General features: G+C 64.8%; 53 protein-coding genes and 2 tRNA genes (1 of these 55 only partly in view). 29 read left to right on the top strand and 26 right to left on the bottom strand.

Annotated features, from left to right (window positions below; genetic code table 11):
• Positions 1 to 140, top strand: partial view of an iron-responsive transcriptional regulator RirA gene (gene rirA, locus ACFOHJ_RS17150; protein ID WP_378222573.1) — the 3' portion only. The gene continues 322 nt to the left of window position 1, outside the view; the window shows 140 of its 462 coding nt (coding positions 323–462); its start codon lies off the left edge, out of view; the stop codon is at positions 138 to 140.
• A gap of 6 nt (positions 141 to 146) precedes the next feature.
• On the opposite strand, the gene ACFOHJ_RS17145 is transcribed toward rirA, so the two are convergent.
• From ACFOHJ_RS17145 to hemP, 5 genes are read right to left on the bottom strand one after another with little or no spacing between them, the layout of a single operon-like run.
• Complete coding sequence (locus tag ACFOHJ_RS17145; RefSeq protein WP_378222571.1) at positions 147 to 938, bottom strand: heme ABC transporter ATP-binding protein; 792 nt, start codon at positions 936 to 938, stop codon at positions 147 to 149.
• Positions 939 to 945: 7 nt separating this feature from the next.
• Complete coding sequence (locus ACFOHJ_RS17140) at positions 946 to 2049, bottom strand: FecCD family ABC transporter permease (protein WP_378222568.1); 1104 nt, start codon at positions 2047 to 2049, stop codon at positions 946 to 948.
• Between the two features lie 9 nt (positions 2050 to 2058).
• Entirely contained in the window at positions 2059 to 2952 is an 894-nt protein-coding gene (locus ACFOHJ_RS17135) for a heme/hemin ABC transporter substrate-binding protein (protein WP_378222566.1), read from the bottom strand.
• An 8-nt stretch (positions 2953 to 2960) separates the two neighbouring features.
• On the bottom strand, positions 2961 to 4019 hold the full coding sequence (locus ACFOHJ_RS17130) for a hemin-degrading factor (protein WP_378222563.1): 1059 nt from the start codon (positions 4017 to 4019) through the stop codon (positions 2961 to 2963).
• A gap of 9 nt (positions 4020 to 4028) precedes the next feature.
• On the bottom strand, positions 4029 to 4238 hold the full coding sequence (hemP, locus tag ACFOHJ_RS17125; RefSeq protein WP_378222561.1) for a hemin uptake protein HemP: 210 nt from the start codon (positions 4236 to 4238) through the stop codon (positions 4029 to 4031).
• A 288-nt stretch (positions 4239 to 4526) separates the two neighbouring features.
• Between hemP and ACFOHJ_RS17120 the strand changes: the two genes are divergently transcribed.
• From ACFOHJ_RS17120 to ACFOHJ_RS17105, 4 genes are read left to right on the top strand one after another with little or no spacing between them, the layout of a single operon-like run.
• Complete coding sequence (locus ACFOHJ_RS17120; protein ID WP_378222558.1) at positions 4527 to 6632, top strand: TonB-dependent hemoglobin/transferrin/lactoferrin family receptor; 2106 nt, start codon at positions 4527 to 4529, stop codon at positions 6630 to 6632.
• A gap of 6 nt (positions 6633 to 6638) precedes the next feature.
• Positions 6639 to 7070 carry a hypothetical protein gene (locus ACFOHJ_RS17115; protein WP_378222555.1) on the top strand — a complete coding sequence of 144 codons (432 nt, stop codon included), beginning with the start codon at positions 6639 to 6641 and terminating at the stop codon, positions 7068 to 7070.
• Positions 7071 to 7088: 18 nt separating this feature from the next.
• The gene (locus ACFOHJ_RS17110) at positions 7089 to 8423 is read left to right on the top strand and encodes an energy transducer TonB family protein (RefSeq protein WP_378222552.1); all 1335 of its coding nucleotides are present in this window, start codon (positions 7089 to 7091) and stop codon (positions 8421 to 8423) included.
• Between the two features lie 35 nt (positions 8424 to 8458).
• Positions 8459 to 8773: an antibiotic biosynthesis monooxygenase family protein gene (locus tag ACFOHJ_RS17105; protein WP_378222549.1), complete on the top strand. Its 315-nt coding sequence runs from the start codon at positions 8459 to 8461 to the stop codon at positions 8771 to 8773.
• A 59-nt stretch (positions 8774 to 8832) separates the two neighbouring features.
• Here ACFOHJ_RS17105 and ACFOHJ_RS17100 read toward each other — a convergent pair whose 3' ends face one another.
• The 3 genes from ACFOHJ_RS17100 to gcl form a co-directional block, all read right to left on the bottom strand.
• Positions 8833 to 9720, bottom strand: coding sequence for a 2-hydroxy-3-oxopropionate reductase (locus ACFOHJ_RS17100; RefSeq protein WP_378222546.1), 888 nt, complete (start codon positions 9718 to 9720; stop codon positions 8833 to 8835).
• A gap of 186 nt (positions 9721 to 9906) precedes the next feature.
• Positions 9907 to 10704 carry a hydroxypyruvate isomerase gene (gene hyi, locus ACFOHJ_RS17095; protein ID WP_378222544.1) on the bottom strand — a complete coding sequence of 266 codons (798 nt, stop codon included), beginning with the start codon at positions 10702 to 10704 and terminating at the stop codon, positions 9907 to 9909.
• A 179-nt stretch (positions 10705 to 10883) separates the two neighbouring features.
• Positions 10884 to 12665, bottom strand: coding sequence for a glyoxylate carboligase (gene gcl / locus ACFOHJ_RS17090; protein ID WP_378222541.1), 1782 nt, complete (start codon positions 12663 to 12665; stop codon positions 10884 to 10886).
• A gap of 213 nt (positions 12666 to 12878) precedes the next feature.
• Here gcl and bhcR point away from each other — a divergent pair, with 213 nt between their 5' ends.
• Positions 12879 to 13697, top strand: coding sequence for an HTH-type transcriptional regulator BhcR (bhcR, locus tag ACFOHJ_RS17085; protein ID WP_378222538.1), 819 nt, complete (start codon positions 12879 to 12881; stop codon positions 13695 to 13697).
• A gap of 64 nt (positions 13698 to 13761) precedes the next feature.
• Positions 13762 to 13836: transfer RNA gene (locus tag ACFOHJ_RS17080), tRNA-Thr, on the top strand.
• An 83-nt stretch (positions 13837 to 13919) separates the two neighbouring features.
• Here the strand turns inward: ACFOHJ_RS17080 and ACFOHJ_RS17075 are convergent.
• On the bottom strand, positions 13920 to 14234 hold the full coding sequence (locus ACFOHJ_RS17075; protein ID WP_378222536.1) for a YMGG-like glycine zipper-containing protein: 315 nt from the start codon (positions 14232 to 14234) through the stop codon (positions 13920 to 13922).
• A 504-nt stretch (positions 14235 to 14738) separates the two neighbouring features.
• On the opposite strand from ACFOHJ_RS17075, the gene ACFOHJ_RS17070 reads away from it, so the two are divergent.
• Positions 14739 to 15515: an NAD kinase gene (locus ACFOHJ_RS17070; RefSeq protein ID WP_378222534.1), complete on the top strand. Its 777-nt coding sequence runs from the start codon at positions 14739 to 14741 to the stop codon at positions 15513 to 15515.
• Positions 15516 to 15688: 173 nt separating this feature from the next.
• Positions 15689 to 17188, top strand: coding sequence for a DEAD/DEAH box helicase (locus ACFOHJ_RS17065; protein WP_378222532.1), 1500 nt, complete (start codon positions 15689 to 15691; stop codon positions 17186 to 17188).
• A gap of 93 nt (positions 17189 to 17281) precedes the next feature.
• Here ACFOHJ_RS17065 and ACFOHJ_RS17060 read toward each other — a convergent pair whose 3' ends face one another.
• The 4 genes from ACFOHJ_RS17060 to ACFOHJ_RS17045 form a co-directional block, all read right to left on the bottom strand.
• Entirely contained in the window at positions 17282 to 17929 is a 648-nt protein-coding gene (locus ACFOHJ_RS17060) for an OmpA family protein (RefSeq protein ID WP_378222530.1), read from the bottom strand.
• Between the two features lie 112 nt (positions 17930 to 18041).
• Positions 18042 to 19173, bottom strand: a protein-coding gene (gene prfB, locus ACFOHJ_RS17055) for a peptide chain release factor 2 (protein WP_378222527.1) whose coding sequence is annotated in 2 segments (ribosomal slippage) — positions 18042 to 19106 and positions 19108 to 19173 — 1131 coding nt in all. Because the reading frame shifts where the segments join, the coding sequence is not laid out codon by codon here.
• Between the two features lie 123 nt (positions 19174 to 19296).
• Positions 19297 to 21753, bottom strand: coding sequence for a penicillin-binding protein 1A (locus ACFOHJ_RS17050; protein ID WP_378222525.1), 2457 nt, complete (start codon positions 21751 to 21753; stop codon positions 19297 to 19299).
• A 216-nt stretch (positions 21754 to 21969) separates the two neighbouring features.
• On the bottom strand, positions 21970 to 23220 hold the full coding sequence (locus tag ACFOHJ_RS17045; protein ID WP_378222524.1) for an N-acetylmuramoyl-L-alanine amidase: 1251 nt from the start codon (positions 23218 to 23220) through the stop codon (positions 21970 to 21972).
• Between the two features lie 632 nt (positions 23221 to 23852).
• Here ACFOHJ_RS17045 and ACFOHJ_RS17040 point away from each other — a divergent pair.
• From ACFOHJ_RS17040 to aat, 7 genes are all read left to right on the top strand, one after another.
• Positions 23853 to 26843: a ribonuclease E/G gene (locus tag ACFOHJ_RS17040; protein ID WP_378222522.1), complete on the top strand. Its 2991-nt coding sequence runs from the start codon at positions 23853 to 23855 to the stop codon at positions 26841 to 26843.
• Positions 26844 to 27121: 278 nt separating this feature from the next.
• On the top strand, positions 27122 to 28522 hold the full coding sequence (locus ACFOHJ_RS17035; protein ID WP_378222520.1) for a M48 family metalloprotease: 1401 nt from the start codon (positions 27122 to 27124) through the stop codon (positions 28520 to 28522).
• 47 nt (positions 28523 to 28569) lie between these two features.
• Positions 28570 to 29349: a DsbA family protein gene (locus tag ACFOHJ_RS17030; protein WP_378222518.1), complete on the top strand. Its 780-nt coding sequence runs from the start codon at positions 28570 to 28572 to the stop codon at positions 29347 to 29349.
• 133 nt (positions 29350 to 29482) lie between these two features.
• Positions 29483 to 29935: a type II 3-dehydroquinate dehydratase gene (gene aroQ, locus ACFOHJ_RS17025; protein ID WP_378222517.1), complete on the top strand. Its 453-nt coding sequence runs from the start codon at positions 29483 to 29485 to the stop codon at positions 29933 to 29935.
• A gap of 17 nt (positions 29936 to 29952) precedes the next feature.
• Positions 29953 to 30435, top strand: coding sequence for an acetyl-CoA carboxylase biotin carboxyl carrier protein (gene accB, locus ACFOHJ_RS17020; RefSeq protein ID WP_378222515.1), 483 nt, complete (start codon positions 29953 to 29955; stop codon positions 30433 to 30435).
• A gap of 21 nt (positions 30436 to 30456) precedes the next feature.
• Complete coding sequence (gene accC, locus ACFOHJ_RS17015; protein ID WP_378222513.1) at positions 30457 to 31809, top strand: acetyl-CoA carboxylase biotin carboxylase subunit; 1353 nt, start codon at positions 30457 to 30459, stop codon at positions 31807 to 31809.
• Positions 31810 to 31854: 45 nt separating this feature from the next.
• On the top strand, positions 31855 to 32472 hold the full coding sequence (aat, locus tag ACFOHJ_RS17010) for a leucyl/phenylalanyl-tRNA--protein transferase (protein ID WP_378222510.1): 618 nt from the start codon (positions 31855 to 31857) through the stop codon (positions 32470 to 32472).
• Between the two features lie 15 nt (positions 32473 to 32487).
• Here the strand turns inward: aat and ACFOHJ_RS17005 are convergent, their stop codons facing one another.
• The 5 genes from ACFOHJ_RS17005 to ACFOHJ_RS16985 all read right to left on the bottom strand — a co-directional run bounded on the left by ACFOHJ_RS17005 (position 32488) and on the right by ACFOHJ_RS16985 (position 36496).
• Positions 32488 to 32973, bottom strand: a complete 486-nt coding sequence (locus ACFOHJ_RS17005) for a DUF2155 domain-containing protein (RefSeq protein ID WP_378222508.1) — start codon at positions 32971 to 32973, stop codon at positions 32488 to 32490.
• 110 nt (positions 32974 to 33083) lie between these two features.
• Positions 33084 to 33482: an NADH:ubiquinone oxidoreductase subunit NDUFA12 gene (locus ACFOHJ_RS17000; protein WP_378222505.1), complete on the bottom strand. Its 399-nt coding sequence runs from the start codon at positions 33480 to 33482 to the stop codon at positions 33084 to 33086.
• 92 nt (positions 33483 to 33574) lie between these two features.
• Positions 33575 to 35074 (bottom strand): Asp-tRNA(Asn)/Glu-tRNA(Gln) amidotransferase subunit GatB, encoded by a 1500-nt coding sequence (gatB, locus tag ACFOHJ_RS16995; protein ID WP_378222504.1) that lies wholly within the window; start codon positions 35072 to 35074, stop codon positions 33575 to 33577.
• Positions 35075 to 35222: 148 nt separating this feature from the next.
• Positions 35223 to 35654: a CBS domain-containing protein gene (locus ACFOHJ_RS16990; RefSeq protein WP_378222501.1), complete on the bottom strand. Its 432-nt coding sequence runs from the start codon at positions 35652 to 35654 to the stop codon at positions 35223 to 35225.
• A 107-nt stretch (positions 35655 to 35761) separates the two neighbouring features.
• Positions 35762 to 36496 carry a rhomboid family intramembrane serine protease gene (locus ACFOHJ_RS16985; protein WP_378222498.1) on the bottom strand — a complete coding sequence of 245 codons (735 nt, stop codon included), beginning with the start codon at positions 36494 to 36496 and terminating at the stop codon, positions 35762 to 35764.
• Positions 36497 to 36963: 467 nt separating this feature from the next.
• On the opposite strand from ACFOHJ_RS16985, the gene ACFOHJ_RS16980 reads away from it, so the two are divergent.
• The 4 genes from ACFOHJ_RS16980 (at position 36964) to ACFOHJ_RS16965 (ending at position 39870) form a co-directional block, all read left to right on the top strand.
• On the top strand, positions 36964 to 37602 hold the full coding sequence (locus ACFOHJ_RS16980) for a PAS domain-containing protein (RefSeq protein ID WP_378222496.1): 639 nt from the start codon (positions 36964 to 36966) through the stop codon (positions 37600 to 37602).
• Between the two features lie 148 nt (positions 37603 to 37750).
• Positions 37751 to 38368, top strand: a complete 618-nt coding sequence (locus ACFOHJ_RS16975) for a PilZ domain-containing protein (protein ID WP_378222494.1) — start codon at positions 37751 to 37753, stop codon at positions 38366 to 38368.
• Between the two features lie 224 nt (positions 38369 to 38592).
• Entirely contained in the window at positions 38593 to 39192 is a 600-nt protein-coding gene (locus tag ACFOHJ_RS16970) for a transglutaminase-like cysteine peptidase (RefSeq protein WP_378222491.1), read from the top strand.
• A 465-nt stretch (positions 39193 to 39657) separates the two neighbouring features.
• Positions 39658 to 39870 carry a Flp family type IVb pilin gene (locus tag ACFOHJ_RS16965; RefSeq protein ID WP_378222488.1) on the top strand — a complete coding sequence of 71 codons (213 nt, stop codon included), beginning with the start codon at positions 39658 to 39660 and terminating at the stop codon, positions 39868 to 39870.
• Positions 39871 to 39940: 70 nt separating this feature from the next.
• On the opposite strand, the gene ACFOHJ_RS16960 is transcribed toward ACFOHJ_RS16965, so the two are convergent.
• Positions 39941 to 40468, bottom strand: coding sequence for a gamma carbonic anhydrase family protein (locus ACFOHJ_RS16960; RefSeq protein WP_378222486.1), 528 nt, complete (start codon positions 40466 to 40468; stop codon positions 39941 to 39943).
• 120 nt (positions 40469 to 40588) lie between these two features.
• On the opposite strand from ACFOHJ_RS16960, the gene ACFOHJ_RS16955 reads away from it, so the two are divergent.
• Positions 40589 to 41320: a hypothetical protein gene (locus tag ACFOHJ_RS16955; RefSeq protein ID WP_378222484.1), complete on the top strand. Its 732-nt coding sequence runs from the start codon at positions 40589 to 40591 to the stop codon at positions 41318 to 41320.
• A 45-nt stretch (positions 41321 to 41365) separates the two neighbouring features.
• Here the strand turns inward: ACFOHJ_RS16955 and ACFOHJ_RS16950 are convergent, their stop codons facing one another.
• A complete protein-coding gene (locus ACFOHJ_RS16950; RefSeq protein ID WP_378222482.1) occupies positions 41366 to 41569 on the bottom strand; it encodes a DUF3126 family protein in 204 nt (67 codons plus the stop codon).
• Positions 41570 to 41704: 135 nt separating this feature from the next.
• The gene (gene cysE / locus ACFOHJ_RS16945; protein ID WP_378222480.1) at positions 41705 to 42550 is read right to left on the bottom strand and encodes a serine O-acetyltransferase; all 846 of its coding nucleotides are present in this window, start codon (positions 42548 to 42550) and stop codon (positions 41705 to 41707) included.
• Positions 42551 to 42691: 141 nt separating this feature from the next.
• Between cysE and ACFOHJ_RS16940 the strand changes: the two genes are divergently transcribed.
• Entirely contained in the window at positions 42692 to 43300 is a 609-nt protein-coding gene (locus ACFOHJ_RS16940; protein WP_378222477.1) for an HD domain-containing protein, read from the top strand.
• Here ACFOHJ_RS16940 and ACFOHJ_RS16935 read toward each other — a convergent pair.
• From ACFOHJ_RS16935 to ACFOHJ_RS16925, 3 genes are all read right to left on the bottom strand, one after another.
• Positions 43279 to 44046 carry an alpha/beta fold hydrolase gene (locus ACFOHJ_RS16935; protein ID WP_378222475.1) on the bottom strand — a complete coding sequence of 256 codons (768 nt, stop codon included), beginning with the start codon at positions 44044 to 44046 and terminating at the stop codon, positions 43279 to 43281. The two genes, ACFOHJ_RS16940 and ACFOHJ_RS16935, sit on opposite strands and share 22 nt — an antisense overlap.
• Positions 44047 to 44065: 19 nt before the next feature.
• Positions 44066 to 44566, bottom strand: a complete 501-nt coding sequence (locus ACFOHJ_RS16930) for a DUF192 domain-containing protein (RefSeq protein ID WP_378222472.1) — start codon at positions 44564 to 44566, stop codon at positions 44066 to 44068.
• A gap of 139 nt (positions 44567 to 44705) precedes the next feature.
• On the bottom strand, positions 44706 to 45302 hold the full coding sequence (locus ACFOHJ_RS16925) for a cold-shock protein (protein WP_378222469.1): 597 nt from the start codon (positions 45300 to 45302) through the stop codon (positions 44706 to 44708).
• A gap of 189 nt (positions 45303 to 45491) precedes the next feature.
• On the opposite strand from ACFOHJ_RS16925, the gene gloA reads away from it, so the two are divergent.
• On the top strand, positions 45492 to 45932 hold the full coding sequence (gene gloA / locus ACFOHJ_RS16920) for a lactoylglutathione lyase (RefSeq protein ID WP_378222466.1): 441 nt from the start codon (positions 45492 to 45494) through the stop codon (positions 45930 to 45932).
• A gap of 21 nt (positions 45933 to 45953) precedes the next feature.
• Here the strand turns inward: gloA and ilvA are convergent, their stop codons facing one another.
• Complete coding sequence (ilvA, locus tag ACFOHJ_RS16915; protein ID WP_378222464.1) at positions 45954 to 47216, bottom strand: threonine ammonia-lyase IlvA; 1263 nt, start codon at positions 47214 to 47216, stop codon at positions 45954 to 45956.
• 209 nt (positions 47217 to 47425) lie between these two features.
• On the opposite strand from ilvA, the gene ACFOHJ_RS16910 reads away from it, so the two are divergent.
• The gene (locus ACFOHJ_RS16910) at positions 47426 to 48514 is read left to right on the top strand and encodes an alpha/beta hydrolase (RefSeq protein ID WP_378222462.1); all 1089 of its coding nucleotides are present in this window, start codon (positions 47426 to 47428) and stop codon (positions 48512 to 48514) included.
• 113 nt (positions 48515 to 48627) lie between these two features.
• A complete protein-coding gene (locus ACFOHJ_RS16905; protein WP_378222460.1) occupies positions 48628 to 49791 on the top strand; it encodes an alpha/beta hydrolase in 1164 nt (387 codons plus the stop codon).
• 209 nt (positions 49792 to 50000) lie between these two features.
• On the opposite strand, the gene ACFOHJ_RS16900 is transcribed toward ACFOHJ_RS16905, so the two are convergent.
• A tRNA-Leu gene (locus ACFOHJ_RS16900) sits at positions 50001 to 50085 on the bottom strand.
• A 185-nt stretch (positions 50086 to 50270) separates the two neighbouring features.
• On the opposite strand from ACFOHJ_RS16900, the gene ACFOHJ_RS16895 reads away from it, so the two are divergent.
• The 4 genes from ACFOHJ_RS16895 to ACFOHJ_RS16880 all read left to right on the top strand — a co-directional run bounded on the left by ACFOHJ_RS16895 (position 50271) and on the right by ACFOHJ_RS16880 (position 56192).
• Positions 50271 to 51533 carry an efflux RND transporter periplasmic adaptor subunit gene (locus ACFOHJ_RS16895; RefSeq protein ID WP_378222457.1) on the top strand — a complete coding sequence of 421 codons (1263 nt, stop codon included), beginning with the start codon at positions 50271 to 50273 and terminating at the stop codon, positions 51531 to 51533.
• Positions 51530 to 54619, top strand: coding sequence for an efflux RND transporter permease subunit (locus ACFOHJ_RS16890; protein WP_378222455.1), 3090 nt, complete (start codon positions 51530 to 51532; stop codon positions 54617 to 54619). The genes ACFOHJ_RS16895 and ACFOHJ_RS16890 overlap by 4 nt, the downstream gene beginning before the upstream one ends.
• A gap of 69 nt (positions 54620 to 54688) precedes the next feature.
• The gene (locus tag ACFOHJ_RS16885) at positions 54689 to 55795 is read left to right on the top strand and encodes an NADH:flavin oxidoreductase/NADH oxidase (protein ID WP_378222452.1); all 1107 of its coding nucleotides are present in this window, start codon (positions 54689 to 54691) and stop codon (positions 55793 to 55795) included.
• A gap of 157 nt (positions 55796 to 55952) precedes the next feature.
• Positions 55953 to 56192: a DUF2188 domain-containing protein gene (locus ACFOHJ_RS16880; RefSeq protein WP_378222451.1), complete on the top strand. Its 240-nt coding sequence runs from the start codon at positions 55953 to 55955 to the stop codon at positions 56190 to 56192.
• The last annotated feature ends 27 nt before the right edge of the window (positions 56193 to 56219 follow it).

The raw sequence follows: 56219 nt of genomic DNA, 5'->3' as shown, positions 1-56219 counted from the left end.
ATGCTGCGCTGCGCGAGGCGCTCAACGCCTTCTTCGCCGTGCTGGAGCGCCACTCGATTGCCGACCTGGTCGCCGCGCGCGCCAATGTGCGCGACCTTCTGGGCATCAGCTTCCCGGAGCTCCACGCCCCGGCGGCGTGAAGGCAGCTACAACGCCGCCGTCTGCGGCAGGACGAACGGCACGTCGGCCGAAGGCAGCACGCCCACCGAAAGCCGGCAGTCGAACACGCTTTGCATCAGATCGTCGCGCAACACGTCGCGCGGGGCGCCCGCAGCGGCGAGCCGGCCGCGATGCATGACGAAGACTTGGTCGGAGACCATCGCCGTCAGGTTGAGGTCGTGCAGGATGGCCACGACGCCCCCTCCCCCCTTTGCGAATTCGCGGGCAATCCCCATGATGATGAGCTGGTGCTTGATGTCCAGGCTGGACACCGGCTCGTCCAGGAACAGGTAGCGCGGCGCGCCGTTCAGGACCGGCGCCCACACCTGGCAAAGCACCCGCGCCAGCTGCACGCGCTGCTGCTCGCCGCCCGACAGTTCCTGGTAGAGGCGGCCGGCGAAGCCGGCGAGATCGACCCGCGCCAGCGCGCGTTCGGGCAGGCGCTCCGCCTCGGCCGCCTTCACGCCGGAGCGTCCGCCGACGAGCCCGAGCTTGACGATCTCGCGTACCGTGAAGGGGAAGGCCAGCGCCGTCGCCTGCGGCAGCACCGCGCGCACCGCCGCCAGTTCGGCCGGCTTCATGGAACCCATGGCGCGGCCGTTCACCGTCACCTGCCCGCCATGGGCGAGTTCGCCCGACAGCGCCTTGAGAAAGGTGGTCTTGCCGGACCCATTGGGGCCGACGATGGTGGCGATCTCGCCCGGCCGCACCTGAAAATCGATATCGGAAACGATCCGCTTGCTGCCGATCGTCACCGACACACCCCTGGCTTTGATCATCGCTGCCTCACAGGTCGAGCAGGCCGCGCTTGCGCAGCAGAATCCACAGGAAGAACGGCGCTCCGGCAAGCGCGGTAACAATGCCGATCGGCAGTTCCGCCGGGGCTACGATCGTGCGCGAAACCGCATCGGCCAGCAACAGCAGGGCACTGCCGAGCAGCGCCGAAGCCGGCAGCAAATAGCGGTTGTCCGGTCCGATCATCAGCCGCAGCAGGTGCGGCACGACGATGCCGACGAAGCCGATGCCGCCGCTGACGGCCACCGCCGCTCCGACGGCCGCCGCCACGCCGACGATTGCCGTGTATTTCAGCCGCTGCACCGGGATGCCGAGATGGCCGGCGGTCGCCTCGCCCAGCGCCAGCGCGTTGAGGCCGCGCGCCAGGAACGGCATGGCCGCCAGCGCCAGCACGATGACCGGACCGACGGCGGCGATCTTCTGCCACGTGGCTCCCGCCAGCGAGCCGAGGCTCCAAAACGTCAGGTCGCGCAACTGCCGGTCATTGGCCATGAAGATAAGGACGCCGGTCACCGCCATGGCGAGCGCGGCAAGCGCGATGCCGGCCAAAAGCATCGTCGCCACCGAGGTCTGGCCGCGCCTCGTGGCGACCTGGTAGAGCACCAGCGTCGTCACCAGCCCCCCGACGAAGGCCGCCATCGGCAAGGAGAACGCTCCGAGCAACGCGCTCAGCGGCGCGAGAGCGCCGGTGCCGAGCACGATCATCGACACCGCGCCAAGCCCGGCCCCGGCCGAAACGCCGATCAGGCCGGGATCGGCCAGCGGGTTGCGGAACAGCCCCTGCATGACCGCGCCCGAAACGGCAAGGGCGGCCCCCACCAAGGCGCCCATCACCACACGCGGCAGGCGAATCTCATAGATGATGAGGCGGTCGCGGGCGCTCAGCGCCGCGTCACCGGCGGAACTCCCGAAAAGCCATTCGCGCACCAGCCCCAGTGCCGAAGCGTCGGACGCGCCCGAGGTCAGGCTGAACAGCACGGTCAGCGCCAGAAAGCCGCCCAGCGCCAGAAGAACCGTTCGCGCCCTTGCCGAACGGTCCCCCTCGCTTGCGTTCCTGCCCATGCCGATCCGCCCGGCGACTATCTGCTCGGCCATCGGTCGCGCTCAGTTATCGGCCTGCTGGCCGTAGATCGAGGCGGCGAGGTCGTGGATGGCCTCTGCCGTGCGCGGCCCGAAGCCGAGCAGATAGGCGCCGTCCATGCGGATCAGGGCCCGCTTCTCGCCCGCCGGCGTCGCCGCGATCGCCGCGTTCTCGAACGGGTCTACGGCGCCGTCGGGAGCGCCGCCGCGATCCATCATCAGCACGATATCCGGGCTGGCGGTCAGCACCGCCTCGTCGGTTAGCTGCTTGTAGCCGCTATAACCCTTGACCGCGTTGACGGCACCGGCAAGCCGGATGATGCCGTCTGCCGCCGTATGATCGCCGGCCGCCAGAATCTTGCCTCCCTGCAGGGACAGCACGAACAGCACCCGCTTGCGGTCCTTGATCGAAGCGGTACGGCTTTCGGCCGACTTCAGCTTCGCATCGACGGAATCGGCAAGTGCATCGGCCTTTTCCTCGACGCCGAGAGCCTTGCCGACAGCGTGGATCTTGGCCAGAATGCCCTGGTGGTCGAAGCTTTCCGGCACCTCGACATAGGGAATGCCGGCCTTCTTCAGCACCTCGACCGCTTCGCGCGGGCCGCTGCCCTCCAGGGCCAGCACTCCGCCCGGATTGACCGACAGCACGCCTTCCGGCGAAAGCTGGCGCATATAGCCGACATCGGGCAGCTTCAGCGCGGCCTCCGGATAAACGCTGGTCGAATCGCGGGCGACCAGCCTGCCCTCTTCGCCCAGCGCATAGACGATCTCGGTCAGAGAGCCGCCGATGGCGGCGATCTTCGCGCCGCCCGGAAAGGCCTCTGCCGCCTGTCCGGCTGCCGAGCAGGCCGGCGCCGCCAGCACCAGCAGCGAGGCGATCACGGCAGCGTGTGCCAGCTTTGGTAAAAACGCGATCATCCGTCTTCTCAGAGCGTGGCCACGGCAGGGATTCGCGGCAGGTTTTCCACCAGGAAGCGCCAGTCTTCGCGCTCGCGGCTGCCCTCCTCGCGCTGGCCGAAGAACTGGATGATCATTTCACCGTCGGCGCCATAGGCTTCGATCGAGGTGACATGTCCGTCCTTGGTCGGCTTGCGCACGGCCCAGGTCTCGCGGATGTGGTCCAGCCTGAGATGCAGGTGGAACGTCTCGTCCAGGATGTTGATCCACGGCCCCATCGGCTTGATGTTGGCGATCGGCCCGGAATGGATCTGGATGCAGCCGTGATTGCCGACAAAGCACATGATCGGCAGGGACTGATCCGCGGCGTGACGCAACATCGAACCCACCGCATCGTTGTCGAGCGTCCAGGCATAATCCTGCCCGACTAGGCGCACGGCCTGCCGGCGGCCGAGATTCAAGGCACGCAACATGCCGAAGAACTGGTGGATGTCGGAAAGCTTGCTCCAGCGTTCGCGCAGTTGCGAAAGGTCCACGAGGGTGTCGGGCGTCTGCGGTTCTGCGGCAGGGTACGGCAGCACTTCCAGCGCCGAATCCTGGTTCGGCGATTCAAGCTGCGCGACCAGTTTCTGGTAGGCATAAAGGTTCGACGCCGGGCGCAGATGCACCTTGTGCACCGCCTCTCCCGCCGCGTCGAAGAATTGCAGGCTGCGGCGGATGGCGTCGCCGTCGCGCTTTTCCACGGCGAAGCCGAAGGCCCACGCCTTGGGGAAAATGCGCAGGTCGATGTCCTTGCCCAGCGCCATGGCGTTGTGCGCGCCCGTTACCACCTTGTCGTAGACGCCGATCTTTTCATGGACGGCGCTGTCGTTGCGCGTCAGCGCCATCACCTCGCCGACGGCTTCCAGCCCGGCCAGCAGGGCGTTGGCGTCCGGCTCCAGCCGCAGCGCGCCGTCGCCGCAATGGGCAGCGACAAGCTCGGCTTCCGAAATCCCCAGTTCCCCGGCAAGATCGCGCTCACGCGTCTTGGGGTTATTCGTACGCGCCACGCGGATTTCGTGCGGGGCGGGCTTTACGCGCTGATCCATGGCACCGACCTACTTGTTGAGAATGAGCTTGCCCTGACGGGTGATCTTCAGGCGGTAGAGCGAGCCATGGTGCTCGATGCCGATCTCGTGCGAGCCGGCAAAAAGCGCGTTGCTGCTCACGGTACGCACAGCGGTGCGATCAACCTCGAACCTGCTTGGGGCCTGCGTTTCTACGCGTTGATAGCGATGGCGGAAGGCGTCGGGATTATGCGAATTCATCTTGTCGGCTCCTTTCTCGCCATGGCCGCGACGGGCGGTTGGCGCTTGCAAAATCAATCTTGACTCGAATAATCATGTTTACTAGTCAGTGCAATACCGGAGTAAATGAGTCAACATTTAAGATGCCATTTAACGCGCCGGGCAACATAAAAATGCGAGCGAGCGCCGGGCCAGCCAGCATGAACCTGAATTTTTTGGAGTCGGGACATGGGGTTGAATCGGGTTCGTCGCAGGCCGGCGGGATCTGCGGTGGTGTTGGGGCGTTCGGCGTCTTACGCGAAAGAATTGATGCTTGCCGGGGTGGCGGTCATCGCGCTGACAAGCGCCGCCGCCGCGCAAGAGGCGTCGGACCAGGCGCCTTCGGAAGCGCAAGCGGCGGAAACGAAGCCCGCCGCGAACGCCACCCTGCTCGATAAGATCCTGCTTCTGAGCCGCACCGGCGAAACGGTCATCGAGTCGCTGTCGGCTTCCAGCCATGTCGACCAGGAACAGCTCGAACGGCGCATGGCGACCACGGTCAACGACGTGTTCTTCGGCGTGCCGGGCATCACCTTGCAGTCGGACGCCCGGCGGGCGGCGTCCAGCGTCAACATTCGCGGCCTGCAGGATTTCGGCCGCGTCGCCGTTATCGTGGACGGCGCCCGGCAGAACTTCCAGCGCTCCGACCACGGCACCCAATCGACCTTCTTCATCGATCCCGAACTGGTCAAGTCGGTGGACGTCACGCGCGGGCCGGTTACCAACACCTACGGTTCAGGCGCGATCGGCGGCGTGGTGATGTTCGACACCAAGGACGCAGGAGATTTCCTGAAGCCGGATGAGACGTGGGCATCCTCGCTCAGCGGCCGTTATGAAACCAACGGCAAGGGCTGGACCACCAGCGCAACCGGCGCCTACCGCTTCAGCGACGATTTCGACGTGCTCGGCAACATCGTCTATCGCGACTTCTCCGCCTACAAGGACGGTGGCGGCGACATCGCGAAGGGCACGGGCTTCGACATGCTGAGCGGCATGCTCAAGACCAGCATCCGCCCGACCGAAAACAGCGAGCTGAAACTCGGCTGGATCGGCACGAAAGATAGCTGGACCGAGTTCGGCAGCGCGACGGATCATGCCGTCGACACCCGGCAGAACACGTTCACCGGCCGCTACAACGTCACGGACGAAGACAAGAGCTGGCTCGATCTCCACATCAACGCCTCCTACAACAAGGTCGACATGACGCGCACCTATCTGAAGGATGCGCTCGAGTTCGTCTCCATCACGCAGCCGCCCATCCTCGTGCCGGCTGGGTCACAGAGCAAGTATGACCTCGACACCTACGGCATCGATATCTGGAACACGTCGCGCTTCGAAACGGGCACCGTCGGCCACGAAGTGACCTATGGCGGGGACTGGGTGAACGACGACGTGGTGACCGCCCGAGCGCAGGCCGGCGGAATGGACGTCTACACGCCCTCCGGCAAGCGCAGCGTCGGCGGCGCCTATATCCAGGACAAGCTGACATGGGAGCGGTTCGAGGTCATCGCCGGCCTTCGCTACGACAATTATGAGCTCGAGAGCGATGTCGGCTCGACATCGGGCGACCGCCTTTCGCCCCGCATTACGGTCGGGGTCTCGCCGTTCCAGACCGCGGCGCTCGAAGGCCTGCAATTCTACGGCACCTATGCCGAAGGCTACCGCTCGCCGTCGGTCACGGAAACGCTGATAAGCGGCACGCACCCGAACACCATCCCGTTCCTTTTCCTGCCCAACCCCAACCTGAAGCCGGAAATCGGAAAGACGTGGGAGGCGGGCCTCAACTACAAGCTCGACGACATGCTGCAGCCAGGCGATTCACTGCGCATCAAGGCGGGCTATTTCAACAACGATATCGACGATTTCATCGAGCAGCAGATCATTCCTTCCGGCGGGCCGGCCAGCGGCTGCTTTGCCGTCCCCTTCTGCCTGCAGTACCAGAACTACTCCAGCGCCCGGATCAGGGGATTCGAGTTCGAGGGCGTCTATGACGCCGCCTGGGGCTTTGCCGGGCTGTCGGCCTCGATCATCAACGGCCATACCGTCGACGCCACCGGCCTGCGCGACGACCTCAAGACGATCCCTTCCGCCCAGGTCACGGGCCAACTCGGCTTCCGTTTCCTCGAGGACCGGCTGACGGTCGGGGGCGAAGTGCAGTATAACGGCAAGCCGAAGGGCAACCCGATCGCCAGGGACTACACGCTGGTCAACGCCTTCGCCGCCTACCAGGCAAACGACAACCTCAAGGTCGACTTCCGTGTCGACAACCTGTTTGATGTGAAATACCTCAACCCGCTGAACTTTTCGACAAACAGTGTCGTCTACGAACCCGGCGTCACCTTCAAGCTCGGTGCAACGATGCGCTTCGGAGGCTAGGACAAGATGAAAACGGCAACCCTTCTTCTTTCGGCAGCCGTGGCAACCGCCCTGACGGGAAACGCGGTCGCGCAGGAGGCGAAGCCCGCCTCCGCGCTGACCCTCGAACTGAACGGCGCCCAGCCCTCCGACAAGGGCTGCCGCTTCACCTTCGTCGTCACCAACGATCTCGGCGCCAGCCTGACCAAGGCGGCGTTCGAGATCGCGCTCTTCAACGACACCGGGGTCGTGGACCGCCTCACCGTCCTCGACTTCAAGGACCTGCCGGCCGGCAAGACCAAGGTCGCCCGCTTCGATCTTTCGGCGCTGGATTGCAGCAAGGTAAGCCGCGTCCTGGTCAACAGCGCCACGGAATGCGTCGGCGACGGAATCGCCCCCACCGCCTGCCTCGGCCAGTTGAAGACCGCGGCCAAGGCGCCCATCTCCTTCGGTCAGTGATCGCAAACGAGCAAAGCCTTGGGACTGGAGCCCTCCTTCTCGCGCAACACCCCGGCCTGGCCCTTTGCCGGGAACGGGCTGCTGCCGCTGGAGCCCAGCGACCCCGCCCTCGCTATTCCGCCAGGTGCATTCCAGCTATCGCCGCGCGACCTGCGTGATCCCGGTTCCATCGCCGGCATCGACCCGGCGCTGCCGTCGCCCGGGGAGGATGCGGCGGCCGGCACGGCAACCCGGACGGCCGGCACCGCCCGCAAATGGCCGATAACCGTTTCCGTTTCCTGCCTGCTCCACGCCGCCGTCGCCATGGCCCTTCTTGCCGCGCCGGCGGCATGGTACGCCAGCCCCGTCGACCAGGCCGAGATCGCGGGCTCCGAGCAGACGGGCCTGATGGTGACCGGCAACGCCGACAGCGACCAGTTGTCGGCCGGCGATGTGACCCAGATCACCCTGGTGCCGATGGTCGACGCCAAGCCGATCGAAGCCGTCGAGGCCGAGCCGGTCCAGCCTGACAGTGCCGCCGAAGCCGTCGAGCACGTAACGGCCGAAGCGCCGACCGCCGAGACGGTGGAGCCCGTGAGGGAAACGCCCCCGGAGCCGGCCGTCGCGGAGACGGTGCAACCGGACCAGCCGGCCCCCGAGACCCCGAGCCACACGCCCGAAATCCTCACTTCGCGAGCCGATCCCGCCGACACCAGCGACGCCGTCTTCCAGCCGGCGCCGAAAATCGATCCCGTCGAGCCGGTCGAGGAAACGCAGCAGCCTGAGCCGCAGCCTGCCGAGACGGTGACGCCCGACGCCATCGAGACCCCGCAGGTGGTCGCCGTCCTGCCGCAACCGCGGCCGGCGCCGCAGGAGAGCCCGGAAAAGAAGACGGAGCCGGCCAGGCAGCCGAAGAACACGGCCAAGCCTCCGGAAAAGAAGCAGGAAAAGCAGCAGAGGAAGAAAGCCACCAGTGCGGGCTCAGGCGGCGCCAACCAGGCAGATTCCAAGCGCGGCATCGCCAATGGCAGCGACGAGGGCAAGGCGGCGATCGCCAGCAGCGGCGGCTCGCTTCCCGGTGTCGGCAACGCCGCCGCCTCCAATTATCCCGGCAAGGTGGCGGCCAAGCTGCGGCGCGTGAGCCGCACCATTTCGCGGGCCGCACAGGCCAGCGCGCGCAGCAACGCGCAGGTCGCCTTCGTCGTCGGGGCCGACGGCGACGTGCGCTCGATACGGCTGGTCAAAAGCTCGGGCTCGCCCGGCCTGGACGACGAGGCCCTTGCCATCATCCGGCGCGCGGCCCCCTTCCCGCCCATTCCGGCAGGAGCCGGGCGTTCGAACTGGGCCTTCACCCTGCCGATCGGCCCCTATTGATCGATCCAGTCCACGGGCAACTTGAAAGGAAAGCCATGTATATCGCGATGAACCGTTTCCAGGTCCGGGCCGGCCAGGAGGAGGCGTTCGAGGACATCTGGAAGAACCGCAAGTCGACGCTCGCGGAAATGAAGGGCTTTCGGCAGTTCCACCTGCTGCGCAGCGCCTTCAACGAGGAGGAAAACACCACGCTGTTCGCCTCGCACACCGTGTGGGAAAGCGAGGAGGATTTCATCGCCTGGACCAAGTCCGAGAATTTCCGCAACTCGCACAAGAACGCCGGCACCAGCAAGCTGACGACCTTCGGCCATCCCAAGTTCGAGGGCTTTTCGGCCGTCGAAGGCGCCTGACAATGCAAAAGCCCGCCGCGTCGCCGCGGCGGGCTTTCTTCTCCTCCTCTTGCCCTCGCTCAGGCACCTACTTCGTGGTTCGCCATGCGCTCCAGCGCGCGCACCAGTGCCGAATGGTCTTCCTTCGCGCCGCCGTTGGCCGAACAGGAATTGAACAGTTCCTGCGCCGTGGCCGTGTGGGGCAGCGAAACGCCCAGCGAGCGAGCCCCTTCCAGCGCAAGGTTCAGGTCCTTCGCATGCAGTTCGATGCGGAAGCCCGGCGCGAAAGTGCGCTTGATCATGCGTTCGCCATGCACCTCCAGGATGCGAGAGGAAGCGAGCCCCCCCATCAGCGCCTGCCGGACCTTGGCCGGGTCGGCGCCCGCCTTGGAGGCGAACACCAACGCCTCGGCCACCGCCTCGATGGTCAGCGCCACGACGATCTGGTTGGCGACCTTGGTGGTCTGGCCGACGCTGTTGGGGCCAACCAGCGTTATGTTCTTGCCCATCTTCTCGAAGATCGGCCGTGCCCGCTCGAAAGCCTTGTCCTCGCCGCCGACCATGATGGTCAGCGAAGCGGCCTTGGCGCCCACCTCGCCGCCTGAAACCGGCGCATCGAGATAGTCGCAGCCGAGTTCGTTGATCTTTTGTGCGAACTTCTTCGTGGCGATCGGCGAGATCGACGACATGTCGATGACCAGCTTGCCCTTCGACAGGCCGGATGCGACGCCGTTTTCGCCGAACAGCACCTCTTCCACCTGCGGCGTATCGGGTACCATTGTGATGACGATGTCGGCAGCCCTGGCGACGGCCTGCGAGCCTGTCACCGCCTTCAACCCCTTCGCCGTAAGGTCCACCGGTGGCTTGCTGCGATGGTCGCTGGTGATGACGCTGTAGCCGGCATCGAGCAGATGCCCCGCCATCGGCGCGCCCATGATGCCCAGTCCGATAAACCCGATGGTTTCCATTTGAACGCCTTCCCTTCAAAAAGCAGCACCCCCACTCCGGTCCTTCGGACCACCTCTTCCCCTGCCCCGGGAAAAGGAAACGCAGTTCCAACGCCAGCGTTCATCCAGCTTGGGTTCCTCTCCCCCAGGGAGGGGGAGAGGTGGCTTGCGAAGCAAGACGGAGTGGGGGTGATTTGTTAGCGTCGACTACGCCGCAGCGCTTCCCTTCCCCGCGAATTCCCTGAACCAGCCGAGGCCGGGCTCGGTGCCGGCCTTGGGCTTGTATTCCGCACCGATCCAGCCGGCGTAGCCAAGGCGATCGATGAAATCGTAGAGGAACGGATAGTTGATCTCGCCCGTACCCGGCTCATGACGGCCGGGATTGTCCGCCAGTTGCAGATGCGCGATGCGCGGCAGGTTCGCCTCTATGGTACGGGCGAGATCCCCCTCCATGATCTGCATGTGATAGATGTCGTACTGGATATAGAGGTTGTTCGAGCCGACACGCTCGAGGATGTCCAGCGCCTGTTTGGTGTTGGTCAGGAAAAAGCCCGGGATGTCGCGGGTGTTGATCGGCTCGACCAGAAGCCGGATGCCGGCTTTCTCCAGCTTCTCGGCAGCGAATTTCAGGTTGCCGACGAAAACGTCCTCGGCGGTTTTTGCATCCACCCCGGCCGGCGTGATGCCGGCCAGGCAGTTCACCTGCGGGCAACCCAGCGCCCTGGCGTAGGTGATCGCCTTGTCGACGCCGGCGCGAAATTCTTCCACGCGATCCGGCAGCACGGCGATGCCGCGCTCACCGCCGGCCCAGTTGCCGGACGGAACGTTGAAAAGCACCTGCGACAGGCCGTTCTTTGTCAGGCGGGCGGCGACTTCATCCGGCGTGTGGTCGTAGGGGCCGAGATATTCGACCCCCTTGAAGCCGGCGGCGGCAGCCGCGTCGAAACGGTCGAGGAAATCGCGCTCGGTGAAGAGCATGGACAGGTTGGCGGAAAATTTCGGCATTCTTTTTGTCTCCACTCAAGCCCACAGGGGCCGTCGATCCTTAAACGCGGCGCGTCATCCCGGCCGAGGGAGCGGCAGCGACCGCGAGCCGGGATCCAGAGCGCTAACCGGGAGAGGTTCAGCTCTGGATTCCGGATAGCCTCGCTGCGCTCCGGCTTCCGGAACGACGGCGTTGCCGCCTAATCCAGCAGCACGATGGCCGTCGGCGCGTCCTCGTTCTTTTCGGCAAGGTCCTCGAACTCGGTGATCTTGTCGATTTCGGTGCCCATGGAAATGTTGGTAACGCGCTCCAGGATGAACTCAAGCACCACGGGAACCGAAAATTCCTTCATCAGCCGCTCGGCCTCGCGGAAGGCGCCGGCGAACTCTTCCGGCTTGCGCACGCGCACCGCCTTGCAGCCCATGGCCTCGGCGACCGCGACATGGTCGACGCCGTAGCCCGCTTCCGGATCGTCCTTGCGGTTCTGGTTCTCGAAGGCGAGGGAAACCTCGTAATCCATTGAAAAACCACGCTGAGACTGGCGGATGAGGCCGAGATAGGCGTTGTTCACGACGACATGGATGTAGGGCAGCTTATGCTGGGCGCCCGCCGCCAGCTCCTCGATCAGGAACTGGAAGTCGTAGTCGCCCGAAAGGGCTACGATGGTGGCGTCCGGCCGCGCCGCACGCACGCCGAGCGCCGCCGGCAGCGTCCAGCCGAGCGGCCCGGCCTGCCCGCAATTGATCCAGTTGCGCGGCTTGTAGACGTGCAGGAACTGCGCGCCGGCGATCTGGCTCAGGCCGATGGTAGAAACATAGGTGGTGTCGCGCGGGAACGCCTTGTTCATCTCCTCGTAGACGCGCTGCGGCTTCAGCGGCACCTGGTCGAAATGCGTCTTGCGCTTCATGGTCTTCTTGCGGTCCTGGCACTCCTTCGCCCAGCCCGACCAGTCGCGCAGCTTGCCCGCCGTTTTCCACTCGGTGGCGACGTCGAGCAGCGTCTTCAAGGCCGCCCCGGCATCCGAGACCACGCCGAGATCAGGCGCGAACACCCGGCCGATCTGCGTCGGCTCGATATCGACGTGAACGAACTTTTTGCCCCTGGTGTAGACATCGACGGAGCCGGTGTGGCGGTTGGCCCAGCGGTTGCCGATGCCGAAGACGAAGTCGGCGGCGAGCATGGAGGCATTGCCGTAGCGATGCGCGGTCTGCAAGCCGCACATGCCGGCCATCAGCCGGTGGTCGTCGGGAATCGTGCCCCAGCCCATCAGCGTCGGGATGACCGGGACGCCGGTTATCTCGGCGAACTCAATCAGCAGGTCGGAGGCGTCGGCGTTGATGATGCCGCCACCGGCCACGATCAGCGGCTTCGCGGCCTGGTTGAGCATCGCCAAGGCCTTCTCGGCCTGCGCCCGCGTCATCGACGGCTTGAACGGCGAAAGCGGCTCATAGGTATCGATGTCGAAATCGATTTCGGCCAGTTGCACGTCGACCGGCAGGTCGACCAGCACCGGGCCCGGACGCGACGAGCGCATCAGATGGAACGCCTTTTGCAGCACCATCGGCACCAGATAGGGCTCCATGACGGTGACGGCCCATTTGGCGACCGGCGAGGCGATGGCGGCGATGTCGACGGCCTGGAAATCCTCCTTGGTGAGCTTGGCGCGCGGCGCCTGCCCGGTGATGCACAGGATCGGGATGGAGTCGGCGGCGGCCGAATAAAGCCCGGTCAGCATGTCGGTGCCGGCCGGCCCTGACGTGCCAAGGCAAAGGCCGATATTGCCGGCCCTGGCGCGGGTATAGCCCTCCGCCATATGGGAAGCGGCTTCCACGTGGCGAGCTAGAATGTGGCGGATCGTGCCCCTGCCCTTCAACGCGGAATAAAGCGGGTTGATCGCCGCGCCCGGCACGCCGAACGCGGTCGAAATGCCTTCCTTTTCGAGAACGAGAACCGCTGCATCGACAGCACGCATCCTGGCCATCTTTGTTTCCTCCATCGACGGATGTCGTTTGATGGCGGCTATCCTGACAGCGACCTGCCCATTTTTCAATTTTTTCAGAATATTTTTTCATTTCTTGTATTTGGTAATAGCTAATTGATTTTGCGTATAATCTCGTTTTTCACCTGTGTCGGCCATGACGACGCTGAAAAACTTTTTTATTGCCTTCACGCCGGAAACGGAGACAATCCGGCCATGGACAAGATCGAAAAACGGCAGCGCGGCCGCCCCCGCGCCTTCAACGGTCCGGCTGATGCCGGCACGGTGCAGTCGCTCGACCGGGGGTTGCGCATTCTCGCCATCGTCGCCGAAGGGACTGGCCTGTCGCTGAGCGAGGTTGCCGAGGCATCCGGCCTGCCCGCTTCCACGGCCTACCGGATGCTGACCACGCTGGAGAGCCACGGTCTGGTCGAGTTCGACAAGGCCGACCAGTTGTGGTCGATCGGCGTCGAAGCTTACCGCATGGGTTCGGCCTTCCTGCGCCGCCGCAAGCTCGTCGACCGCGCTCGCACCGTCATGCAGGAACTGATGGAAACTACCGGCGAGACGGCCAATCTCGGCGTCGCGGAGGATGATTGCGTCGTCTTCGTCAGCCAGGTCGAGACCCATCAGGCGATCCGCGCCTTCTTCCGCCCCGGTACGCGCACGGCCTTTCACGCCTCCGGCATCGGCAAGGCGGTGCTCGCCCATCTCGACAGCGAGCGCGTCGAGGCGATCATCCGCCGCGCGGGGCTGGAGGCCTATACGGAAAAGACGCTCTCCAACCTGCCCGCGCTGCGCGACGACCTCGCCGCCATCAAGGCGCGCGGCTGGTCGGTGGACGACGAGGAGCGCAATCTCGGCATGCGCTGCGTGGCGGCCGCGATCTTCAACGAATTCGGGGAACCGATCGGCGGCGTTTCGGTTTCGGGGCCGACGGTGCGCGTGACGTCGCAGCGCCTCGCCCTGATCGGCCCGACCGTGCGGGAAGCCGCCGCCCAGGTCACCGCCATGATCGGCGGGACTGCGCCGTAACAGGGGCAGCGGTGAAGGAGTTTGGGCTTTACTGCCGTGGCAATTATGCTAACGGGAGCGCCGTGCCGGTTTAGCTCAGCGGTAGAGCAGCGGTTTTGTAAACCGAAGGTCGGGGGTTCAATCCCCTCAACCGGCACCATTTTCCCGGCAAAGCCACGTACATTTCCATAAACGGAGGGCGGCGCACCGGGTGCACCGCCCTTCGATCGTCTGTCTCGGCCGTCAGTAGTTGCCGTTGTAATAGCGCTCGTCACACGGGGCGGTGAAGATGCGGCCATCGCGGGCACGGTAGCGGCACATCTGCTCGCCGCGCGGGGTGGTCGCCGATCCGACGACGGCGCCTAGCAGCGCGCCGCTGGCCGCGCCGATGACGGTGCTCTTGGTATTGCCGCCGATGGCCTGGCCGAGAAGAGCGCCGCCCGCACCGCCGACAAGGGCGCCGGTCGTCGCCCGCTGCTGGCCTTCCGTCTGCGCGCAACCGGCAAGCGCCACGCTCAGCAGCATCGCTGCCGCAACAGCCATCTTCTTCGTAATCATGATCAGAGCCTCTCTCCTTGGTTCTCGTGGGTTGTGCAAACCTATTGAGGCAAAATGTGGGTGCAGGAACCGGCCACCTGCCGGCGCATGCATCGTGGGGCGGCAGGCCTCGGCGTCGCCTTACATCAAACGCTCGAACGGGCATGGGGTTCCAACGGCGTCGCCGCAGCGCGAAGCGGTCGGCAACGACCGCGAATCTCCCTTCCCCGACTGGCGCACCAGTTCGGAAAAGATGAACGCAAAACTTCCCACGATCAGGAAAACGATAAGCATACGGATGACAGGCAAGGGTCGCCCTCGATCGGCCAGCCCCCGCCACCCAGTTCTGGGTACCATAGGCGGCGTTGTTTTACGAGGTATTAAGCCGATTCTTAACGATTGTGCCGGCTCCCTGCGCTTGCCGGGCGAAACGCCGGCGTGAGCCACGCGCCGGCTTCCCTTTGCAGGCACCATGCTCCATGCTAGGCCGGTCCCGCCGTTGCCGTTCCTCACCTGCCGGAAACTATGAACCACAAGAGCGCCAGCCGTTTCGCCTTTATCTCCTCCGACACGCCAGACGCCAGGACCGCGGTCGAAAGCCTGTCCAAGCGTTACGGGCAGACGCCGCTGGAGGAAGCCGACGTCGTCGTCGCGCTCGGCGGCGACGGCTTCCTGCTGCAGGCCCTGCGCGAAACCATGGGAACCGGCAAGAAGGTCTACGGCATGAACCGCGGCACCATCGGCTTCCTGATGAACGAGTACCGCGCCGGCAACCTGCCGGAACGTATCGCGGCCGCCGTCGCCGAGACCATCCGGCCGCTGGAGATGCAGGCGACCACGGCCGACGGGTCGACCGTCACGGCGCTCGCCATTAACGAGGTGGCGCTTTGGCGCCAGTCGTACCAGACCGCCAAGATCGGCATCACGGTGGATGGCCAAGTACGGCTCGAGGAACTGAGTTGCGACGGCGTGATGATCGCCACTCCCGCCGGGTCGACCGCCTACAACCTTTCCGCCCACGGCCCCATCCTGCCGCTCGACGCCCCGCTACTGGCGCTGACTCCGGTCAGCCCGTTCCGGCCGCGCAACTGGCGCGGCGCGCTGCTGTCGGACAAGGCGGTGGTGCGCTTCGACATCAGGGAACCGGAAAAGCGCCCGGTGAACGCCGCCGCTGACCACACGGAAGTCAAGGGCGTCACCAGCGTTACCGTGCGCGAATCGACCACCGCCACGGCCACGCTCCTGTTCGATCCCAGCCATTCCTGGAACGAGCGCATTCTTTCCGAGCAGTTCCGCTATTGAGCGTTCAGTTGGCGAATTAAGCACGCCGATTAAGGTTACAGCGCCGCTTCACGGCCGTTTGTGTTGACAAATCGCGGACTTGCGCCTATCGCGAAACTCGATGCCGCAAGCGCGGGGCGCTTGCCGTGGCAAGAAGATGCCGCGATCCTCGAATCAGCCAAAGACAGCCACCATTGTCCTCAGACAGCCAGACCGCTCAAGAAGCGTTGAGTTTCGCAGACCTAGGCCTCTCGCCTAAGGTTCTTTCCGCAGTCTCCGATGCCGGCTACACCCAGCCGACGCCTATCCAGGCCGGCGCCATTCCGCACGCCGTGCAGGGCAAGGACGTGCTAGGCATCGCCCAGACCGGCACCGGCAAGACGGCCGCCTTCGTGCTGCCGATGATCACGCGGCTGGAAAAGGGCCGCGCCCGGGCGCGCATGCCGCGCACGCTCATCCTCGAGCCGACGCGCGAACTGGCCGCCCAGGTCGAGGAAAACTTCGTCCGCTACGGCAAGAACCACAAGCTCACGGTCGCGCTCCTGATCGGCGGCGTCTCCTTCGACGAGCAGGAGCGCAAGCTCGAGCGCGGCGCCGACGTGCTGATTGCCACGCCTGGCCGCCTGCTCGACCATTTCGAGCGCGGCAAGCTCCTGCTGACCGGCGTCGACATCCTCGTCATCGACGAGGCCGACCGCATGCTCGACATGGGCTTCATCCCCGACATCGAGCGCGTGTGCAAGCTCATCCCCTTCACGCGCCAGACGCTGTTCTTCTCGGCCACCATGCCGCCGGAGATCACCAAACTCACCGAGCAGTTCCTGCAGGCACCGATCCGCATCGAGGTTTCGAAGGCCGCGAGCACCAACACCAGCATCACGCAGCGGCTGGTCAAGTCCGGCTCCAAGCCGTGGGACAAGCGCGAGGTGCTGCGCGATCTCATCCGCGCCGAAGAAGACAGCCTGAAGAACGCGATCATCTTCTGCAACCGCAAGGTCGAGGTTGCCGAACTCTATCGCTCGCTGACCCGCCACGAATTCGATGCGGGCGCCCTGCATGGCGACATGGACCAGAGGGCGCGCATGCAGATGCTGGCCGCCTTCCGCGACGGCAAGTTGAAACTGCTGGTCGCCTCCGACGTCGCCGCGCGCGGCCTCGACATTCCCGACGTCAGCCATGTCTTCAATTACGACGTGCCCATCCACGCCGAGGATTACGTCCACCGGATCGGCCGCACCGGCCGCGCCGGCCGCTCGGGCAAATCCTTCACCATTACCACCAAGAGCGACACCAAATACGTCGACGCGATCGAGAAGCTAATCGGCCAGACCATCGAATGGCACGACGGCGACCTGTCGACCCTGACCGCCAGCGACAGCCAGGACGAAGCGCCGCGCCGTGGCCGTGGCGCACCCCGCCGCGCCGGCCGCAAGGACGACGAAACCCGGCACGGCCGCAAGCCGCGCGGCGAGCACAAGGCCGCCAGCGGGGACCACGACAAGGCCGAGCCCGCCGCCGAACCGGCCGAGCGTCGTGAGCGCAAGGAAGCGATCCGCAGTGAAAACGCCGAGCGCAAGGCCAAGCCGGAACGCAACGAAAAGCGCCCTGCCCGGCAGCATCAGGAAGACAACGACCGCACCGTCGGCTTTGGTGACGACGTTCCGGCCTTCATGCGCATCATCGCCAAGGTCTAAGCCCGACCGCCGCCAGCGGCCAGCGTCATCACCCTGAATTGCATATGAAAACGGCCCCTCACGGGGCCGTTTTCCATTTCGGGTTCATGCCGATCAGGTGAGCGGCGAAAGCTGGATCTCGACGCGGCGGTTCTGTGCGCGGCCCTCCGCCGTGGCGTTGGAGGCGACCGGACGCGTCTTGCCGAAGCCGGTGACGGCGAAGCGGCGCTGGTCGACGCCCTGGCCGGCGAGATAGTTCGCGACCGACAAGGCGCGGCGCTGCGACAGGTCGAAATTATGCTGGTCGCCACCGGTCGAATCGGTGTGACCGAACACGTCCACGGTGGTCTGCTTGTACTTGTTCAGGACCAGCGCCACCGAATTGAGCACCGGATAGAACTGCGCCTTCACCGAATCCTGGTCCGTCGCGAAGGTGATGTCGGACGGCATGTTGAGGATGATCTGGTTGCCCGAGCGGGTGACGCTGACCCCGGTGCCCTGCAACTGGGCGCGCAGTTCCGCCTCGTTGCGGTCCATGGTGGCGCCGATCGCGCCGCCCGCCAGCGCGCCGATGCCGGCGCCGATCAGGGCGTTGCGGCGATCGTTGCCACCGGCCAGCGTGCCGAGGGCCGCGCCCGCGATCGCGCCGATGCCGGCGCCGCCAACGGTGTTGGATACCTTCTGCTCACCGGTATAGGGGTCGGTCGTGCAGGCACTGACCAGGAATGCGGCTGCCGTCGCGGCAAGCACGGTCTTCTTCATGAATAGTCCCTCTCCAATTGCGGACGCTTCCAGTGCGCCGGTCACCCTTCCCCGCCCTTGTACCATGAAATGCGGCCAAATAAGGAACGGCAAAACCCGTTTTGCCGGCCCTTTATTCCAGATCGGCCACCGCTTCGCCGGCACCGCCCTCTATGCGCTGCGACAGCGAAGCTTCCATGAACTCGTCGAGATCGCCGTCGAGCACGCTGGACGGGCTCGTGCTTTCGACGCCGGTGCGCAGATCCTTGACCAGTTGGTAGGGCTGCAACACGTAGGAGCGAATCTGGTGGCCCCAGCCGATATCGCTCTTCGACGCCTCGGTCGCGTTGGCGGCGGCCTCGCGCTTCTTCAGCTCTTCCTCGTAGAGGCGCGAGCGCAGCATCTCCCAGGCCTTGGCCCGGTTCTTGTGCTGTGAGCGCTCGGCCTGACAGGCAACCGCGATGCCGGTGGCGATATGGGTGATGCGCACCGCCGAATCGGTGGTGTTGACGTGCTGCCCGCCCGAACCGGACGAACGATAGGTGTCGATGCGGACATCCGATTCGGAAACGTCGATCTGGATGTTGTCGTCGACGACCGGATAGATCCAGACGCTGGAGAAGGAGGTATGGCGGCGCGCGTTGGAATCGTAGGGCGAGATGCGCACCAGCCGGTGCACACCCGATTCGGTCTTCAGCCAGCCATAGGCGTTATGCCCCTTGATCAGCAGCGTGGCCGACTTGATGCCCGCCTCTTCGCCGTCGTGGACTTCCAGCACCTCGACCTTGAAGCGGCGGCGCTCGGCCCAGCGCGTATACATGCGCAACAGCATCGAGGCCCAGTCCTGGCTCTCGGTGCCGCCGGCGCCGGCGTGGATTTCCAGATAGGTGTCGTTGGCGTCGGCCTCACCCGACAGCAGGGTCTCGACCTGCCGCGCCTTGATCTCGCCCTGCATCGAGCGAAGCGAGGCCTCGGCCTCGGCGACGATGCTGTCGTCGCCCTCTTCCTCGCCCAGTTCGATCAGGTCGACATTGTCGGTCAGCGCCTGCGTGAACTGCTTTACGGCGCCGATGCCGTCTTCCAGTTCCTGGCGCTCGCGCATCAGCTTCTGTGCTTCGACCGGGTCGTTCCAGAGGCTGGAATCTTCCGCGAGTACGTTCAGGTATTCAAGCCGTTTTACCGCCTGATCCCAGTCAAAGATGCCTCCTCAGCAGGGTGATCGCCTGCTTGATTTCGTCGACAATGTCCTGCGTTTCCGCGCGCATACCTGTTCTCTGACCTTGATTGCCTGCACTGAAGGGTGGGGATTGGCGGCGATACATAGGCACGCCGCCGGGATGTGTAAAGCAAAATGGCCGCCACCGGGGCGGCCATACGCCTGGCCGTCGTCAGTAAAGACCGCCGCCGCCCGACTGGATGGCCTGGTTGGCGCCCGGCGAAAGCTCGGCGCCGTAGCCGTTGGAGCCGTCCTCGCCCATGCCGATCACCCAATAGCTGTCGGCGGGGCCGGTGCCGGGCTTGAACGCCTCGATGATGGTGCCGGCCTGGCCCTCGGCCGCGCGCATGCCGGTCTTGCGGTCGATGGCGATCAGCTTCATGCCCTCCGGCACCTTGAAGTCGATATTGGGCTTGTCCTGGAGCGCCACGCGCATGAAGTCCTTGAACACCGGCGCGGCCAGGCCGCCGCCGGTGGCGCCGTGGCCCAGGCCCTTCGGCTGGTCGAAGCCCATATAGAGGCCGACCACGAGGTTGGGCGTATAGCCGATGAACCAGGCGTCCTTCTCGTCGTTGGTCGTTCCGGTCTTGCCGGCGATGTGGCGGCCGAGCTCGTTGATCGTGGCGCCGGTGCCGCGCTGCACCACCCCTTCCATCATCGAGGTGATCTGGTAGGCGGTCATCGGGTCGAGCACCTGCTCGGAATTGTCGATCAGTTCCGGCTCCGGCTGGTTCTTCCATTCCTGCGCATTGCAGCCGTCGCAGCCGCGGTCGTCCTGCTTGAACACGGTCTTGCCGTAGCGGTCCTGGATGCGGTCGATGAGCGACGGCTTGATCGACTTGCCGCCGTTGGCCATGATCGAATAGGCCGACACCATGCGCATCACCGTCGTCTCGCCCGAGCCGAGCGCCATCGGCAGGTAAGGCGCGAGGTGATCGTAGACGCCGAAGCGCTCAGCATATTCCACCACCAGCTTCATGCCCATGTCGTTGGCGAGCCGAACGGTCATCAGATTGCGCGAGCGCTCGATGCCCGAGCGCAGCGTGGCGGGGCCGGCGACGCGACCGTCATAGTTCTTCGGCGTCCAGGTGGTGTTGCCGCTCTGGATGGTGATCGGCCCGTCCATGATGACGGAAGCCGGCGTATAGCCGTTGTCGAGCGCCGCCGCGTAGACGATCGGCTTGAAGGAGGAGCCCGGCTGGCGCATCGCCTGGGTGGCGCGGTTGAATTCGGACTGAGCGTAGGAGAAGCCGCCGACCATGGCCAGCACGCGGCCGGTATGCGGGTCCATCGCGACCAGTCCGCCCTCGACCTTCGGCACCTGGCGCAGCAGGTAGGCGCTGTCGCTGCCTTCCTTCTTCTGCACGAACACGACGTCGCCGGGCTTCAGCACGTCCGCAGGCGACTTGGCCTTGAGCGACTTGCCATCGACGATGTGGCGCATGGCAAAGCCCATATCTTCCTTGGAAACCGTGCCCTTGACACGTTCCTTGACCAGTTCGCCCGAGGCCTGCCTCCCGGGCTGCAAGCCGATGGAGAGACCCGTCGCGGAGCTGTCGAGCACCACGGCCAGCGACCATTCGGGCACGTCGTCCAGCCCCTTGACGGCGCCGAGCGGCACGCCCCAGTCGCCGGACACGTCGATCGTCGTCAGCGGGCCGCGATAACCACGCAGCATGTCATATTTCAGCAGCCCGTTCTGCATCGCCTTGCGAGCGATGAGCTGCAGCTTCGGATCGAGCGTGGTGCGCACCGACAACCCGCCCTCGTAGAGGGCCGCCTCGCCATAGCGCGCGATGATCTCGCGGCGCACTTCCTCGGTGAAATATTCGCCGGCGAACAGGTAGGTGCCGTTGCGGCGGGGCTTGACGCCGAGCGGCTCGGCCTTGGCCTTGTCGCCCTCCTCGCGCGTCGCATAGCCGTTGTCGACCATCTGGTCGATCACCCAGTTGCGGCGCTCGATGGCGCGATCGGTGTGCCGGAACGGATGGTAGTTGGACGGTCCCTTCGGCAGGGCCGCGAGATAAGCGGCCTCCGCCAGCGTCAGTTCGTTGACCGACTTGTCGAAATAGGTCAGCGCCGCGCCGGCGACGCCGTAGGCGCCCAGGCCGAAGAAGATCTCGTTGAGGTAGAGTTCGAGGATGCGATCCTTCGAATAGGCCTGCTCGATGCGGAAGGCCAGGATCATCTCCTTGATCTTGCGCTCGTAGGTCTGGTCGGAGGTGAGCAGGAAGTTCTTCGCCACCTGCTGGGTGATCGTCGAAGCGCCGACTTGGCGGCGGCCGCTGCCGAAATTCTGCAGATTGACCAGGATGGCGCGGCCAAGGCCGGTAATGTCGATGCCCGGGTGGTTGTAGAAATTCTTGTCCTCGGCCGACATGAAGGCAGCCTTCACGCGATCCGGAATGGCCTGGATCGGCAGGTAAAGCCGGCGCTCATGCGCGTATTCGGCCATCAGCGAACCGTCGGAAGCGTGGATGCGCGTGGTTACCGGCGGCTCGTACTTGGCCAGCACCTCATAGTCCGGCAGTTCCTTCGTCAGATGGCCGACATAGATCGCCACCCCCGCCGCCACGAGCAGGGCAAGCGTGGTGCCGATGCCGAAGAAATAGCCAATAAGACGAATCATGCCCGCTCCAGTCCATGGTTCGGCGTTTTCCTAGACAAACCAGCCTGTCGCGCAAGGTGGTGGAACGGACCCGATCCGTAATCGCGCACCCATGTCGCCCGGATGTGGGTAAAATACGGCAGCCGCGAAAATCGGCCAGAGGCGCCCGAAACAAAACCGCCTCGTGTTGTGCGCGTGCAACGGCTTGCCTGGCCATGGCACGGGCGCGAACCCATCCTAGCCCCCTACCCGGGCGGCTGCAAAGAGAGCCACCGCGTCGGCAATGCTCTGCGCAGCCTTGCCACGCCAGTCGGGGTCGAGCAGTTGCGCTTCGTCCTTGGGATTGGAAAGATACCCCAGTTCAATCAGCACGGAAGGCACGTCGGGCGCCTTCAGCACCCGGAACCCGGCGTAGCGGTGCGGATTGTTGATCAGCCCGACACTGTCCGACAGCTTGCCGACGAGCGTGCTGGCAAAGCGCATCGAAAACGAATGGGTTTCGCGCCGGATCAGGTCGACCAGGATGTCGGTCACCTCGGGGCTGTCGTTCTTGATCTCGATGCCGGCAAGCTGGTCGGACAGGTTCTCGCGGTCGGCAAGTGCCTGTGCCTCGGCGTCGGAGGCCTTGTCGGAAACCGTGTAGACGGTGGCGCCACGGATGCCCTTCAGGTTGATCGTGTCGGCGTGGATGGAGATGAACAGGTCGGCGCCGTGCTGGCGCGCGATGCGCACGCGGTCGTCGAGGCGCAGGAAATCGTCCCCGTCGCGGGTCAGGAACAGATCGTACTTGCCGGTCGCGGCGAGCTTGTCGCGAAGTTCCTTGGCAAACGCCAGCGTCACGTTCTTCTCGATCGTGCCGCCCGCGCTTTCGGCGCCGCCGTCGATACCGCCATGGCCGGGATCGAGCACGATGGTGAAGCGGTGGGCCGGAGTCGCGGCCGGCGGCGCCCCCACCCGGTCCCCCTTGTCGACGGAAACGGTCGAGCCCGTGGTCTGCGCCTGCACGGCAAGCGCCTCCTCGAACTCCTTCTCGGTGGCGGAAGAAAGATCGGCAACGAAGCGATAGCCCTTGCCATCCTCGTTTTCGAGCACGTCGAAACGATCGACCACGAACGGGCCCTTGCCGACCAGGATCAGCCGGGCTGCCGTCTCGTCGACGGCCCCATAACGCACCTGCCTGACCAGCCCCTTCGCCTTCACGGCCTTGGGATCGAGGGAAAAGCGGGTGGCGGGCAGATCGATCACCATGCGGTCCGGCGCCCGCAGCAGGAACCATCGGACGTCGGGCTCGCGGTCGAACTCGACGGCCACCTGCATGTGCGTGGCATCCCCCGTCATCGTGTAGGAAAGCGCCCGCAAGGGAGCGTCGGCGGCCTGGCAGAGAGGAGCCAACGCGAGGAAAATAGCCCCCATCAGCAGCAACAGCGCCACCCGGCCGTTCCTTCCGGCGGCGGACACGCCCTTGCGCAGGATCGCTGTAAACTCCATCTTTGTACTGGCCGCTCTCGACAGGTCGTTTCTTCTTGCAGGCGTTTGGCCATCGCGGGTCAGCCACGAAGCTGATTAACGATTGGTATTCAAAGAAGGTTAACCAAGCCTTTTCAACACGCGAAACCGCAGCGGATCGGCCTTTTTGCCGGCATTGGAAATAGGGTTGCCATCGACCCCGCCAAATCATAAAAGCGACGGTGGATCATCGCAATCCCGAGACCGCCTTTCCACGTGATTTCCGTCGAGGCGAGCCGAAGGGCGGCAACCGTGCGCAGCGGCAAGGGCTGCGGATGATCGTGACGAATTTCGCAGGCGTGCGCCCGTGGCGGGGGAATCGTCTGCGTGAGGAAAACGGCAAGGGATCGTCCCGCGCCGGCTCTGTACGAGCAACAAGCTGGTCCGGACATCCGGGCTTTGGTTCAATGTTACGCTGATGGCGATGGCTTTACGCGCAATCATGGAAACGTCCGTACCAAACCGCGCCATGGTGGCTGCGGGCGGGCTAGCCGTTGCGCCAGGCCATCCGCTGGCGGACACTCAATTATCCGGCATGCACTCAAGTCCAGGTTCACGGCGGCGGGCTCTGCCCGGCCGGCTGCGGCTGACGGCTGCCGGGAGGACACGAAATAATGCCCAACAAGATGCTGATAGATGCCTCCCACCCGGAGGAAACACGCGTTGTCGTGGTTCGCGGCAACCGCATTGAAGAATTCGACTTCGAGTCGCAAGACAAGAAACAACTCAAGGGAAATATCTACCTCGCCCGCGTAACGCGCGTCGAACCCTCCCTCCAGGCGGCTTTCGTCGAATATGGCGGGAACCGGCACGGCTTCCTCGCCTTCAGCGAGATTCACCCCGACTATTACCAGATTCCGATGGCCGACCGTCAGGCGCTGCTGCGCGCCGAGGCGGAAGAAGCCGAGAACGACGAGCACGACGAAGGTGACGGCGACGGCCATCACGAGCGTGACCGCGATCGCAACCGCCGTGGCCGCCGCCGGGGTGGCAAGGGCCGCGACCGCGCCGGCCAGCACCACCAGGCGGGAGCCGCCGAAGCGGATGCCGCCAAGGAGGATGAAGACGGCAGCGCCGCCGAAAGCGGCCATGAAGGCGACGAAACCGCTGTCGAGCAGGTGGCGGCGTCCGAGCAGGCTGTAGACCAGGAAGCGCCCGCGAGTTCGGAAGACCCGGCCGAGGAAGCGTCGACCGAAGCGGATTCGGGTTCCGAGGACGACAGCGATTCCTCGTCGGACAAGCCCGCCAGCATCGCCGCCAGTGTCGAAGGCGACGTGATTTCCGAGGCTGCCCCGGCCGAAGAGAACGGCGAGGCGGTGGCCGAGGAACAAAGCGAGGCAACGTCCGACGACAACGACCGCGGCATGCTGGAAGAAGTCAACGGCGGCAACGGCGACGACCATGAGGTCGAATCGGTCGGCGCCGAGGACGCCCTCGAGGAGGTGCGCAACCGCCGCAAGCCGGCGCGCCGCCACTACCAGATCCAGGAAGTCATCAAGCGCCGGCAGATCCTTCTGGTGCAGGTGGTCAAGGAAGAGCGCGGCAACAAGGGCGCGGCTCTCACCACCTACCTGTCGCTGGCCGGCCGCTATTCGGTGCTGATGCCCAACACAGCGCGCGGCGGCGGCATTTCGCGCAAGATCACCAATGCGCAGGACCGCAAGCGCCTGAAGGAAGTCGTGCAGGACCTTGAGGTGCCGCAGGGCATGGGCGTCATCCTGCGCACCGCCGGCGAAAGCCGCACCAAGGCCGAGATCAAGCGCGACTACGAATATCTGATGCGGCTGTGGGAAAACGTCCGCAACCTGACGCTGGAATCGACCGCCCCTGCCCTCGTCTACGAGGAAGGCTCGCTGATCAAGCGCTCGGTGCGCGACCTCTACAACAAGGACATCGACGAGGTTCTGGTCGCCGGCGAGGAGGGCTATCGCGAGGCCAAGGACTTCATGCGCATGCTGATGCCGAGCCACGCCAAGGTGGTTCAGCCTTACCGCGATTCGACGCCGATCTTCGTGCGCTCGGGCATCGAGGCGCAACTCGACCGCATGCTCCAGCCGCAGGTGACGCTGAAATCCGGCGGCTATCTCATCATCAACCAGACCGAAGCGCTGGTGGCGATCGACGTCAACTCGGGACGCTCCACCAAGGAGCACTCCATCGAGGAAACCGCGCTGCACACCAACCTGGAAGCGGCGGAGGAAGTGGCGCGCCAGCTTCGCCTGCGCGACTTCGCCGGCCTCATCGTCATCGACTTCATCGACATGGAGGAAAACCGCAACAACCGTGCGGTGGAGAAGCGTCTCAAGGACCACCTCAAGAACGACCGCGCCCGTATCCAGGTCGGCCGCATCTCGCATTTCGGCCTGCTCGAGATGAGCCGCCAGCGCATTCGCGCCAGCGTGCTGGAATCGACCATGAAGCCGTGCCCGCATTGCGGCGGAACCGGCCATGTGCGCTCGGATTCGTCGGTGGCCCTGGCGGTGCTGCGCGCCATCGAGGAATTCCTGCTCAAGGATTCGAAGCACCACATCATCGTGCGCACGCCGGTGGCGACCGCGCTCTACGTGCTCAACCATAAGCGCTCGATGCTGGTGGAACTGGAAATCCGCTTCGGGCTCACCATCACGATCGAGGCTGACGACACGGTCGGGGCGCAGCTTTACGCGATCACGCGCGGCGCGGTTGCCGAAAAGCCGGTCGGCTTCGTCGAGGTGCGCGCCCTTCCCGTCTATGAGGAAGAGCCGGAAGAAGCCGACGTCGAGGTGCCGGAGGACGACGAGGACGAAGCGGAGGCTTCCGGCGACGAGGCATCGACCCAGAACCAGCAGCAGGCCCGACAGCACGACGACGGCGAAGGCCGTGACCGCAAGCGACGCCGACGCCGGCGCCGGCGTGGCGGCAAGGACCGCGACAATGGCGAAGCTCAGACTCGCCAGGAGGCCGCTGAAGCGACCGGAGATGCGGTGTCTGAGGCTGCCGACGATGCGTCGGACGATGCCGAGACAGTCGAAGCCGAAGCGAGTGCCGAATCCGGTAGTGCCGACGTTTCCGCCTCCGCTGGGACCGAAACCACCGACGACGAGCAGCCGAAGAAGCGCCGGCGCGGCAAGCGCGGCGGCAAGCGGCATCGCCAGGACGAGGGCGAGGCCGGCGCGCAGGATGCAGCCGAGCCGGTCGAGGCTTCCGGGAGCGAGGCCGAGGCCCCTGCGGTCGAACAGCAGGCCGAAGCGCCCGCCCCTGTCGAGGAGCCGGTGACGGCTGCGGCTGCGGAAAGCGAAGAGGCTCCGGTAGCCGAGAAGCCCAAGAAGCCGCGCCGCACGACGCGGAGCAAAAAGGCTGCTGCCGAGGCCGTTGCTGAAGAAACGCCAGCCCCCGCAGCCGAAGCGTCTGCCGAGGAACCGGCGAAGGACGCAGAAGCTGCGGCACCCGTCGAGGAGAAGCCGGCAAAACCGCGTGCTTCGCGCCGCAAGCCCGCCGCGGCAGCCGAAACCGCAGCGGCACCCGTCGTTTCCTCGACCGTGGCCGATGCCCCGGCAGAGAGCGCGGAAAATACCGAGCAAAAGCCCAAGCGCGTCGGCTGGTGGCAGCGCAAGGGCTTTTTCTGAGCGACGCCTGACAGCGAGGTAAGCCGGAATCGGCTTGCCTCCGTGGCTCAGTGCCATCAGGAGCAAAGGGAAGCGCTGTGCCAGAATCCCCCTCCCCTCGTGGGGAGGGTCAGGGGTGGGGGTATGCGCCCGAAACGAAGGCAGAAAGCCTTCAGTAACGCGGCCCCCTTCTCCGCCGTCGCGCCGCATAAATGCCCGATTGATGGGGATCACAATTAAATGAAGTTCCTGGGGGCGGCTGTTCATTCGTGGCCGCCTCGTCTACCAGTAGGCACATCATGTTGAGCCCGCCACGTCCGAGATTGACCATCGCAGGCGCGATGCGCGTCCTTGCCTTGTTCTGCCTGAGCGTAGTCATGGTGGCGGCCGGAACGCTGGTGGCGGCCGCGCAGGGCGTGCCTATCGTGCGCGACGCCGAGATCGAGGCGCTGGTGCGCGATTACGCACGGCCGATCTTCAAGGCGGCAGGCCTGTCCAATGCAGGCATCCAGATCGTCCTCGTCAACGATTCCCGCTTCAACGCCTTCGTTGCCGGGCGGCGCCTGTTCATCAACACCGGCGCGCTGATGCAGGCCGAAACGCCCAATGAAATCATCGGCGTCATCGCCCACGAAGCCGGCCATCTGGCCGGCGGGCACCAGCAGCGCCTTCGTGACCAGTTGGAGCGCTCCAAGACCATGGCCATCGTTGCCAGCCTGCTTGGCGCAGGCGCCATCGTCGCCGGGGCCACCACCAGCAACAGGGGATTGGCCGGCGCCGGCATGGGCATCGCCGCAGGCGGCGGCGAGGTCGCGCAGCGCACCCTGCTCAGCTACCAGCGCGGCGAGGAGATGACCGCCGACCGCTCCGCGATCAACTATCTCAACGCCACCGGCCAGTCCGGCAGGGGCATGTTGAAGACCTTCCAGCGGTTCCAGAGCGCTCTTTCGCTTTCCGGCGCGCAGGTCGATCCCTATCGAATCAGCCATCCCATGCCGCAGGACCGCATCGCCAACCTGCAGACCCTGATCGAAAAAAGCCCCTATTACGGTAAGACCGACTCCGAAGCCCTGCAGCAGCGCCACGACATGATGCGCGTCAAGATCGCCGCCTACATGCAGGGCCAGGCCGCCGTTTCCCGGCTGATCCGCAAGAAGCCCGACAGCCTTTCCTCCCGCTATGGCGAGGCGCTGTCGGCCTATCTGTTCGGCAATCCGCGCTCGGCTATGTCCCGGACCGAGGCGCTCATCAAGACGCAGCCGAAAAACCCCTATTTCCAGGAGTTGCGCGGCGACATCCTCATGAAGATCAACAAGCCGAAGGACGCGGCTGCGGCCTATGGCCGGGCCGTCAGCCTCGATCCTGCCAAGTCCGGCTTGCTGATGGTCTCGCAGGGACAGGCGCTGATGGCGGTCGGCACTCCGGCGGCGCTGAAGGAAGCCGTTGCGCAGATCAACAACGGCCTGGAGAGGGATCGCGAGAACTCAGCTGGTTACCGCTATCTGGCGCAGGCCTATGGCGAGCTCGGCGACATTCCAAGGGCGGAGCTTGCGACGGCCGAAGGGCACTACTATTCAGGCGCCTATCAGGACGCCAAGATCTTCGCGGCGCGCGCGCAGCGGAAATTCAAGCGCGGCGAACCGGGTTGGCTTCGCGCGCAGGACATCATCAACTTCCGGGTTCCCGGAAAGAAACAGTGAAACATGCGGCCGCCAATGCCAGCCGGCAATTCCAGAGGACAATCGACATGAAGAAAACAGTTTTGCTGGGAAGCGCCGCCGCGATCGCTGCCGGCGTCGTCGTGGCCTTCGGCCTCATGGCCGGCGCCCCGCAGGTCGCCAATGCCGAAACGGCGTCGGGCACGGTGAACCGCGCCGAGGTGGAAGGCATCATCCGCGACTTCCTCCTGAAGAACCCGGAAATCATGCTCGAGGTGCAGGAAGCGCTCGAGGCCAAGCAACAGGAAGAGCAGCGCCTGGCCCATCTCGGCGTCATCAGCGAATCCAAGGACGAAATCTTCAACTCTGCCTTCGACGGCGTCGTCGGCAACCCGCAGGGCAAGGTCACCATCGTCGAGTTCTACGACTACAATTGCGGCTTCTGCAAACGCGCCATCGAGGACATGCAGGCGCTGACGAAGGAGGACCCCGACCTGCGCTTCGTGCTGAAGGAATTCCCGATCCTCGGGCCGGATTCGCAGAAGGCCAGCGTCGTCTCCATGGCGTTCCACAAGATGATGCCGGAGAAATACGGCGAGTTCCACACCGCCCTGCTCGGCGGACAGGGGCGCGCCACCGAGGATGCGGCGATCAAGATCGCGGTCTCCCTCGGCGCGGACGAAGGCAAGCTGCGCGAAGGCATGAAGGACCCGTCGATCCTGCAGGCCTTCTCCAGCACCTACGAGCTTGCCAACAAGCTTGCCATTACCGGCACGCCGTCCTACGTCGTCGGCAACGAGGTGATCTTCGGCGCGCTCGGCCAGGAAGTGCTGGCGCAGAAGATCGCCGAGGCGAAATCCTCGCTCTGATCCCGGGCCCGCCCGCGACGGCCGCCCTTGTTGTGGACAGCGCAAGAACTGACTTGCGCTCTTTTCGCAGCGGCCTATGCCCTTTATAGAGGGGAAGGCTGGCGGGTCGCGGCGTGGGGAAAGGTCGGCATTTTTGAAAACGATTTTTGTCCTGAACGGCCCCAATCTCAATATGCTCGGCAAGCGCGAACCGGAGATTTACGGGTCGAAGACGCTTGACGACGTTGCCGCCGAATGCAGGAAGGCAGCCAAGTCGCTCGGGCTCGAGATCGATTTCCGGCAATCGAACCATGAGGGCGACCTGGTGAGCTGGATCCAGGAAGCCCGGGAGAAGGCCGACGGCGTCGTGCTCAATGCCGGCGCCTATACCCACACCTCGATCGCCATCCACGACGCGATCGCAGCGATCGCCCCCATCCCCGTGGTGGAGGTCCACCTTTCCAACATCCACGCGCGGGAATCCTTCCGCCACAAATCCCTGGTCGCGCCCCATGCCCTCGGCATGGTTTGCGGTTTCGGCTCACTCGGCTATACGCTGGCATTGCAGGCGTTGGCGGCGAAGGGCCAGGTCGAGGCGCCACGATGACAAAAGAAAGTTCCACCATGACGACAAAGAAGACCGGTATCGACCAGCAGTTGGTTCGCGACCTGGCGGGTATCCTGAACGAAACCAACCTGACCGAAATCGAGGTGGAACTCGACGATCTCAAGATACGCGTCTCGCGGCAGGCGCCGACGGTCCATGCCGTCGCGGCCGCTCCCGCCTACGCGCCGCCGCCGGCCGCCCAGCCCGCCGCGAACTCCGTTGCCGCCGCGCCGGCCGCTGCAGCGCCTTCCCCGGCGGACCAGGCCAAGAACTCGGTTCCTTCGCCGATGGTCGGCACGGCCTATCTCTCGCCCTCGCCCGACGCCAAGCCGTTCATCGAAATCGGCCAGAGCGTCAAGGAGGGCCAGACGCTGCTGATCATCGAGGCCATGAAGACGATGAACCAGATCCCCTCGCCGCGCTCCGGAACGGTGAAGGCGATCCTCGTCGAGGACGCCCAGCCGGTCGAGTACGGCATGCCGCTCGTCGTCGTCGAATAAGCCGGCGAACAGGCAAGATCCATGTTCCAGAAAATCCTCATAGCCAATCGCGGCGAAATCGCCCTCCGGGTGCTGCGCGCCTGCAAGGAGCTCGGCATCCAGACCGTCGTGGTCCACTCCACCGCCGACGCCGACGCCATGCATGTCCGGCTTGCCGACGAAAGCGTGTGCATCGGCCCGCCGCCCTCGCGCGACAGCTATCTCAACATCCACCAGATCGTCGCCGCCTGCGAGATCACCGGCGCGGACGCCGTCCATCCGGGTTACGGCTTCCTGTCCGAGAACGCCAAGTTCGCCGACATCCTGGCCGCCCACAACATCACCTTCATCGGCCCGTCCGGCGACCATATCCGCATCATGGGCGACAAGATCGAGGCCAAGCGCACCGCCAAGCGGCTGGGCATCCCGGTCGTGCCCGGTTCGGACGGAGCCGTCAGCGACGAAGCCGACGCCAAGCGCATCGCCGCCGACATCGGCTATCCGGTCATCATCAAGGCGACGGCCGGCGGCGGCGGGCGCGGCATGAAAGTCGCGCGCTCCGAGGCCGACCTCGTCGAGGCCCTGCAGACGGCGAGCAAGGAAGCGGGCGCCGCCTTCGGCAACGATGCCGTCTACATCGAAAAATACCTCGAAAAGCCGCGCCACATCGAGTTGCAGGTGTTCGGCGACGGCGCGGGCCGCGGCGTCCATTTCGGCGAGCGCGACTGCTCGCTGCAGCGGCGCCACCAGAAGGTCTGGGAAGAAGCCAATTCGCCAGCCCTCAACACCGAGGAGCGCGCGCGCATCGGCGCCATCTGCGCCAACGCCATCGCCGACCTCGGCTATTCGGGCGCCGGCACCATCGAGTTCCTCTACGAGAACGGCGAGTTCTATTTCATCGAGATGAACACGCGTCTCCAGGTGGAGCATCCGGTGACGGAGGCGATCACCGGCGTCGACCTCGTGCACGAGCAGATTCGCGTCGCCGCCGGCAACGGCCTTTCGGTGCGGCAGGAAGACATCCGCTTCCACGGCCATGCCATCGAGTGCCGCATCAATGCCGAGGACGCCCGCACCTTCGTCCCCTCGCCCGGCACGATCACGCATTTCCACACGCCCGGCGGCCTCGGCATCCGTGTCGATTCCGGCGTCTATTCCGGCTATCGCATCCCGCCCTACTACGACAGCCTGATCGGCAAGCTGATCGTGCACGGGCGCAACCGCGTGGAATGCATGATGCGGCTCCGGCGCGCGCTGGACGAGTTCGTCGTCGACGGCATCAACACCACGCTGCCGCTGTTCCGCGACCTCGTCAGCAATCCCGACATCGCCAATGGCGACTATGATATCCACTGGCTGGAAAAGTACCTGGCCAAGGAAGCCGAAGCACACTGAGGCGCCGATGGCGCGCGAACGCCCAAGGCGCGTGGGGTTGGTACGATGACTCGTCCCTTTGCGCCCGGCTATCGCATTCCGACCGAGCTCTTGCTCAAGGCCTATGCCTCGGGCGTGTTTCCGATGGCCGAAAGCGCTTCCGACCCGGAAGTGTTCTGGGTGCGCCCGGAAGTGCGCGGCATAATCCCGCTCGACGGCTTCCACACGCCCCGGAGCCTGCGCAAGACGATCCGCAAGGGCGTTTTCGACATTCGCTTCGATTCGGACTTCGAAGCGACGATCGACGCCTGCGCCGAAAAGCGGGAAGAGCGCAGCTCGACCTGGATCAACGCGCCGATCCGCGAAGCCTATGTCCAGCTCTTTCGCATGGGATATTGCCACTCGGTCGAAGCGTGGCTGGACGACCGTCTGGCCGGCGGGCTCTACGGGCTGGCGCTCGGCCGCGTCTTCTTCGGCGAAAGCATGTTCTCGCGTGAGACGGACGCCTCGAAGGTGTGCCTTGCGGCGCTGGTCGACAGGCTGGTCGAACGCGGGTTCGTCCTGCTCGACACCCAGTTCACCACCGAGCACCTGAAACATTTCGGGGCGATCGACGTGCCGCGCGCGAAATACGAGAAACTGCTGGCCGAAGCGCTGACTGGCGAAGCGACGTTCTATCCCTGACCGCGCACCCCTTGCTCAGCCGGAAGACGCCTTGCTGGCCGGCACTTCGGCCTTGTCCGGCGCGGGCACGTCCGACTTCTGCTTGCAGGCCTTCAGCCACACGTCATAGACGGCGTGCTCGACGGCGTTGAGGCCGGGGCTTTCGGCGAACATCCAGCCGGTGAAGATGCGGCGGATCTTGCGGTCGAGCGTGATCTCGTCGACCTCGACGAACGAATCGGTCTTCGGCTCCTCGGCCTGAGGGCGCGAATAGCAGACGCGCGGCGTCACCTGCAGAGCGCCGAACTGCACCGTCTCGTCGATATAGACGTCGAAGCTGATCATGCGGCCGGTGATCTTGTCGAGACCGGCGAACTCGGCCACCGGGTTCGCGACCCGGCCGGCGGTGGACGGCGGCGTGCCGGCGGCGGGGGCGTCGTCCTGCGCGTTCGCGGCAGGCGACAAGGCCAGCACTGCCGACGCCGCCAGCCCAAGTACCGAAATTCGACCGAAAAAATTCATACGGATACCGGTGGTTGCCGTCGGGGATGATTCCATACCGCCAAGGCTATCCACCCCTGCCGGATGAACAAGCGCCTAAACGTCAATTGTGGCGAGAAAAGACCGGCGCTTCAGTTACCTGGCGTCCACGCATCGTAATCGCCGGTAACCTGCGGCCGATGCCGGAAGCCCAGCAGCGAGCCCTTGGGCCGGTAGGCGGAGGCCGTGCCGGTGAGGTTCGGCTGGTGCGGCTTCTGCCAGTCGCGCGGCTTATAGTTTTCCTTGGACGGCGGCACGTCGACGCGGTGATGAATCCAGCCGTGCCAGCCGGGCGGTATGGCCGAGGCTTCGGAATAACCGTTGAAGATCACCCAGCGGCGGGTCTGGCCGTCGGAATTGACGCCGCCTTCGTAATAGACGTTGCCGGCGGCATCGCGACCGACTTCCGTGCCGTGCCGCCACGTATGAAAGCGGGTGCCCCAGGTCTGGCTGTTCCACCAAGTGAAAAACTGCACGATCAGCGTCTTCATGACTTCCTCGCGGCCGCGACTTCTACGCAGCTTATGGCTTCGGCTAGGTGCAATGGCAAGGGTTTTGCGCGTCGCACCGCCGATGAGATGCCCTATTCGATCCCGAGCTTGGCCCTGACCAGGTCGTTGACGGCCTGCGGGTTCGCCTTGCCGCCGGTCGCCTTCATCACCTGTCCGACGAACCAGCCGGCCATGGTAGGCTTCGCCCTCGCCTGCTCGACCTTGTCGGGGTTGGCGGCGATGACCTCGTCCACCGCCTTTTCGATGGCGCCGGTGTCGGTCACCTGCTTCATGCCGCGCGCCTCGACGATCTCGGCGGGGTCGCCACCCTCGTTCCAGACGATCTCGAACAGGTCCTTGGCGATCTTGCCGGAGATGGTGCCCTGCTTGATGAGGTCGAGGATCGCGCCGAGCTGGCCGGGCGAAAGCGGAGTCTCTTCAATGTCCTTGCCGGATTTGTTCAAGGCGCCCAGGAGGTCGTTGATGACCCAGTTGGCGGCAAGCTTGCCGTCACGCCCAGAGGCGACACGCTCGAAATAGTCGGCGATCGCCTTTTCCGAGACCAGCACCGAGGCATCGTAGGCCGAAAGCCCCAGCTTCTCGACCAGCCGCGCCCGCTTGGTGTCGGGCAGTTCCGGAAGGTCCTTGGCCAGCGCATCGACATAAGCCTGGTCGAACTCCAGCGGCAACAGGTCCGGATCGGGGAAGTAGCGGTAGTCGTGCGCCTCTTCCTTCGAGCGCATGGAGCGCGTCTCGCCCTTGTTGGGGTCGAACAGGCGCGTCTCCTGTTCGATGGTGCCGCCGTCCTCGATTATGGCGATCTGGCGCTGCGCCTCGTATTCGATGGCCAGGCCGACGAAGCGGATCGAGTTGACGTTCTTGATCTCGCAGCGCGTCCCGAACTCGCCGCCCGGCTTGCGCACAGAGACGTTGACGTCGGCGCGCATGGAGCCCTCGTCCATGTTGCCGTCGCAGGTGCCGAGATAGCGCACGATGGTGCGAAGCTTGGTAAGGAAGGCCTTGGCCTCGTCGGGCGAGCGCATGTCGGGCTTGGAGACGATCTCCATCAGCGCCACGCCCGAGCGGTTGAGGTCGACATAGGACATGGTCGGGTGCTGGTCGTGCATCGACTTGCCGGCGTCCTGTTCCAGGTGCAGGCGCTCGATGCCGACCTCGATGTCCTCGTACTGGCCCTTGCTGTCAGGGCCGACCGAAACGATAACGGTGCCCTCGCCGACGATGGGCTGCTTGAACTGCGAAATCTGGTAGCCCTGCGGCAGGTCCGGATAGAAGTAGTTCTTGCGGTCGAAGACCGACTTCAGGTTGATCTCGGCCTTCAGGCCGAGGCCGGTGCGGATCGCCTGGCGCACGCACTCCTCGTTGATCACCGGCAGCATGCCGGGCATCGCCGCGTCGACCAGGCTGACATTAGCGTTGGGGGCCGCGCCGAACTTCGTGGAAGCGCCGGAGAACAGCTTTGCCTCCGAGGTCACCTGCGCATGGACTTCCATGCCGATGATGACTTCCCAGTCACCGGTAGCGCCGGGGATCAGGCGCTTGGGGTCGGGCGTACGGGTGTCGATGATGGTCATAGCGGCCTGCTGAAGCAAAAAAACAAAACCGACCGATTGGCGAATTTCAACAGTCGGTAGAATTTCACTCGCTAGTGCAAAGCAACCGCCGAGGCAAGGCTTGGCGTGCGTCGCTGCCTCTCTCAGACTTCATCAGCTATCGGAACAATCACGCCGTCGCGATATAGGCCCTGATTTCCTCCGCCTCGCGCTCGACATCCTCGATGCGGCGCTTGACCACGTCGCCGATGGATACGATGCCGTGGAGCAGGCCGTCCTTCTCGACCGGCAGGTGCCGGAACCGGCCCGTCGTCATGATCTCCATGATCTCGTTGACGGTATGGTTCTCGTTGCAGATCTTGACCTTCGGCGTCATCGCCTCGCGAACCGTCAGGTCGAGCGCGGCAGCTCCATGCCGGGCGACCACCCGCACCACGTCGCGCTCGGAAAGGATGCCGACGATCTTCCTGTCGCCGTTGGTGATGACCAGCGCCCCTACCCGATGCTCCGCCAGCATGCGCACGGCATCGACCAGCCTTTCATTCGGCCCGAGCGTCAGTACGTCGTAGCCCTTGCTCTCAAGAATAGCCTTGACCGTCATGGCGACCTCCTCTGCCTTATGCCCGCCCGGCCTCACTTTCCGGTGATCATGGTGCGCCGGGATCGATTTCTTTTCAAGTGCCGCAAGTAGGCGGCACGCAGCCGCGCTTACCGCGACCGGTCGAAAAGCTTCAATCCGAAGAAGCCGACCAGAAAGCCGCCGATATGGGCCTCCCAGGCGATCTGGCTGGATTCACCGGCGCCCATGCCGACAATCCCGGTCACGAGGTTGATGATCATCCAGACGGCCAGGAAAGCAACGACACTGCGCGAGCGGAGCACCATGGAGAACGGCAACGGCCGGCCGGAAAAAGCCGAGCGCCCCGCCGACCGGTCCATCTGGAAGCCGAAGCGCGCGGCGGCCCCCATCATGCCCGAGATCGATCCGGATGCGCCGACCAGCGGGGCCTCCATGAAGGGATGGATGATGAAGAAAAACGCCGCGGCGGCGAGGCCCGTCATCGCGAAGAAGAAGGCGAAGCGCGCCGCGCCGAAGCGGTTGGCTAGCGGCGGCCCGAAAGCCGCCAGCCACACCATGTTGACGGCGATGTGGGCGAAACTTCCATGCAGGAACGTATAGGTGAAGGGCCGCGTCAGCATGAACCAGTCGAAGCCGTACTGGCCGGTATAAAGTGCCGGAATGAAGGCGGCGTCGTAAAGCAGGACATAGTTGTGGCTGTCGTCCAGAACGTGGAACTGGAGCAGGTAGACCGCCGCGCACAGGCCGATGATCGCCAGCACTATCCCGGGAAGGTTGAACATCGGCTCGCGGCCCCGGCGCGGCTCGTGCTCCGGCGAACCGGGCATCCGGTCCTTCTCAACAGGGCTTGTCGGTTCGTTCATAAGCGGTCGATCCGGTTGAGTGGCAGGCTTCGCTCTTGCATGTCTTCGCGCCCCGAAACCACGGCACATTTTTCGGGAGACATGCTGTAGTGCATTGCCCGGCAATCCACAAATGGCGATCCGCGGCCGGCAATCCCGGCGGCCGAATCGCGGCTTTGCGAATCGCCGGCCGCGAATCAAAAAAAACCGTTCAAGGTTTCCCTTGAACGGTGGGTCGAGTCCCCTTCCCCCAAAATCCTGACTGGAGTGCAGCCGAAAGAGGCTGCGAAATGGAGTGTTTTGTGTCCCACAGATGGTCGCCGAGGGCAATCTAAACCATTCGTTAACCTTAACGGCCCCGACCCGTGAACAAACGTTAACTGTGCTGGCATGCCTCCTGCAACGCGAAGCATGTAGGGTCACAGGAAGGCGCCCTTCTGTCCACCGATGGCACATCGGGTCACAGGGAAGCGCGGAATGGAACAGGTATGAAACTGAACGGATCGATCGCACTGTTCCAATATTGGAACCGGCTTCGCGACGGCCGCCACGCCCCGAAGCGTACCGAAATCGAGCCGGCCGACATCAAGGCGCTGTTGGCCGACACGTTCATCCTGGAGAAGGATACGCGCGGCGAAGCCGTGTTCCGCCTCGCCGGAACCCGGCTGTGCGCCACCTATGGGCGCGAACTGAAGGGGTTTTCGTTCCCCTCGCTCTGGCGCGAGAAGGACCGGCGGCTGGTCACCCGACTGATCGAGGGCGTTTTCCAGCAGAAGTCCGTCGTGGTCGTCGCCTATGAAGGCCTGAGCCGAAACGGGCGCTCCAACCGGTTCGAACTGCTGGCGCTGCCGCTCGACGGCGGCGTGGAGAACCCGCGCAGCCTCGGCATCGTGTCGGCGGCCGAAAAGCCGTTCTGGCTCGGGGCCGATCCGATCACCGAGGCGATCATCGATTCGATCCGCGTCGTCGATCCGGACAAGGAACCGATGTACCTGAAGAACCGGCCGGCCATCTCGGTGCCGCCGCTGGCGCCGACCAGCATCGACGGGCCGACGACCATCTCCGAGTTCAGCCGGGCACGGCGCATCCGCCATCTCGTCGTGCTCGACGGGGGGCGCGAGGAGTAGTCCGGCAGCCCGGTCCGGGCCTCGGGACCGGCGCCCCTGGCGTTTACCAGAGGCGCGCCGGGTTTCTTATTTGTTAACCTGTATTGACATAGGTTCACCTGGAGAATTCCCGTCCGCGCGCGGGAACGCCAACGGGGTGTAGGCAGTCATGAGATCAGCGGCGGTCGAGCTTGCGCCGTCCGGTGCAGAAAGGCGCAACTTTCAGCGCGTTCGCGTCAAGGTCTATGGCCGCTTCATGTTGGAGGACCGCACGGAACACCCTTGCCAGGTCGTCGACATGTCTCCAGGCAACGTAGCCTTGCGCACCGATCGCGTCGGCCAGCCGGGCGAGAAGGTCATCGCCTATATCGATCACATCGGCCGCATCGAGGGCGTCATCACCCGCATCCTGCAGGACGGGTTCGCGATGACGGTGATCGCATCCGACCGCAAGAAGGACAAGCTCGCGGCCCAGCTTACCTGGCTTGCCAACAAGCACGAACTCGACCTGCCGGAAGACCGCCGCCACGAGCGCGCGGTGCCGCGCAACCCGACGACCGTGCTGCAGCTCAGCGACGGCCGCCACTATCAGTGCCGCATCATCGACCTGTCGCTCTCGGGCGCCGCCATCGAGATCGACGTCAAGCCGGCCATCGGCGTGCAGGTCATGCTCGGCACCATGCGCGGCCAGGTGGTGCGCCACTTCGAGGACGGCATCGCCATCGAGTTCGCCACGGTCCAGCGGGTGGATTCGCTGGATTCCGAATTCAACGCGCCGCGCTCCTGATCCCTCTTCGCCCGCCCTCGAAAAGCCGGCCGCAGCGCCGGCTTTTTTGTTAACGGCGCGAGGCGAAAATCTCTAAAATTTTAGATAATTTTTCGACTTGTTTTACGAAACAGAGTTTCAACATCTATAACAAATCGACCTAGGTTTTACTCAATATCTACTTCGGACCTTTGCGCCGAATAAATCCGGGCATGTCATTGTCTCCTCAAACGGGGAGACTACAAATGAACAAGAAAAGCGCGCTGTTGCTTCTGGCAATGGCCCTGCAGTTCGGCGGTTGGGGAACCGCCTATGCGGGAAGCTTCATGCACACCGGCGGCCGCACCACCCAGCCGGTCGGCCATTACGATTTCTGCCAGCAACTGCCGCAGGAATGCCGGCAGAAGACGCCGAACCGGGCGCCGACCGAACTGACGCGCACCCTGTGGGCAACGATCGTTGCCGTCAACAACAGCGTCAACACCACGGTAACGCCGCGCACCGACATGGAAATGTGGGGCAAGGAAGAAGTCTGGTCCTACCCCACCAGCGGTTTCGGCGATTGCGAGGACTACGTGCTGGAAAAGCGCCGCCGCCTGATGAAAGCGGGCATGCCGGCCGGCGACCTGCTGATCACCGTCGTGCGCCAGCCGAACGGCGACGGCCACGCGGTGCTGACGGTGCGCACCAGCCTCGGCGAGTTCATCCTCGACAATCTGGAGCCGAAAGTGCTCGCCTGGACCGACACCGAATACACCTATCTCAAGCGCCAGTCGCAAACGAATTCGGGCGTGTGGGTAACCATCAACGACGGCCGTGCCGACGCGGTGGCCAGCGTCCGCTAGCACATGCCTTCGGAAAGCGGGAACCGGTTTCGGGAGGAAGCATGCGCGGATCAAGGCGCGAAAGTGCCTGAAGCGAAGCTGAAAGATTGCGGCGCGCTTTAGCGCCGCCACGGGAAAATCCGGTCGAGTCCCACCCTCCCCGTCCCCAACGACCGGATTCCAGGAGCCGGCTCCGTCCCCGGGCCGGCTCCGCCTTTTTGGGTACGCGAACATCAGGCCTTCGCCAGTATCGGTGGGCGTGAGCAACGCCGTGCGACAAGAGATGCCCGCATGATACCCTCTGATCTGCAAAAATCGAATGCAGAAAAACTTATCTATTCTTTATTCATTAAGCAAACGGCCGACTACCTTTCGTTTACCATCCTCTTTAACGGGGTTGAAATCGAAGTCGCCTAGTGTTGGGCCACGGTTCGAAAAGAAACCGCCAAAGATGAACGTCACAAACTGGGTCAGAGGAACAAACAAATGACGAAGCTTATCGCCCGCTTCTACAAAGACGAGTCCGGCGCGACCGCCATCGAATACGGCCTCATCGCCGCCCTCATCGCCGTGGCCATCATGGTCGGCGCCGGCGCACTCGGCACCAACATCAACGACAAGTTCAACGAAATTGCTGACAAGATCAAAGATCCCACGGCAGGCACCGCGACCCCTCCGCCGGCCGATCCGGCAGGCTGAAATTTACGCTACGGCGTAGAACGAAAGGGTCGCCTTCGGGCGGCCCTTTTCCGTTGTGGGGGATAGCCGGTCAGGCCGGTTTCAGTCCGGCCATGAAGCGCTTGGCGTTCTCCACATAGTGCGCGGCCGAGGCGCGCAGGCCGGCAACCGCCTGTCCGTCCAGTTGCCGAACGACGCGGGCGGGAGAGCCGACGATCAGCGAATTGTCCGGGAACTCCTTGCCCTCGGTGACCAGCGCGCCGGCGCCGACGAGCGAGTTCCTGCCGATCTTCGCGCCGTTCAGCACGATGGCGCCCATGCCGACCAGGCTGCTGTCGCCGATGGTGCAGCCATGCAGCATGGCACGGTGGCCGATGGTGCATCCCTTTCCGATGGTCAGCGGAAAACCGATATCGGTGTGCATGACCGTGTGTTCCTGCACATTGGTGTCGGCACCGATCGTGATGGCCTCGTTGTCGCCCCGCACCACGACCCCGAACCAGAAACCCACATTGCGGCCGATATCGATATTGCCGACCAGCACCGCATCGGGCGCGATCCAGTTGCTGCTCTCGTCCTCGAAGCGCGGGGCCGTTCCATCCAGTTCGTAAACAGGCATTTTTGTTTCCAGGTTCATCTTTACCGCCCGTTTACCATGAAACAGCACAGTCAGGAACGAACGGCCGGCGAAATCTTCGCCGTGCCGGCACCGTTCAGGATCGCAGGTCGAACGCGCACGATGTCCACGAAACAGGCCACCGCCGGCCAGGATTATACCGTCATCGATTCGCCGCTGATGACGAAGGTCTTCTGCGCCTTCGCGGGCCTGGCGCTGCTGTCGCTCGCCATCAGCTTCGGCGGCCGCTGGTTCGGCCATTCCATCGCGCTCGGCGGCTACAGCGACGACACCACCGTGCACGCGGTCATGATCGGCGACAACGTGCTGGCGGTTCCGGCCAACACCATCCGCTTCGCCGATGCGCGCCGCGACGGCCCTGCCCCGCGGCTCGACCTCTACCTGCGCTATCCTTCGATGGACGGCTATAGCGATGCGGCGCGTGACGACTTCAACGGCCGCGGCGCGCGCAGGAACATCCTTTTTCTGGCATTCGAGCCGCAGATGATGTCGCGCGGCATGAGCGGCCGCTTCGCCCCGATCTATCAATCGCTGATCGAGCAACCCGGAACACCCGGCCCTCACGGCATCATCCGCTATGCCTTCAAGGCGACGTCGGGCTATCTCAACGAGGTGCTGGCGGTTGCCTACCGGCCGGGCCAGGAGCCGTTCGTGGCGCGCTGCCTCAGCGGCGAGAGCGCGCGGGAGACGCTGGCGCCGTGCGAGCGAGATATTCTCGTCGGCGACAGGTTGAGCCTCACCTATCGCTTTCCGGAAGAGCTTTTGGGGGACTGGCAGGCGCTCGACAAGGCCGTCGCGGCCGAGGCCGAGCGCATCCTGAAAATGCCGCGCTGAGATGTGGCCAGGCAGGCGTCATGGCGCCTGCCCGTCAATCCCGGCTCAGCCGAGATCGATGTCGAGAATCGCCATCGAGAAATTGTAGTCGCCGTCTTCCTCGTCCTTGAAGACGATGCCGAGGAATTCGTCGCCAAGATAGACTTCGGCCGAATCGTCCTTGCGCGGGCGGGCCTTCACTTCCAGCCTGGGGTTCTGGAAGGCGCGCTTGAAATAGGCGTCCAGCTTTCTGATTTCATCCGGCTTCAACGGTGCTCTCCAATTCCGATCGTGTGGTGATTTGCGTGCGTAATCGCGCTTCTGGCACGCCGGCAATTGCGATGTAAAGGCGCAAGAGCCTTCAGCGCCCGACAAAGCGGCGCGGCCTGCCACCCGCCACCGTAATCAGATATCGAAGCTGACGACCTGGTCCATCGACTGCGACGGCAGCAGCTGGTCCATCTGCCGCGAAGGCTGGTCACAGCCGGTTTCGCCGACGACGCGCGCCGGCACGCCGGCCACCGTCTTGTTGTGCGGAACCGGCGACAGCACGACTGAACCGGCCGCGATCTTGGAGCAATGGCCGATCTCGATGTTGCCGAGGATCTTGGCGCCGGCCCCGATCAGCACGCCGCGGCGGATCTTCGGGTGGCGGTCGCCGCCGGCCTTGCCGGTGCCGCCCAGCGTCACGCCGTGCAGGATCGAGACATCGTCCTCGATGACCGCCGTCTGGCCGACGACGAGCCCGGTGGCATGATCGAGGAAGACCCCTTTGCCGATCCGGGCGGCCGGGTTGATGTCGGTCTGGAACACCGAGGAAGAGAGGCTTTGCAGGTAGAGCGCGAAATCCTGCCGGCCCTGGTTCCACAGCCAATGGGCCAGCCTGTGCGTCTGGATGGCGTGGAACCCCTTGAAATAGAGGATCGGCATCATGAAGCGGTCGCAGGCGGGGTCGCGATCGTAATAGGCCTGGATATCGACGCGCACGACGCTCGACCATTCGGGGTCGTCGGCGGCCATCGCCTTGAACGTCTGGCGGATGAGGTCGGAGCCGATATCCTGATGCGCCAGCCGCTCGGACAGCCGGTGGATGACGGCATCCTCCAGGCTTTCCTGGTTGAGGATGGTCGAATAGAGGAAGGCCGACAACAGCGGATCGCGCGCCACGGCCTTCAGCGCCTCGTCGCGCACCGAGCGCCAGATGGGGTCCACAGGCTGCAACGCATTCACGCGGGCGGAATTGATATTCATAGACAGTCTCCGACAGCCGCCAGTCCAGTTCAGGAATGCACCTATAGGCCAGATGCCGGCATGGGTGAACTCAAATTTCCTTAGCTACCTGTCAAATGGTTAGAACCGACGTAAATTCAACGGCAACGGGAAAACGAAACCTTGCTGGACGAAGCCCTTAAAAACGAGCTTTCGGCGCTCTACGACGCCCCTTCACGCCATTACCACGGCATGAAGCACATCCGCGCACTGCTTGAGCTTGCGCGCCAATACCGTGCTGAACTGGCCGATCCGGAAGCGGTCGAGGCGGCGATCTGGTTCCACGACGCCATCTACGACAGCCGCGCCAAGAACAACGAGGCGCAAAGCGCGGCACTGGCTCGCGAGCGGCTGGCAGGCCGCGTCGACGCTGGCCGGCTCGACCGCATCGCCGCCATGATCGAAGCCACCGCGACGCACCGACTGCCCGACCTCGGCGATGCCGGCGCCCTGCGTGATGCGGCCCTCTTCCTCGACATGGACCTGTCGGTGCTGGGTGCCGCGCCGGACGCGTTCGCGGCCTATGAGAAAGCGGTGCGGAAGGAGTACGGCTGGGTGCCCGAAGCCGCCTGGCTCGCCGGGCGCGCCGCCGTGCTAAAGGGTTTCCTGGCGCGCGAGGCAATCTTCCATACGCCGGAGTTCCGCGACCGTTTCGAGGCGCAGGCACGCCGGAACATGGCGGTGTTCCTCGCCGCGCTGGAAGGGCATGCTCAGAGCGGGTTTTCCGCGTAGAAGTCGAGCACGCGCTTCTTGAACGTCCGGTCGCCGACCGACAGCATGTGGTCGCGGCCCTGGATGGAGAACGCCTCGGCGTTCGGCATCAGCGCCGCCAGTTCGTCGGGCGAGCCGGCAATGTCGTCGGCCGTGCCGACGGCGACCAGCGTCGGCTGGCAGATGCGCGCCACCTCGCCTTCGCTGAGCAGCGTACGCGAGCCGATGATGCAGGCGGCCAACGCCTGCCTGTCGCTGCGGGTCTGGTCGGCAAAGGCGCGAAACATCTTTCCACGCGGATGGGTGATCGAAGCGGCATCGGGAGCAAGCAGCGCCTCGGCGATAGGGTCCCAGTCGCCGACGCCGTCGACCATGCCGATGCCGAGCCCGCCCAGCACCAGCGTCGCCACCTTGTCGGGGTCGGACAGCGCCATGAAAGCGGAAATGCGCGCGCCCATGGAATAGCCCATGACATGCGCGCGCTCGATGCCGAGATGGTCCAGCAGCGCGGCCGCGTCCGAGGCCATCCTGGCCGGCGCGTAGTCCGCTTCCTCGTAAGCCTTGGTCGACTGGCCATGGCCGCGATTGTCCAGCGCGATGGTGCGGTAGCCAGCATCGTTCAGTGTCTTGAACCAGCCGGGTGCGACCCAGTTCACGTAGTGGCTGGAGGAAAAGCCGTGGATCATCAGCACCGGATCGCCGCTGCCGGAAGACGGCGCGCGGTCGAGAAAGGCGAGGTCGAAGCCGTCATGGTGGAAGAACTGCATCGGCGGCAAATCCCTGGATTCAGTTGCGCTGGCCCGTGCCGATGGCCGGGTGCTTCAGCAGATCGCCGACCTTGATCCCTTCCTTCGCGGCAGTGCCGGCCTTCAGTTCCAGCACATAGCGCGCCGGCTCGCCGGGGTCGATCACGGCTTCCGACTGCGGCTCGCCCGGCAGGATGGCGCGAATGCGGCCATCCTCGCCGATGAAAAGCAGGTCGAGCGGCATCGGCGTGTTCTTCATCCAGAAGGCCACGTTCCTGGTGTCCTGGAACACGAACAGCATGCCGCGGTCGTCGGGCATGTCCTCGCGGAACATCAGGCCGGCGGAACGCTCGGCGCTATCGTCGGCGATCTCGATGGTGAAGGAGCGCTCGGCCTTGTGCGTCACCACCACCAGCGGCGCCGGATCGACCGGAAGCATCATCGCCCGGCTGTCGGCAAAGCCAGGTTGCGCCTGAAACGACGCAAAGACCGTGACCAGCACCACCAGGGCGCCCGCGGCCATCCATTTCCTGTAACGCATCACCGCTCCATGCAGCGCCAGCCGGATCACGACGGGTTTAGAGCATTTTACAGCCAGACGAAATCGTCTGGCGTCGTACAAATGCGGCTAGAACAACAAGATGGAGCGGCAGCCCCAATCTATCCGGGCGTCGGCCGCTCTAGTGTGAAACCGGCAAGGTGCCCATGTCGGGGTGGATTTCGGCGGCCATAAGGCCTTTGTCGCCGCGGCCGAAGCGAACGAGCACGACCTGCCCCGGCCGAAGCTCGGCGATGCCATAGCGGCGCAGGGTTTCCATATGGATGAAAATGTCTTCCGTCCCCTCGCCCCGGCTGAGGAAACCAAAGCCCTTGATCCGATTGAACCACTTGACCAGCGCGCGCTCGAGGCCGCTTTCCGGCGTCACCGTGACGTGGGTGCGCTGCTCCTGCATCTCCGCCGGATGCACCGCCGTGGTCAGGTCCATGGAAAGCACGCGGAAGGCCTGCAGGCCGCGCTCGCCCTGCCTGGCGAGGCACACCACACGCGCCCCCTCGAGCGCCGTCTGGAAACCGTCTTTCCTGAGGCAGGTGACGTGGAGCAGGATATCGCCGGACACCCCGTCGTCGGGGAGGATGAAACCGTAGCCCTTGGCTACGTCAAACCACTTTATGGCGCCCGAAACTTCGACGAGACCGGCCTGGTCGCCGGCCTCATTCCGCGTCGCGGTCGCGCCAACGGTCGCATTCCGCCCCACCGAAGAGGCTTTGTCTTCCATTGGAACGCCCCCTATCGTCGAAAACACAGTAACTGATTCTTACCTGCAGATTAACACTGGCATTTCCGGTCAGTGCAAGACCTGACCGCCATTTTCCAGAAGCTTCCCGCGCCGGATTGTCCTTAGACCTAACGGTTGCCGCGACACGGCCTGCCCCTTATTGTGCGCCGCAACCCTCAGGAGGAATCCATGCGCTATCTGCACACCATGATCCGCGTCACCGACATCGACGCGTCGCTCGACTTCTTCTGCGGCGGCCTCGGCATGAAGGAAGTGCGCCGCAACGACTACGAAAAGGGCCGCTACACGCTGATCTTCCTTGCCGCGCCCGACGACGAGAAGAGCGGCGTCGAGAACAAGGCACCGCTGGTCGAGCTTACCTTCAACTGGGATCCGGAAGAGTATCGCGGCGGCCGCAATTTCGGCCATCTCGCCTACGAGGTCGACGATATCTACGCCACCTGCCAGCATCTGATGGACAAGGGCGTGACCATCAACCGTCCGCCGCGCGATGGCCGCATGGCATTCGTGCGCTCGCCGGACGGCATTTCCATCGAACTGCTGCAGAAGGGCGAGGCCAAGGAAACGGCCGAGCCGTGGGCCTCGATGCCCAACACCGGAAGCTGGTGATCTCCCCGACGCTGGCGGCCTTCAGATGATGAGGTTCGCCAGCGTCTCGTTGTCGGTGATGTCCTGATACTGCACACCCTCGGCGGTGAACTTCGCCGTCAGCGTATCGAAATTGCGGTGGTCCTTGGTCTCGATGCCGATCAGCACCGAGCCGAAATTGCGCGCCGACTTCTTCAGATATTCGAAGCGCGTGATGTCGTCGTCCGGCCCGAGCAACTGGAGGAAATCGCGTAGCGCGCCCGGCCGCTGCGGGAAGCGGATGATGAAATACTTCTTCAGCCGCTGGAAGCGCAGCGCCCTCTCCTTCACGTCGGGCAGGCGCTCGAAATCGAAATTGCCGCCTGACACCACGCAGACGATGGTCTTGCCGCGGATTTCCTTCTTCGGGAAATCCTTCAGCGCATCGACAGCCAGCGCGCCGGCCGGCTCCAGCACGACGCCCTCGATATTCAGCATCTCGATCATCGTCGCGCAGAGCCGGTTCTCCGGGATCGCGCGGACATCCTCGGGCGAGAACCTTTTCAGCAGCCGGAAATTCTCGCGGCCGATTTCGCCGACGGCCGCGCCATCGACGAAGCTGTCCATCTTCGCGAGCCTTACCCGCTTGCCGGCCGCAAGGCTTTCCTTCAGGCTCGGCGCGCCGGCCGGCTCGCAAAAGACAAAACGCGGCTCGCCCTCGCCCGGCCCTTGCCCGAAATACTGCGTGATGCCGGCCGCCAGCCCGCCGCCGCCGACCGGCAGCACAATCATCTCGGGCTTCTTGGCTCGACCCATGCGGGCAGCGATCTCGTAGGCGACCGTCGCCTGCCCCTCGATGATGTCGCGGTGGTCGAAGGGCGGCACCATGAGCGCGCCGGACTCCTCGGTGAAGGCAAGGGCCGCGTGGTAGCAATCGTCGAAGAAGTCGCCGACGAGCCTGATTTCGACGAACTCGCCGCCGAACAGCCGCGTCTTGTCGATCTTCTGCTGCGGCGTGGTCACTGGCATGAAGACCACGCCCTTGCGGCCGAAATGACGGCATACGAAGGCAAAGCCCTGCGCGTGGTTGCCGGCGGAGGCGCAGACGAACAGCTCCGCCTTGCTGCCGGCGGCGAGCGCCTTGCGAAAGAAATTGAATGCCCCGCGAATCTTGTAGGAGCGCACCGGCGTCAGGTCCTCGCGCTTCAGGAAGATGCGCGCGCCGAACTTCTTCGACAGGTAGTCGTTCTCCTGCAACGGCGTCTCGGGGAAGATTTCGCGCACTGCCGTCGCGGCGCTGGCAACACTGTCGGCAAAGCTGGTCATGAGGCGGGCATCCAATCCTGATCAGGCGTTCCTGCCGCCATTTTGGCTTTCGCGCAACACTCGCCGCAAACAAAGCGGCGCGGCCGGCTTTTCGGCGAAGCCTGACTTACTTCCGCCGCACTTGGCTGGAGGGACAAATTCTCGCAAAAACGGGGAACGATCGATGGGCCGGCACCCCCTGCCGCCCTTGGGTTTTGACTGGACATAACGTGCGTTTGAATAGCTTTTTCGTCGCGGCCCTTGCCCTGCTTGTCGCCGGCTGCGGTGGCCACCGGACCGAAGACCTCCTCGGCAGCGCGGTCGTATCCGCCTCCGTCTCGCAGATCGCGGGCAACCACGCGATCTTCATCGCCACCACGCGCAAGCGCTCCAGCGATCCGAGCAAGGTCTTCGACGGCGAGCGCTCGGCCAAGCTCAATTTCGCCCGCGTCAACGTCACCGTCCCGCTGGTCCACAAGACCGGGCAGATCGAGCGCAAGAGCCGCGGCCGGTCCGACGACCCGTCCCGGTACTTCATGGCGACCGACGTGGTCGGCTACGACACCGCGCCGAAATTCTCGCAAGCGCTCAACGCCGACATCGCCGCGCGCGGCGGCCGCGTCATGCTGTTCGTCCACGGCTACAACACCGGCTTCGACGACGCCGTCTACCGGCTGACCCAGATCGTCCACGACGCAGGCTATCCCGGCACGCCGGTACTGTTTTCCTGGGCCTCCGGCGCCTCGACCACCAGCTACGTCTACGACAAGGAAAGCGCCAGCGCCGCGCGCGACCAGCTCGAGGTGACGCTGCGGATGCTCGAACAGTCGGGCGCGCGACGCATCGACATCGTCGCGCATTCCATGGGCACCTGGATCACCATGGAAACGCTGCGCCAGCTGGCGATCACCGGCGACCGCGACCTCGGCGGCAAGCTCGGCGACGTGGTCCTGGCCTCGCCGGACATCGACGTCGACGTGTTCAAGAGCCAGATGCGGCGCTACGGCAAGCCCGACAAGCCGTTCATCCTGCTTCTGTCCGATGACGACCGGGCGCTGCGCCTCTCCGGCCTGATCGCGGGCTGGAAGCCGCGCGTCGGCGACTACAAGAACGCTTCCGACCTCGCCGACTACGGCGTCACCGTGGTCGACGTCTCGCGCGCCAAGGGCAGCGACAGCTTCAACCACACCAAGTTCGCGGACAACCCGGCTCTAGTGAAGGAGCTCGGCCAGCGGCTGCGCCTCGACGACGGCTTTGCCAGCGACCGCGACGTGACCGACCGCATCAGGCAACTTACTCAGGCCGGCGGTGTCCTGTAGTGCCGGCCACCGCGCCCACCGGCCGCCTCACTTGCGGCTGGACCGAAAATGGTTCTTTCTTTATCGGATGGTGAGGCGCCCGGCGCCACCCACGATTGAGGAGCGATGTCGCCGTGCGCCAGAGGTCGTTGATCGCCGTGTTACTCGCGCTCGCCCTCGCCGGCTGCGCCGGCAACAGCGCGCATGACCTGATCAACCGGGTCGCCGTCGAGGCGCCGGCGTCCAGCATCGGCTCCACCCATGAAATCTTCGTCGCCACCACGCGCCAGCAGGCCACCGCCAATCCGCGCCAGGTCTTCGACGGCGACCGCTCGCTGACCACCAACTACGCGCGCGTCGACGTCACCGTGCCGAAGGCCCACCGCGTCGGCAGCATCGAGCGCGCCAAGGGTCGCGCGCCCAGCGATCCGGCCAAGGACTTCACCGCCAGGCGGGTCGTCACCTACCCCGACCGGCAGCATTTCGCCAAGGCGCTCGGCGCCGACGTGGTCAAGCGAGGCGAGCGCGCGCTGGTGTTCGTGCACGGCTTCAACAACGGCTTCGACGACGGCATCTACCGGCTGACCCAGATCGCCGCCGACACCAATTACCCGGGCACGCCGGTGCTGTTTTCCTGGGCGTCGGGCGGCCGCATCACCGACTACGTCTACGACAAGGAAAGCGCCAACGCGGCCCGCGACGACCTCGAGGCGACGCTTCGCCTGCTCGCCGCGACCAAGGTGAAAAGCATCGACATCATCGCCCATTCGATGGGCACCTGGGTGACGATGGAAGCGCTGAGGCAACTGGCCATCACCGGCGATCGCGATCTCGGCGGCAAGCTCGGCTACGTCATCCTCGCCTCGCCCGACATCGATGTCGACGTGTTCAAGAAGCAGATGCTGCGCTACGGCAAGCCGGACAAGCCGTTCACCGTGCTTCTGTCGGGCGACGACCGCGCCCTGCAGATTTCAGGACTGATTTCCGGTTCCAAGCCGCGCGTCGGCGACTATAACGACGCCGCCGACCTCGCCAGCTACGGCGTCATCGTCGTGGACCTCACCAAGACCAAGGGAGCGGACCGGCTCAACCACGCCAAATTCGCCGACAATCCCATCCTGGTGCAACTGCTCGGCGACCGCCTGAGCGCGCCGGCCAGCCTGTCGGACACCGAACCGCCGCTCGACGAGCGACGCATCAACGACCTCGGCCAGGGCCTCGGACAAGCGGTCGGCGCTGTGGCGGAGATCGTCATCACGACGCCGCTCAAGGTGCTGACCGTCGTCACCGGACAGTGAACGTCCGGCCCTTGACGGACCGTCCCGAAACTGCGGTTAAGGTTAGAAGATAAGGTTAAACCGCCGATCCGTTTGCACTTTGTTAAGGATATGCGCAAAACGGAATTCGGGGGCGCGAGGCATTCGCCGGCGCGTGGCATCGGGCTTGAGGGGGGTGATGCCCGTCGGCCGCCTCGCGTCCTCACCTTCCCATGATTTTCCGGATTGCCTGGTGCGGACGACGGGAATCGAACCCGTACGGGCAAGCCCGAGGGATTTTAAGTCCCTTGTGTCTACCAGTTCCACCACGTCCGCCCGGGCCGGCTTCGGCCATGCCCAGCCTGCCGGCGATCAATGGCATGGAAGCGCTCGGCCGGGCAAGTTATGCGGGCGCATTAAATCGCGGTAATCTTGCTTCCATTCCGCCCATTCGGCGTTGTTTGTCCACAATGCTGCTGAAATGGCGGCGCCAGTAGTTCCCGGCAAACCGGGATGCGGTGGTGACGAATGAGGGCTGGAGTGTGCGCACGAAGATCGTAGCCTGCCTGATCGCGGTCGCGCTGGCGTTCGGGCTGGCGGTTGTCGCCGGCCCCGGGGCCGTTACCCGCTACAAGGCACATGCCGCGCAGGGCGATCGCGCCCGCAACCAGCAAGGCCCGCGGCCGACCGCCGTCGTCACAGCGCCGGTGCAGACGACAGACTTTCCCATCATGCGCTACAGCACCGGGTTCCTGTCCTCCCCCGCCGTCGTCAACGTCGGCTCGCGCATCGCAAGCCAGATCACCGAAATCCCGGTCAAGGACGGCCAGACGGTCAAGGCCGGCGACATCCTGTTCAAACTCGACGACTCCGCGCTGAACGCCCAGCTTGCCAAGGACCAGGCGGGCCTTGCCAAGGATCAGGCGGCGCTCGTCAGCGCCCAGGCCGACCTCGACCGGGCTCGAGAAATTCTCGCCAAGGGCGCCGGGACCCAGCAGGCCTATGACGAGCAGCTTGCCACCACCAAGGGGCTGGAAGCGGCGGTCGAGGCCGACCAGGCCGCGATCCAGGCCGACAAGGTCCAGCTCGGCTATGCCACGATCGTGGCGGCGACCCCCGGACGCCTCGGCACGATCAACGCTTCGGTCGGTGACCTCGTCAGCAGCGGAAACGGCCAGTCGGGCACCAACACGTCGACCACGCAGCAATCGGGCTCCTCCTCCCAGCCGCTGGTGACGATCACCCGGATGGACCCGCTGAGGGTGACGTTCACCCTGCCCGAGGCCGATCTCGGCCTTCTCCAGTCGGCGATCGCAAACCCCGGCCAGGCGACGGTTACGCTCAGCAGCCGCGACGACGGCGGCGGCCCGCTGGCGCAGGGCGCGCTGGATTTCCTCGATTCCTCCGTCGACACGACCTCGGGCACGATCGCGGCGCGCGCCTCGGTCGACAACAGCGCCGGCAAGCTCTGGCCCGGCCTCTACGTCAACGTCGCGATCCGCTTCGGAACGCTCAAGGATGCGGTGACGGTGCCGACGGTCGCGCTGCAAACCGGACAGAAGGGGCCGTATGTGTTCGTGGTCGGCGCCGACGGCAAGGCATCCATGAAAACCGTGACGATCGCCATGTCCAACGACCGGCAGACGGCGGTCTCGGCCGGGCTGAACAGGGGTGAAAAGGTCGTGGTCGAAGGCCAGGGACGGCTCAAGGACGGCGCGCCGGTCACCGAGGACACCGGAGCCGCCAGGATTTCCGAGGCCGCCTTGACGGAAACCGGCAAATGATCTCCGAATTCTGCATCCGGCGGCCCGTCGCCACGCTGCTGATGTCGATCGCGCTGATTTTGGCCGGCGCCTTCGCCTACCGGCTGCTGCCGGTGGCCGCTCTGCCCAGCGCCGAGTTCCCGGTCGTCAATGTCTCGGCCTCGCTGCCGGGCGCCTCGCCGGAGACGATGGCGACCTCGGTCGCCACGCCGCTGATCAAGCAATTGTCCACCATCGCCGGCATCGATTCCATTTCCACCAGCAACACGCTGGGCAATACCTCTATCGCCATCCAGTTCGTGCTCGACCGCGACATCGACGCGGCGGCGGCCGACGTGCAGGCCGCGATCGCGCGCACGCAGCGCCAGTTGCCGCCGCAGATGACCACGCCGCCCAGCTATCGCAAGGTCAACCCGGCCGATGCGCCGATCCTGATCCTGGCGCTGACGAGCGAAGTGACGCCGCTGACGCAACTGGACGCCTTCGCCCAGAACGTCATTTCTCCTGCGCTGTCGACGATCAACGGCGTCGCCCAGGTGCAGATCTTCGGCAGCCGGGAATATGCGGTGCGCATCCAGGTCGATCCCAGCCTGCTTGCCGCCCGCAACATCTCCGTCTCGCAACTGGAAACGGCGATCGCCAACGCCAACAGCCAGACGCCGCTCGGCACCCTCAGCGACGACCAGCAGCAGCTCACCATCACTGCCAACACACAGTTGGAGAACGCCGGCCAGTTCGGCCAACTGGTCATCGACGACAACAACGGCCGGCCGGTGCATCTCGCCGACGTCGCGCGCGTCATCGATTCCGTCGCCGTGACCACGTCCGGAAGCTGGTACGACGCGACACCCTCCATCCTGATGGCCGTGCAACGCCAGCCCGACGCCAACACCGTGAATGTGGTGCAGCGGGTCAAGACGATGCTTCCGAGCTTCGCCGACCAGTTGCCGCCTCAGGCAAACCTGCGGATGCTCAACGACCGCTCCGTCTCGATCCAGCAGGCAGTCAGCGACGTGCAGTTCACGCTGACGCTGACCATCGTGCTGGTGATCATGGTCATCTTCCTGTTCCTGCGCCGCGTAACCGCAACGATCATTCCCGCCGTCGCCGTGCCGATCTCGCTGATCGCCACGCTGGCCGTCATGTATCTTCTCGGCGCTTCCATCGACAACATCTCGCTCATGGGCATGACGCTATCGGTCGGCCTCGTCGTCGACGACGCCATCGTCATGCTGGAAAACATCTTCCGCCACATGGAGGAGGACGGGCTTTCGGCGTTCGAGGCCGCGCTGAAAGGCTCGCGCGAAATCGGCTTCACCATCATTTCCATCTCGATCTCGCTGGTGGCCGTCTTCCTGCCCATCCTCCTGATGGGCGGCGTCGTCGGCCGCATCCTCAACGAGTTCGCCATGGTCGTCACCGCCGCCATCCTCGCCTCCATGGTGGTTTCGCTGACGCTGACGCCGATGCTGTGCTCGCGGCTGCTCCGGGCACCCCGGAAGCAGGCCGACGCGAAAGGGCACGGATTCATCCTGCGCGGCTACGATTCGGCGCTCGGCTTCTGCCTGAAGAACACAATGCTGGTCGCGCTGCTGTTCATCGTCACCACGGCGATGTCGGTATGGCTGCTGGAAAGTTCGCCCAAGGGCTTCTTTCCGCAGGAAGACATCGGCCAACTGGCCGTCAGCACGCAGGCGCGGCAGGATATTTCCTACGACCAGATGGTGGCATTGCAGAGCCGCGTCGCCGCGATCTTCGCCAAGTCGCCCTATGTCGCGCATGTTGCCCAGTCGGCCGGCTCCAACAATGGCGGCGCGCTCAACAACGGCCGCCTGTTCGTGGAACTCAAGCCGAAGGACCGGCGGCCACCGCTCGAACAGGTGCTGTCGGCGCTGCGCCGCGAAACCGGGACAGTCGCCGGCATCAACGTCTTCATGACGCCAGTGCAGAACCTCAGCCTCGGCTCGCGCGCCTCGGCCAGCCAGTACCAGCTCGTGGTGCAGGCACTCGACAACGACACGACCGACGAGTGGGCCGGCCGCATCGCCGATGCCATGACCCAGGACCGCGCGCATTTCGTCGATGTCGCCACCGACCTCAGCAACAACGCCCTGCAGGCCACCATCAAGGTCGATCCCGACAAGGCGGCGGCGCTCGGCGTCACCAACGACGTCCTGCGCTCGACCCTCTATTCTTCCTTCGGCACGCAGCAGGCCGCCACCATCTTCGAGAGCACCGACAGCTATCCCGTGATCCTGGAAGCGGACCCGCGCATTCCATGGTCGCCGGAGTCGCTGCTCGGGCTGAAGGTGGCCGGCGCCAACGGCAATCTCGTGCCGCTCGGCGCCTTCGCCACGGTGGAGCGCACCGCCGGGCCGCTGGCGGTGAACCAGCTCGGCCAGCTGCCGGCGGTGACGATCTCGTTCAACCTGCCGGCCGGCGTGTCGCTCGGCACCAGCACCGACCGCATCGAGGCGATCAAGGCAGAACTGCACCTGCCGCACACGGTTTCCACCACCTATGCTGGCACGGCCAAGACGTTCCAGGATTCGGCCGCGAACCAGGGGCTGCTCATTCTCGCCGCGATCCTGACCATCTATATCGTGCTCGGCATGCTCTACGAGAGCTTCATCCACCCGCTGACGATCCTGTCCGGCCTGCCTTCGGCCGTACTCGGCGCGCTGCTCGCGCTGAGGCTCGCCGGCATGGACATCTCGATCATCGCGCTGATCGGCATCCTGATGCTGATCGGCATCGTCAAGAAGAACGGCATCATGATGGTGGACGTGGCGATCGACCTGCGCCGCAGCGGCATGTCGCCCGTGGACGCCATCCACCGTGCCTGCCTGATGCGGTTCCGGCCGATCATGATGACGACGCTGGCGGCGCTGATGGGCACGTTGCCGATCGCGCTCGGCGCCGGGGCCAGCGCCGAACTGCGCCAGCCGCTCGGCGTGGCGGTGGTCGGCGGCCTGCTGGTCTCGCAACCGCTGACCCTATTCGTGACGCCGGTCATCTATCTTTACCTTGAGTGGCTCTCCAACCGGATCGGCCGGGCGTTCGGCTCGTCGCCGCGGCAACCGGATCTGGCAAGGCCTGCCGCCTGACCCGGTCGCCGTGGGTGGCGCCGGCGGCCGGCCTCACCTACATAGAGGCGGATTTATCCGGAGCCATTCATGACAGCGCCTCTTTTCCAGCCCATCATCCTCGACGGCCTCACCTTTCCCAACCGCATCGCCATCGCCCCGATGTGCCAGTATTCGGCCGACGACGGCTCCGCTACCGACTGGCATGTGCAGCAATGGATGAGCTATGCCCTGTCCGGCGCGGGCATGATCACGGTGGAGATGACCAATGTCGAGCGCCGCGCCCGCATTTCGCATGGCTGCCTCGGCCTCTATTCCGACCACAACGAAGCGGCCGCCAGGCGCGCGCTGGATGCCGCCCGCCGCGTCGCCGCGCCCGGCACCAAGTTCGGCACCCAGCTTGCCCATGCCGGCCGCAAGGCGTCCTGCCTCAGGCCATGGGAAGGCGGCGGGCCGCTGCCGGCCGGCCAGGACCCGTGGCCGGTCGTGGCGGCCTCGGCCATCGCCTATGACGAGGGCTGGCAGGTGCCGCATGCGCTGAGCGAAGAGGAAATCTGGCAGGTCGTCGAGCGCTTCGCCGACGCCGCGCGACGCGCCGAACGCGCCGGCTTCGACTTCATCGAACTGCATGGCGCGCACGGCTACCTCATCTTCCAGTTCCTGTCGCCGCTCTCCAACAAGCGCACGGACCGCTGGGGCGGCTCGCTGGAAAACCGCATGCGCTTTGCAGTCGAGGTCGCCCGGGCCGTGCGCAAGGCGGCCCCTCGCCTGATGCTCGGCGCCCGGCTGTCGGTGAAGGACGGGGTGCATGGCGGCTTCGACGTCGAGGACGCCATCGAGGTGGCCAGGGCGCTAAAGGCCGAAGGCGTCGCTTATATCTGCTGTTCCAGCGGCGGCAATTCGCCGTTGCAGAAGTTTCCCTCCGGGCCCGGCTACCAGGTCGATCTGGCGGAAGCCGTGGGCAAGGGCGCCGACATTCCGGTGCGGGCCGTCGGGCTGATCACCGACCCGTCCCATGCCAATTCGATCGTCGCCGAGGGCCGAGCCGACATGGTGGCGCTGGCGCGGGCGTTCCTCGCCGATCCGCGCTGGGGCTGGCGTGCGGCGGCAACGCTGGGCGAACCGATCCACGCCGCCCCGCAACTGCTGCGTTCGGTCACCACCATGCAGCACTGGGTAAAAGACGCGCAGCAATAGAGCCGCATCCCCGGGCGCAAAACCGCATCACACTTTTGCTGGAAATGCTCTGGCTGCAACCTTTGGCCCCAGCCCGCGTTTTGCAGGAAATACCGGCCGGCAAGCAGGCCTGGCCGCAAGACCGCTTTATCTGCAATTCCTCAAGCTGGAGGCATCCATGGCAAAACTTGTCTACTCGATCGTCGAGCATGATGGCGGCTGGGCCTACAAGGTGGGGTCTACGTTTTCGGAAACCTTCCCCAGCCGGACCCAGGCGCTGCACGCCGCGGAAATGGCTTCGTCCGAGCAGCAGATCGCTGGCTCCACGGACGGCATCGTCTATGAGGATTCCGAAGGCAAGTGGCACGAGGAAGTAGCGGACGGCAGCGACCGGCCGCAGACCGAAGTCTCGGAGTAAGCACCGGTAAAAAAAGCACATCGGGGG

Origin of the sequence: Aquamicrobium soli, assembly GCF_042646345.1 — a bacterium.
GTDB classification, from domain to species: Bacteria; Pseudomonadota; Alphaproteobacteria; order Rhizobiales; family Rhizobiaceae; genus Mesorhizobium; species Mesorhizobium soli_A.
The sequence above is the reverse complement of the archived record's forward strand: the minus strand, read 5'-3'. Positions and strand labels throughout refer to the sequence as shown.

Bases quoted from the DNA above. Each gene is read 5' to 3' on its own strand.
- ACFOHJ_RS17035 (WP_378222520.1), top strand. From the start codon at position 27,122: ATGTTGAGCCCGCCACGTCCGAGATTGACCATCGCAGGCGCGATGCGC.
- ACFOHJ_RS17105 (WP_378222549.1), top strand. From the start codon at position 8,459: ATGTATATCGCGATGAACCGTTTCCAGGTCCGGGCCGGCCAGGAGGAG.
- ACFOHJ_RS16965 (WP_378222488.1), top strand. From the start codon at position 39,658: ATGACGAAGCTTATCGCCCGCTTCTACAAAGACGAGTCCGGCGCGACC.
- ACFOHJ_RS17135 (WP_378222566.1), bottom strand. From the start codon at position 2,952: ATGATCGCGTTTTTACCAAAGCTGGCACACGCTGCCGTGATCGCCTCG.
- ACFOHJ_RS16985 (WP_378222498.1), bottom strand. From the start codon at position 36,496: ATGAACGAACCGACAAGCCCTGTTGAGAAGGACCGGATGCCCGGTTCG.
- ACFOHJ_RS17120 (WP_378222558.1), top strand. From the start codon at position 4,527: ATGCTTGCCGGGGTGGCGGTCATCGCGCTGACAAGCGCCGCCGCCGCG.
- accB (WP_378222515.1), top strand. From the start codon at position 29,953: ATGACGACAAAGAAGACCGGTATCGACCAGCAGTTGGTTCGCGACCTG.
- ACFOHJ_RS16960 (WP_378222486.1), bottom strand. From the start codon at position 40,468: ATGCCTGTTTACGAACTGGATGGAACGGCCCCGCGCTTCGAGGACGAG.
- ACFOHJ_RS16970 (WP_378222491.1), top strand. From the start codon at position 38,593: ATGAACAAGAAAAGCGCGCTGTTGCTTCTGGCAATGGCCCTGCAGTTC.
- ACFOHJ_RS17115 (WP_378222555.1), top strand. From the start codon at position 6,639: ATGAAAACGGCAACCCTTCTTCTTTCGGCAGCCGTGGCAACCGCCCTG.
- ACFOHJ_RS17130 (WP_378222563.1), bottom strand. From the start codon at position 4,019: ATGGATCAGCGCGTAAAGCCCGCCCCGCACGAAATCCGCGTGGCGCGT.
- gloA (WP_378222466.1), top strand. From the start codon at position 45,492: ATGCGCTATCTGCACACCATGATCCGCGTCACCGACATCGACGCGTCG.
- ACFOHJ_RS17050 (WP_378222525.1), bottom strand. From the start codon at position 21,753: ATGATTCGTCTTATTGGCTATTTCTTCGGCATCGGCACCACGCTTGCC.
- ACFOHJ_RS17075 (WP_378222536.1), bottom strand. From the start codon at position 14,234: ATGATTACGAAGAAGATGGCTGTTGCGGCAGCGATGCTGCTGAGCGTG.
- hyi (WP_378222544.1), bottom strand. From the start codon at position 10,704: ATGCCGAAATTTTCCGCCAACCTGTCCATGCTCTTCACCGAGCGCGAT.
- ACFOHJ_RS17000 (WP_378222505.1), bottom strand. From the start codon at position 33,482: ATGAAGACGCTGATCGTGCAGTTTTTCACTTGGTGGAACAGCCAGACC.
- hemP (WP_378222561.1), bottom strand. From the start codon at position 4,238: ATGAATTCGCATAATCCCGACGCCTTCCGCCATCGCTATCAACGCGTA.
- ACFOHJ_RS16885 (WP_378222452.1), top strand. From the start codon at position 54,689: ATGACAGCGCCTCTTTTCCAGCCCATCATCCTCGACGGCCTCACCTTT.
- ACFOHJ_RS17045 (WP_378222524.1), bottom strand. From the start codon at position 23,220: ATGGAGTTTACAGCGATCCTGCGCAAGGGCGTGTCCGCCGCCGGAAGG.
- aat (WP_378222510.1), top strand. From the start codon at position 31,855: ATGACTCGTCCCTTTGCGCCCGGCTATCGCATTCCGACCGAGCTCTTG.
- ACFOHJ_RS17030 (WP_378222518.1), top strand. From the start codon at position 28,570: ATGAAGAAAACAGTTTTGCTGGGAAGCGCCGCCGCGATCGCTGCCGGC.
- ACFOHJ_RS16955 (WP_378222484.1), top strand. From the start codon at position 40,589: ATGTCCACGAAACAGGCCACCGCCGGCCAGGATTATACCGTCATCGAT.
- ACFOHJ_RS17060 (WP_378222530.1), bottom strand. From the start codon at position 17,929: ATGAAGAAGACCGTGCTTGCCGCGACGGCAGCCGCATTCCTGGTCAGT.
- ACFOHJ_RS17005 (WP_378222508.1), bottom strand. From the start codon at position 32,973: ATGAATTTTTTCGGTCGAATTTCGGTACTTGGGCTGGCGGCGTCGGCA.
- ACFOHJ_RS16990 (WP_378222501.1), bottom strand. From the start codon at position 35,654: ATGACGGTCAAGGCTATTCTTGAGAGCAAGGGCTACGACGTACTGACG.
- gatB (WP_378222504.1), bottom strand. From the start codon at position 35,074: ATGACCATCATCGACACCCGTACGCCCGACCCCAAGCGCCTGATCCCC.
- ACFOHJ_RS17140 (WP_378222568.1), bottom strand. From the start codon at position 2,049: ATGGCCGAGCAGATAGTCGCCGGGCGGATCGGCATGGGCAGGAACGCA.
- bhcR (WP_378222538.1), top strand. From the start codon at position 12,879: ATGGACAAGATCGAAAAACGGCAGCGCGGCCGCCCCCGCGCCTTCAAC.
- ACFOHJ_RS16890 (WP_378222455.1), top strand. From the start codon at position 51,530: ATGATCTCCGAATTCTGCATCCGGCGGCCCGTCGCCACGCTGCTGATG.
- ACFOHJ_RS16930 (WP_378222472.1), bottom strand. From the start codon at position 44,566: ATGCGTTACAGGAAATGGATGGCCGCGGGCGCCCTGGTGGTGCTGGTC.
- ACFOHJ_RS17145 (WP_378222571.1), bottom strand. From the start codon at position 938: ATGATCAAAGCCAGGGGTGTGTCGGTGACGATCGGCAGCAAGCGGATC.
- ACFOHJ_RS16880 (WP_378222451.1), top strand. From the start codon at position 55,953: ATGGCAAAACTTGTCTACTCGATCGTCGAGCATGATGGCGGCTGGGCC.
- cysE (WP_378222480.1), bottom strand. From the start codon at position 42,550: ATGAATATCAATTCCGCCCGCGTGAATGCGTTGCAGCCTGTGGACCCC.
- ilvA (WP_378222464.1), bottom strand. From the start codon at position 47,216: ATGACCAGCTTTGCCGACAGTGTTGCCAGCGCCGCGACGGCAGTGCGC.
- gcl (WP_378222541.1), bottom strand. From the start codon at position 12,665: ATGGCCAGGATGCGTGCTGTCGATGCAGCGGTTCTCGTTCTCGAAAAG.
- ACFOHJ_RS17040 (WP_378222522.1), top strand. From the start codon at position 23,853: ATGCCCAACAAGATGCTGATAGATGCCTCCCACCCGGAGGAAACACGC.
- ACFOHJ_RS16925 (WP_378222469.1), bottom strand. From the start codon at position 45,302: ATGGAAGACAAAGCCTCTTCGGTGGGGCGGAATGCGACCGTTGGCGCG.
- ACFOHJ_RS16980 (WP_378222496.1), top strand. From the start codon at position 36,964: ATGAAACTGAACGGATCGATCGCACTGTTCCAATATTGGAACCGGCTT.
- ACFOHJ_RS16975 (WP_378222494.1), top strand. From the start codon at position 37,751: ATGAGATCAGCGGCGGTCGAGCTTGCGCCGTCCGGTGCAGAAAGGCGC.
- ACFOHJ_RS16935 (WP_378222475.1), bottom strand. From the start codon at position 44,046: ATGCAGTTCTTCCACCATGACGGCTTCGACCTCGCCTTTCTCGACCGC.
- ACFOHJ_RS17100 (WP_378222546.1), bottom strand. From the start codon at position 9,720: ATGGAAACCATCGGGTTTATCGGACTGGGCATCATGGGCGCGCCGATG.
- ACFOHJ_RS17070 (WP_378222534.1), top strand. From the start codon at position 14,739: ATGAACCACAAGAGCGCCAGCCGTTTCGCCTTTATCTCCTCCGACACG.
- accC (WP_378222513.1), top strand. From the start codon at position 30,457: ATGTTCCAGAAAATCCTCATAGCCAATCGCGGCGAAATCGCCCTCCGG.